Raw genomic sequence first — 40,635 nt, 5'->3', positions numbered from 1 at the left:
ACATTTGTAGAATTGAATTCGCTTGAGCTACCATGTTTTCCATTTGATTTCGTGTTAATTCCATTATTTGGTTAGACATCTATAACATCTCCCTTTTTTAATTGCTTTCTTAATCTATTTGACATGTCAGTTAAATCTTCGATAATTTTTTCGATAGGTTTTCTTGCATAGTCGTTGTCGATAATATCTTTTGAAAAAGCTAAGTAACAAAGTGGCGCTACTTCTCTTATGACTTTCTCACTGCCTTTGACCAAATCATAAATTTCTTTTTGCGCTTTCAATCTTTGTTGACCATCATTCAATTTCGCGTTCATATCGTTAATAGCTTTATTTAATTCATCGTACTTCTGCGACTTCTCACTTATTTCATCTCTACGTTGCTCCATATCTTTGATGTCTTTTTCCAATTTTTTGTTACGTTGTTCAATCAGTTTTTGTTGGTGTCTTGATTGAGCGAGTGCATTTTTAGTTTCTTGATAATCCTCAGGTTCCATATACTTCTCAATCACTTCTGGCTCCCTATTCTGTTCGTCTTCAAGTTGCTTACGTGCAATTGACTCAGAACGTTGCGCTTGTTCCACTTGTGATTGGAGTTGGGCGTTTTGTTCGTCGCGTTGTTTGAGTTTGTGTTCTAACTCTTTGTATTCTTTGTGAGTTTTAATATCACCCTCCAAAACTTTTTCTTTTAATTCTGGAATGTGTGACGGTTTGGAAATTTCTAATTGCAATCGTTTCGGCAACTCTTCAAACGTTTCTAATTGGTCGCCGTGCAACTGTTGCACTTCGTTGTATATTTGAATGTAGTTATATACATTTCTTTTTTTGAAACCTAATGAGCTATACCATTTTTCAAATAAACCACCATTGTTATAATCACTAAACTCTTGTTGTGCTTCGTAGAATACTTTTCCTACTTCTTTTGCGTATCTGTGTTTTATACCATTCAAAATGTTTTCTTTTTCAATAATCGATTCTGATAATTTTTGCGGTAAAGAATCGTATTGAAACTCGTCAATTGAATATTCCATTAAAAATTTCAACACCTTTATTAGTCTCTTGTTCGAATAATTCTTTAACCTTTTCGTTTGAAATTCGATAAACCTTAATTCCTTTTTCAGCAAGGAAAATTTCTTTCATCCTATCAACGATTTTCTGTTTTTTAGTTTGATGACTAAGCCCATCAATTTCGATAACTATTTGACTTTGAGGGTCATAAAAATCTGCAGTGAATTTTTTAGTGCCCCATTTTTCTAAACCGTTTTTGCCTGTCCCAAAAGTTATTTGCCTCTCGAAGTTTGGGAATAGCGATGCAAACATGTTTTCGTGTAATGTGAAATCAAATTTTCCTCGTTTATCAAAAGACTTCATAACTTTTTCGCTAAGTTGTAATTCGTTCAATCGTTTATACTCCTTTCTGCTATACTCCTTATAAGGAGGTGATTTATATGGATAAAAATCTATTTGATAAAAAATTTGATGAGTTGAAAGAATTCCTAGAAGTAGAGTTAAATGTTGAAAGTGACTATTTCAAAGAAACTCAACAAAAATTCTATGAATTCAACCCTGAAATGAGCGAGGATATGAATTTCTATTTATCTCTTTATGAGCTAAACAAAAAGTATTCTCAATCTATCGCTTACAATACCGCGATGCTGCTTCTACAAGACGACGAGCAGAATCATTAGCCGATTTTGAGCATTTAGGTATAACAAATTTTTCATTTGATAACTCTGAAAGACTCTTAGGTCGATTAAGCAATTGTTCTATAACTGTTACAGCAGCATATAGAATGATTGCTTTTTTAATTGGTTTTAAGTCGTTCATAGCGTTCTCCTCCTTAACTTGTTTGTTCGATTGTGGGTAGGATGTCGTTTTCTTTGAGTAAGTTATATAAAAAGATACGTCCTTTTTGAGTCCACTTTGTATGCAATTTAAAATCTTCTGTTCCGTCTTTTTTAGTGTATTTATGTGGTTCCGATGATGTGTAACCTTTATCGTGATACTTTGCGTATAGTAGCCATTGACCCGATTGTTTAAATTGCACCTTTAAATCGTGAAGTATCTTATTTAAAGCTTGCGCTGACATTCCATAGTCTTTTGCAATCGCATTTACAGTGATAAGCTTTTTGCTTTTTAAAATTTGGTCATAGTAATCTGCTTTAGGTTTTAACTCTCCCACTTGTTGTTGCAATAGTAAGTTGTGTTCTTTTTCTTTCTTATACTCAGTTAAAATGTTGATAATATAATCTGGATTATTTAATGTGTTTTCGATTACATTGTCTGTTGCGTACAGTCCATGTTTTCGAATAGCTGGTAAAACTTCTGATGTTACCCAGCGCTTGAAACGTTTAGCACTTTCTAATTTGCTTGAGAAGATTAAGCTGTAAAGTCCACTTTCATTGATGATGGTCATTTTTTGAGTACCACCAAGGGAGCCTCGAATTGGGGCATCCTTTTTATCTTCAAAATCAACATGTTTAGCAATAGCATTTCGAGCTTTTGAATATCCTAAAATTTCCGCCACATCTTTTCCTACAAAATACGGTTCCTCGTCTACTTTTAATGTTCTTACTGGTAATTCTTCAAAATTAAATACTTGTAAATCTTGCATACTTCCACTCTCCTTTTTAAAAGTTATTAAAAGTTATATAGATAGTAAAGTTTTTTATACTTTGATTTGGTCAATTTCTACATCATATAACTTTGCTAAAGCATAAACTGTAACATTGCTTAAATTAGTTTCTTCTTTTTCCCAATGTCCGACAGTTTTAGGATTTACTCCTAAAATATCCGCTACTTCTTGTTGCTTTAAATCTCTAATCAATCTCCACTTTCTAACTGTTAGTTGTTCTGGCATGTTGTTCACCTCTCTTTCACACGTATAACTTTATATTACTTTAAATTACTTGTCAACATATAAAGTTATATTTTTTCGATAAAAGTTATAAAAAGTATTGTAAAGTAATGTTAGTTGTGGTAAGTTAATATTACATTAAGTAATATTAAAGGAGACAATTATGGAAAATAACAACGTTAGAAAAAAATTATCTGAAAGCCTACAAGAACTTATGAAAGAAAGAAATATCGACCAAAAAGAACTTGCTGAAGCTATTGGAGTAACTCAACCTACGGTCTCAAATTGGATTCAACAAGCTAAATATCCACGTATAAAAAGAATCCAACAACTTGCAGATTACTTTAATGTACCTAAATCAAGAATTACAGAAGGGAAAAAAGAAATTCAACAAGATACACTTGCCGCACATTTAGGCGGTGACTTTACAGAAGAAGAATTAGCAGAAATTAGAAAGTACGCCGAATTAATAAGAAAAGCGCATCGTAATAATTAAGGGGAGATTTTTGTGTCATTGTATGAAGATTTAGTTATTAAAAATAAACATATTCCTATTGATGATGGAATCGCTTTAAAAGGGGATTTTGAAGGTTTTTATGATAATGGCGTTATACTCATTGATAAAAACCTATCCGAAACACGCAAAGCCGAAGTACTATACGAAGAACTAGCACATCACAAACTTACATACGGTAACATTTTAGACCAGTCTAAATGGATTAACCGCAAATTTGAAAACTACGCTAGGCGTCACGGGTACGAGGCAGCACTACCCCTACGTATCATTGTGGAGGCACACAATTACGGTGTAAGTAACTTATATGAATTAGCTCAGTATGTTCAATTAAGTGAAGAACACGTATTAGAAATATTGGAATATTATAAACAGAAACACGGCATCGGTACTCACTACGGCAATTACTCTATTACGTTTGAGCCGTTGAGAGTTTTTAGGATGTATCACATAGATTAACATCATCCTAGTGTCACTTCAATATTTAAACAATTTAATTCATCGATATTGTGTAGTATTATTGATTCGAGGGTACCGAGTTATGGCATCATTACTTGATTATGTTAAAATTGATAAATCACGTTTTAGCGATATGGTAAAAGCATATTTCTTATGGAAAGAGTTAAATAGTTTGATTAAAAATTCGCATACAAGAGGAGTAAATTTCCCAGAAATCATATCTGAATCATTATTATGTTATGCATTAGATTATAAATTAAATCGTGGTACTGGCGGAGACGCATATGATGAAATTAATAATAGAATCATAGAATGTAAAGCCACTTCCAATTTTGATAGGGATACGTCGTCATTTTCTCCAAATGAACGATTTGATAGATTATACTTTTTAAGGTTATATCAAAGGGATGATGAACTCTACATTTATGACACTTATTATGATTCAGAAAAGCTTAAATTAGTACAAGTGAGTAAAAAACAAACACTAGGTGATCAACAAAAACAAGGTAGAAGACCTCGTTTTTCTATTATTAAACAAATTATCGAAAAAGATAATATTCAACCTATTGCGAAAATCGATTTAAGAAAAGAAAAAGTTATTCGTCTAAAATAAAGGGGTGAAAAAGGTACCCTCTTATCCCTTTGTTTGCGGCGAGCTGCGAAAGGAATGTAAGTGATGAATAAATTAAAGGTATGCTCACTGTTTGCTGGAGTTGGAGGTATCGACTTAGCGTTTGAACAAACTGGAAAATTTGAAACTATTATAGCTAATGAAATTGATACAAAAGCTTCAGAAACATATAGATTGAATTTTGATAATGAGTTAATTCAATGTGACATTAGAGAAATAAATGCAAAAAACTTACCCGATTTTGACGTCTTATTATCAGGTTTCCCTTGCACTTCTTTTTCTATTGCTGGCTACAGAAAAGGGTTTGAAGATGAAACGTCTGGAGATTTATTTTTTGAAACACTTAAAGTTATAGTAGAAAAACAACCACAAATTGTATTTCTAGAGAATGTTAAAAACTTAGTTGGTCATGATAAGGGTAATACTTTTAAAGTTATAAGAGAAGCTTTAGAAACAAATGGTTATCATATTAAGTACCAAGTGTTAAATGCAAAAGATTACGGTAATATTCCCCAAAATAGAGAAAGAATTTATATAGTTGGATTTAAAGACATCGAACAATATAAAAATTTCGATTTTCCAAAACCTATAAACTTAAAGCAAGGGATAACAGATGTGATAGATTTCTCTAAAAAAGTTGATGATAGTTTTTATTACACTGAAGATAAATATAAGTTCTATAACTTGCTTAAAGAATCTATTGTGAAAAGCGATACTATATATCAATGGAGAAGAAAATATGTGAGAGAAAATAAAAGTAATGTATCTCCGACATTAACAGCAAATATGGGTACTGGAGGGCATAACGTTCCCTTAATACTTTCAAAACACGGCATAAGAAAATTCACACCTAGAGAATGTTTCGTATTACAAGGTTTCCCTGAAACATTCAAATTACCGGATTTAGCTAATTCACATTTATATAAACAAGCAGGTAATTCCGTTGTTGTACCTGTAGTAAACAGAATTGCACAAAATATATATAAATCAGTAAATAATGAAGTATGCGTATAAAATATATCTGGGGTAGCCCGCCTACCCTTATTATTTTTTTACTTTTTTTGAGGAGGGATAGCATGCAAACACGATGTTATGACGGTAAAAAATGGCAATACGAGTTTAAATATGAGGGTAAGAGATATAGAAAGAAAGGTTTTAGAACGAAACGTGAGGCGAATTCTGCAGGATTAGATAAGTTAAATGAGTTGAAGCAAGGTATCGAATACGAACCTAATTTAACGCTATATGACTATTTTAAAACATGGTGTGAAACATTTAAAAAATCAACAGTGACACCTAAAACATATAAGTCCTATACCTCTGCGATTGAACATATCAATAATCATCCTATCGGTAAAAAGAAACTGAAAGACTTATCCAGATATCATTATCAAGATTTTATTAACGAGTTTTCAAAACATCATTCGAAAGAATCTATTAGAAAACTAAACGGCTATATTAGAACATCTTTAGACGACGCAGTATACGAGGGACTTATATCTAAGAATCCAACTTTTAAAGTGAGTTATAGAGCTAGTAAGCCAAATAAAAGTGAAGATAGTAAATATATCAATCTAAAAGACTATGAAATATTAAAACAGCATTTGATGACTAAAGATAATGCTTCATCTCTTGTACTATTCATCATGATTTGTACTGGTTGTCGCATAAGTGGTGCTTTGAATCTAAAACGTGAATATATTAACCAAGTTAAAAGTGAAATATATATTGATGAGCATAAAACAGATTCGTCACCACGTTACGTGTCTATTAGTCAAAAAGATATGAACCATATCATTAAGTCTATTGATCAATTACCTAGAACGATTGACGGAACTATATTTGGTGAACTAACAAACAATGCAGTTAATAAACGTTTGAAAGTATACTGTAACAATCTAGGTATCAAAGAGATTACTTCTCACGCACTGCGTCACACTCACTGTTCATATTTATTAGCCAAAGGCATTTCTATATATTACATTTCGAAAAGACTAGGACACAAAAATATATCAGTTACTACTGAATTTTATTCACATTTACTTGAAGAAACATACAAAGAAGAAGATGAAAAAGCAACGCAAATAATAAGCGCAATGTGATTTTTAGGGACCCATTAGGGACCCTAAAGCCCATGAAACCCGTCGTTATAAGGTTTATAGTATCCCTCCCAGGACGTTAATAAAACATTGAAAATAACCGAAACGCCTTGATATAGTGCGTTTCGGTTATTTTATTTTGGAAATAAACAGAAGAAAATAGAACTATTTTGACACGTATACATAAAAAATAACCCGTCGAAATTGACGGGTTTAGAATATTAAGACGTACCTAATACAGATTTATTGTGTATTTATAGAATATCTAGTTCATTTTTAACGTCTTATAACGTGTTTTTAAATCTCTTTAAAATTTTTGCATCCTATTATGTCACTTTTAATTAATTTAAACATTTTATTTTTTATATTCACTCGTGTCATCTCAACCATTCATACCATTTATATTGTTTATCCTTAATCTCTTCATACTTTCCATTACCAATATATTTTATTCCTAAATGCTTCAAGTATAATATTCTTGCTAAACGAATGAATTTAGGGATTAAGACAATCAATATCACTAATATTGTGAATAAATATAAATTCATTTTTTAATCCCCCTCTTAAAATGAATTTTTTAAATAGCTGAAAAAGTATATAAAGGGATAAGTTTTCTATTTTTTCATAAGAATTAAACCTATGTTCGACTCTTCATCATCTAACTCTTACGCTTACTAAATATTAAATTCTACTGTATCGATAATATTGTTATCTCGGTTTCTAAATTTTAACGTAGCATGGTTGCTATCATCATCAATTAATAATTCAGCAAATGTTTCTTCAACTGAACTTCTTGATTGAGAAATACTGCCTGGATTGATCACATGCACGTCTCCTAAATTTTCATATTTAGCTACGTGGGTATGACCGTAAAATGCCAACTGACATCCTAAAGATTGAGCTTTTTCTGCTAATCTCATACGAGTCTGATTGACTTGATATAAGTGCCCATGTGTATAAAAAGCTTTAACACCTTTAATCTCAGTAACTTCTTCATTTGGAAATTCTGGGTAAAAGTCGCAATTACCTTTCACACGCGAATAAAGACTAAGTTCTGTATCGTTATATTCAAACTCTGAATCGCCTAAATGTAAAAGCACATCTGCATCTTTATGTTGTTCATAAAGATGGTATAAGACACCCGCTTCAGTATGATTATCGCTTACAATAAGCCATTTTGTCATGACTGCTCACTCTCCAAATACGCATTTAATTTCTTAATTGCGTTGCCTCGATGACTGATTTCGCCTTTTTCTTCTGTTGTAAGCTCTGCCATGGTTTTTCCCTTTTCCGGAAGATAGAAGATTGGATCGTAACCAAAGCCATGATCGCCTTGTCTTTCAGTAGTTATTACACCTGGAACAGTGCCTTTAAATGTACGCGTTGGCTCGCCGGGTGCGCTCATACTAATCACACATACGAATTGTGCGTCTCTATTCGTTTCTTCTCCCAGATTCTCAAGTAATTTATCAATATTATCTTCATCATTTTTATCTAAGCCTGCATAGCGTGCAGAATAAACGCCAGGTTCCCCATTTAATGCAAAGACTTCTAGCCCACTATCATCGGCAATCACACGTTTGTTTAATACTTTAGCTGCTGCTTCTGATTTTAATCGTGCATTTTCTTCAAAAGTAGTACCAGTTTCTTCGACATCAAAATCTTGAATCACTTCAGAAATTCCAATTACGTTATCATTTGGAAAAATCGACTTGAAATCATTTATTTTACCTTTGTTGTTCGATGCAATAATAATATCTGCCATAGTACTCTCTCCTTGTTTTCATTAATTAACTTCTATTCTTTCAACTTCAACTTCTAATTTTAACCATTGTGCGATGATATTTTTAATATGTACCGTATCTCCTGTCGCAAAGAAACGGTGATTAGGATGGCGTGTGTAGCTAGCATGTTCATTGCTAAATGTTAATAAAGCACTGACCTCACGTGCCGTTTCAAGTCCGGAAGAAATCACTTTCTTTTCTCCTCCGAAATAATCATTAATAGGTTTATAGAGAAGTGGATAGTGCGTACATCCTAATATAATTGTATCAGCATCCGTATTACGCCATTGTTTCAACGTTTGATGAATCACAATACTTGTAATTGTAGGATCATCGTAGCGCATTTGTTCAACTAAAGGCACGAAGCCAGGACAAGCTACTCCATAGACATTGACGTGCGGATTGATGCGTTTAATATGATGACGGTACGCTTCTGATTTAATCGTACCTTCTGTGCCTAATATTAAAACATTTTGATTTTTAGTTGTCATAATAGCGGTTCTAGCGCCAGGTTCAATAACTCCAATTACTGGGATTGGCAGTAACTTTTGTAAATGTTCTAAAGCGACTGCAGTAGCCGTATTGCATGCGATAACTAACATTTTTATATCAAATAGCATAAGTTTTTTAGCTATTTGTGTTGTGAATTCTTTAACCTCTTCACCTGATCTAGGGCCATAAGGGCACCTTGCTATATCTCCTAAATAATAAATCGTTTCATTGGGAAGTTGGCGCATAATCTCTTTAGCAACCGTCAAACCTCCTACGCCTGAATCTATAACGCCTATTGGTTTATTCATTTAAATTCATCCTTATACTATATAGTCATTTTATTTTACCATAGTCGCTAAATGAGTTTGACTAATATGATTACACCCTTTTAAAACAAAAACAAAAAGGGTTAAGACATTCTCTGAAAATGTCTCAACCCTTTAAATTTTATATCTATAGTTCTTTAATTACGCATCTTAGTCTACTTTATGGTCTGAACCAAAGAATGATTTAAACATGTGGAATGTTGTTTCTCTATTTAGCGCTGCAATCGAAGTTGTTAAAGGAATACCTTTAGGACAAGCATTTACACAGTTTTGAGAGTTACCACACTCTTGTAAACCACCACTACCCATTAAAGCATCTAAACGTTCATCTTTCGTCATTGCACCTGTTGGGTGTAAGTCGAAAAGACGTACTTGTGAGATAGCTTGTGCTCCAACGAATTTATTATTAGGAGTGACATTTGGGCAAACTTCTAAACATACGCCACATGTCATACATTTAGATAATTCATAAGCAGTTTGTCGTTTTTTCTCTGGCATACGTGGGCCAGGACCTAAGTCATACGTACCATCGATTGGAATCCAAGCTTTCATACGTTTTAAGTTGTCGAACATTCTTGTACGGTCAACTTGTAAGTCACGAATAACTGGGAATGTATTCATTGGTTCCAAACGGATTGGTTGTTCCAATTGGTCGACAATTGCTGAACATGATTGTCTAGCACGGCCGTTAATAACCATTGAACAAGCACCACAAACTTCTTCTAAACAGTTCATATCCCATGTAATAGGCGTTGTTTTTTCACCTTTACTATTTACAGGATTACGTCTAATTTCCATTAAACAAGCAATTACATTCATATTCTCTTTGTAAGGAATTTCGAATGATTCTTCATAAGGTTTAGAATCTTGATTATCTTGTCGTTTAACGATTAATTTAATTGTTTTTTGTTTGTTTTTTTGTTCTTCTTGATTATTTTGATTACCTTGAGTGCTTTGAGATTCATTGTTACGTAGTTCTTTTGGAGTGTCTTTTACTGATTGAGTGTCAGCCATTATTTTTTACCTCCTTTAGACTTACTTGTGTAGTCACGTTTACGCGGTGGAATTAAACTTACATCTACTGGTTCATAAGTAAATTTAGGTGCTTCTTCTTTACCTTGATACTCAGCTAATGTTGTTTTTAACCACTCTTCATCGTTACGATCTGGGAATTCTGGTTTATAGTGGGCACCACGTGACTCATTACGATTGTAAGCCCCAATTGTAATTACTCGTGCTAAAACTAACATATTCCATAATTGACGAGTGAAGAATACTGCTTGGTTACTCCAAGTTTGTGTATCTTCCATATCAATGTCTTGATAACGTTTCATTAATTCAACAATTTTTTTATCAGTTTCAAGTAATTTATCATTTTCACGTACTACTGTTACATTAGCTGTCATAATTTCACCTAATTCTCGGTGAAGTTTATAAGCATTTTCAGTACCACGCATATTTAAAAGTTTGTCGAAGCGTTCTTGTTCTTCATCTACACGTTTTTGATATATACTTTCGTCTAAGTCAGTGTATGTTGTTTCAACATTTTCAATATATTTAATCGCATTAGGTCCAGCCACAGTACCACCATAGATAGCAGATAATAATGAGTTAGCGCCTAAACGGTTACCACCATGTTGAGAGAAGTCACATTCACCGGCTGCAAATAAACCTTTAATATTGGTCATTTGATCATAGTCAACGTATAAACCACCCATTGAATAATGCACAGCTGGGAAAATCTTCATTGGTACTTTACGCGGATCATCACCTGTGAATTTTTCATAAATCTCAATGATACCACCTAATTTAACGTCTAGCTCATGTGGATCTTTATGAGATAAATCAAGGTAGACCATGTTTTCACCGTTAATACCTAATTTTTGGTTAATACATACGTCGAAGATTTCACGTGTCGCAATGTCACGTGGAACTAAGTTACCGTAATCAGGATATTTCTCTTCTAAGAAATACCAAGGTTTACCGTCTTTATAAGTCCAAATACGTCCACCTTCACCACGAGCTGATTCACTCATTAAACGCAGTTTATCGTCGCCTGGTATAGCTGTTGGATGAATTTGAATAAATTCACCATTTGCATATTTAGCACCTTGTTGGTAAACGATTGATGCTGCTGAACCTGTATTAATCATAGAGTTTGTTGTTTTACCGAAGATAATACCAGGACCACCAGTCGCCATGATTACAGCATCTGAACCAAATGATTTAATTTCAGACGTTGTCATATTCTGAGCAACAATCCCTCTTGCGGCATTTTCATCGTCTTTAACTAAGCCTAAGAATTCCCAGCCTTCATATTTAGTAACTAAGCCGTCAACTTCGAATGAACGAACTTGTTCATCAAGTGCATATAAAAGTTGTTGTCCAGTTGTAGCTCCCGCGAATGCTGTTCTGTTGTACAATGTGCCACCAAAACGTCTGAAGTCTAGTAAACCTTCTTTAGTTCTACTAAACATAACACCCATACGGTCTAATAGATGAATAATTGATGGTGCAGCTTCTGTCATCGCTTTTACAGGTGGTTGGTTCGCTAAGAAGTCCCCACCATATACTGTGTCATCAAAATGAATCCAAGGTGAATCGCCTTCACCCTTAGTGTTAACCGCACCGTTAATACCACCTTGGGCACATACAGAGTGCGAACGTTTAACAGGTACAATTGAGAATAAATCTACATGTGCACCTTGTTCTGCAGCTTTAATTGTTGACATTAGACCGGCAAGTCCTCCACCGACAACAATAATTTTTTTCTCTGCCATAAAATTGTCACTCCCCTAAAATATATCTAAGACCTAACTGTAGATGCTACATGCCTAATCGTTATCTATCATCATGTTATTGTTAAAACGGATGGAATATTCAGATAATTAACTAGACATATAGCGCTTTTGAATAACCTTTATATGTAGAATATTTTCATAGCCATTCATTCGTTTAACTACAGTTTTTAAGTTAATGTTTCGCTAATCCATGAGTTAAGGTTAAATTGTATTTAAATGCATCAATACAATATTTACGTGAATGCTAAGATTGCAGTAACACCGATGTATGAAAGAACTAAGAATACTGCTAATGATACCCATGTAAATACACGTTGAGATTTCTTAGATTGTAAAATACCCCATGTTACTAAGAATGACCAAAGACCATTTGAAAAATGGAACACTACTGCAATAATACAAATAATATAGATAACAACCCATAATGGACTTTGTAATGTTGCATGCATTAGATCGTAATTGACTTCTTTACCAAAGAATACTTTTTGTAAATGTGTTTGCCATAAATGTACAAATACAAAAACAAATGTGATAATACCAGTCAATCTTTGTAAAGCAAACATCCAGTTTCTAAATAATGAGTAGTGACCAATATTCTCTTTTGCTGTAAATGCTATGTGTATACCGTATAAACCATGATATAAAATTGGAATGTAAATCAAGACTAATTCAACAACGATTAAAAATGGTAATGATTCCATAAAAGCAGATGCTTTATTAAAAGCTTCAGCTCCTTGTGTTGCTTGATGATTCACCATTAAGTGAACGATTAAGAATGCACCAATTGGAATAATACCTAGTAACGAGTGAATTCGTCTAAGATAAAATTCGTTTTTAGACTTTGCCAAAAGGAGTCCCCCCTGTAAAACTATTAATTTAAATAGCTTTTCCCTAAGAAAGTCTTCATCGATTGAAAAAACATTTATCGGGTAATATATTTACTATTTTATTTAATACTCGTTGTAACAAGTAAAATTAATATCATTTTACAAGTGCGATAGAAATGTAGAATTGCATATCTAAGCTTAATAATAGGTTAAATTCATTATGCTCACGAGTACGTCTTAAAAAAGTAAATACTTCTCGGAGTTGAACTTCATTTAAGATTTTAATTTAAAAATGAAATATCTTAAAACACCGAAGTGATAATGTTTCTCAATTAGAAAACGCTTTCATACTTTCTTAAAAAAATAAGCTTTTTGTTAACTATATTGTAACATTTTTTATATATTTTTGGGGTATGAGAATTATTCTCATACCCCTTTTTTTAATTCAGCTATTATTTAATGCTTCTTGCAAGTTTTTAGCAACCTTTTCAGGAAGGCCAGCACCTTGTAAATCTTTAACGCTAGCTTCTTTCATTTTTTTAATCGAACCGAAAGTTCTTAATAATTTAGTCTTACGTTTACTTCCTATACCGTCCACTGTATCTAATACTGATTGTAAACCAGTCTTTTGGCGTGTTTGGCGATGGAAGGTAATCGCAAAACGATGAACCTCATCTTGAATTCTATGAAGTAAGTAAAAGGCTTGACTATTCTTTTTCATAGGAACTACTTCTGCATTCGCTCCATATAACAATTCAGATGTTTGGTGTTTATCATTTTTTCTTAGTCCAGCAACTGGAATATCCAGACCTAGCTCATTTTCGAGAACATCTAAAACACCACTCATATGACCCTTACCACCATCTACAATGATAAGATCTGGTAACGGAAGACCTTCATTTAATACACGAGTGTAGCGTCGACGTACCACTTCGCGCATTGATTTATAATCATCTGGTCCATCTACAGTTTTAATCTTATATTTACGATAGCCTTTTTTATCAGGTTTACCGTCAACAAATGTTACCATTGCTGATACTGGATCTACACCTTGAATATTAGAGTTATCGAAAGCTTCAATTCGTATAGGTGTTTGAATTCCCATTCTTTCTCCAAGTTCTTCAATAGCTTTTACCGTACGCGACTCATCTCTAGCAATAAGTTCAAATTTATTTTCAAGTGCCACTTCAGCATTATGATTGGCTAAATCAATCATTTCTTTTTTAGTCCCACGCACAGGTTGAACAATTTTAGTGTCAACGACTGAATTAATCATCTCTTTATCTAAATTTTTAGGAATATGAACTTCTTTAGGTAAAATATGTTGGTTCAAGCTATAAAACTGACCTATAAACGTATAAAACTCTTCTTCTTCAGTTTGTTGTAGTGGAATCATCGTCGCATCTCGCTGAATCATATTACCTTGACGTATAAAGAAGACTTGAATACACATCCAGCCTTTTGACACGCTATAGCCAAAGACATCTCTTATTGTATTATCAGAGGACATAATTTTTTGCTTTTTAGTTAAATTATGAATATGTTGAATCAAATCCCTATATTCTTTAGCACGTTCAAAATCTAAATTTTCACTAGCCTTCATCATACGCTCTTCTAAATTTTTTAAAATTGTTTTATCTTCTCCGTTTAGAAAATCACTGATTTCACGGGTCATTTGCGCATATTTCTGTTGATCTACATCATACACGCATGGTCCCATGCATTGACCGATATGGTAATAAAGACATAACTTATCCGGCATAGTATCACATTTTCTAAAAGGATAAATACGATCTAATAACTTTTTAGTTTCTTGCGCCGAATAAGCGTTTGGATAAGGGCCAAAATATTTACCAGTCCCTTTTTTTACAGTACGCGTTACGATAAGTTTTGGGTGTTTTTCTTTAGTGATTTTTATAAAAGGATAGCTTTTATCATCTTTTAATAAAATATTGTAACGAGGTTGATATTGCTTAATAAGATTTAATTCTAATAATAACGACTCTGTTTCACTAGAAGTTACGATATATTCAAAATTACGAATTTCACTTACGAGTCGAGTCGTTTTAGCATCATGTGCGCCAGTAAAGTAAGAACGTAATCTATTGCGTAAACGTTTAGCTTTTCCGACATAAATAATTTGATCATTACGATCCTTCATTAAATAACATCCTGGCTCGAAAGGAACGACGCTCAATTTATCTTTAATTTTTTCTTTATAATCTGACATTATTGTCCTCCTTTCTTTATCTTTTAGTCACATATAAAAAAGACGGAGCGATTACATTTAATGTAATGCCCCAGTCTCAATTTAGTTCTTTTCATTCTTATAGATGTTTATCTAATACTTCAGCTAAGTTTTCTTTAGGTTGGAAACCTACTACTTTATCAACTGGTTCTCCATCTTTAAAGACGATTAAAGTTGGAATACTCATTACTTCAAATTTAGCAGCTGTTGATGGATTTTCATCAACATCTAATTTTAAGATATCTGCTTTACCATCGTAGTCTCCAGCTAATTCTTCTAATACTGGCGCGATCATTTTACAAGGTCCACACCAAGTTGCCCAAAAGTCTACTAATTTAACGCCTGATTGAATGTTTTCATCAAAGTTTGAATCCGTTACTTTTACGATTGCCATAAATGCCAATCCTCCTTAAATTTTGAATGATGAGCAAATTATAACAGACTTTTATATCCTCTGCATTGCTCTTGCTCATTTAAAAATTTGTATCATTTTGTTTATCAAATGAGTTGTCATCTTGTTTCATTCACTTGCTTTATTTTACGTTATATACCCAAAAAATCAATATTCATGCTTAATAATTATTATTTCAATCATTTGAGTTCTGCAACAGTTACGCCAAAACCACCTTCACTCGGCATTCCTCCGCGATACGAACGAACACTTTTGTGTTTTTTTAAGTGATTTTGCACCCCTTTTTGAAGGGCGCCTGTACCTTTACCATGAATAATATAAACTTGTTCATAATTACTCAATACTGCTTGATCAATATATTGATCAAGTTCGCCTATCGCTTCTTCATAACGGTAACCTCGTAAATCTAACTCTGTTTTAATCGTCTGACGATTTTGTCGAGTAACCATCTTAGCTGGTTTTTCTTGTTTTTTCTTCGTTTTTTCTAAATCCTCAATAGGTAACTTCATTTTAATAATACCCATTTGAACGACCGCTTCATTATCGCCTACTAATTCTAGAACTTCACCTTTTTGGCCATAAGATAACACTTTAACTTCATCACCAGCATGAATCGCATCATGTTTTTGTTTTTGAATTTTTTGTTTTATTGATTTAGCTTCATATTGGTCATCTAATTGTTTTTTCTTATCAATTAGTTCATGTTCTTTAACGTCAGCGCCTTTTTTGTCGCGTAATTCTCTTAATTCTTTTAATATTTCATCTGCCTCTTTAGTAGCAGATTTAACGCGTCGATTAGCCTTTTCTTTAGCCTCATCCATTAATTTTTGTTCATAATTTTTATATTGTTCATATTGTTTTTCTAAATCATCATGTGTTGTTTTAGCTTCACGCAACAGTCTATCTAATTCAATCCGTTGTTCATCTACACGTTTAGAATTTTTTTCTAAGGATTCTATCATAGAATTGATTTCTTGTTCATCTGTACCAATCATTGTCTTCGCTTTATTTATGATGCTAAGGCTGAGTCCTAATTTTCTAGAAATATCAAATGCATTAGAACGACCTGGTACTCCCATTAAAAGTTTATACGTAGGACTTAGTGTATTGACATCAAATTCTACACTAGCGTTCATGACACCTTCACGATTATAACTATACGCTTTAAGCTCAGGATAATGAGTAGTTGCCATTACTAAAGAACCAATATTTCGGACGTTATCTAGAATACTCATAGCGAGTGCAGCACCTTCGCTTGGATCCGTTCCTGCTCCAAGTTCATCAAATAAAACTAAACTGTTCTTATCAGTCTCTTGTAGAATTTCAACAATATTTTTCATATGAGATGAAAAGGTTGATAACGATTGTTCAATAGATTGTTCATCGCCAATGTCACAGTATACATTTTCAAAGACGCTTAACTGACTTCCGTCTAAGGTAGGGATTAGTAAACCAGACTGCGCCATAACTATGATTAAGCCTAGCGTTTTTAGTGTTACTGTTTTACCACCAGTGTTCGGCCCTGTGATGATTACCGTTTCAACATCATCAATAAATTCAATAGTGTTTGCTACCACTGTTTCTTTATTTAATAATGGGTGATAGGCGTTAGGGAGATATACCGTTCTTTCTTTATGAAATGTTGGTTTAGTCCCTTTAATTGAACGTGCATACCGCGCTTTTGCAGTTAGGAAATCAATTTGCCCCATAACAGATTCCGCAATTAAACAACCATCTGCGTCTGCAGCTACCATTCCAGTTAATTCAGTTAGGATACGTTCACGTTCTACTGCTTCATCATTGCGTAAACGACTAATTTGATTATTCATTTCTACAATCGAAGAAGGCTCAATATATAATGTCTGCCCTGAAGCTGATTGGTCATGTACAATCCCCTTAAAGTCTTGTCGATATTCAGCTTTGACTGGAATAACATTACGATCATTACGCACTGTTATAATTGCGTCTGATAGTTTCTTTTGATTAGCTTGACTTTTAACGATGCGATCTAAATTTTGTCTGATACGTTGATTGGTGCTTGAAATCTTACTTCGTATACCTTGTAGTTCATAACTGGCGCTATCATATAAATCATGTGCGTCACATTTTTCATTTATTTCTTGAAAAAGGTCTGTTAATACTGGTAATTGGTTCATCTTATCATTCAAGATAGGATACTTAACCACACCTTCATCTTCTTCAACTAATTGATTATAAAACGTTTTGAATTGATTTTGAACTTGAATTAATCGCTTGATTAGATTCAATTCAGAGACATTCAGAACGCCACCAATCGTTGCTCGATGAACCAATGGCGACACTTTAGCCAAGCCACTTAAACTTGGTAAACGATGTTTATTATAAATTTGTGAGATTTCATCAGTCTCATTAATTTGAAATACTACAGTTTCAAAATCTATAGCTGGAGACATCTTAGACACTTTTTCACGTCCTAAATCACTTACAGTCTCAGAGGCTACAAATGATTTGATCTTATCGAATTCTAAGACGTCTAATGTTTTTTGTCTCATACAATCCCTCTATTTCTTCAATTTAATATTATTTTCTACTAAGTCTTTAAACGCTTCTCGAGACATCGTATTAATCACTCTATCTTTAGCTACAAATCCTTTTTGAGCTGTCGCAATTCCATATTTCATAAAGTCTAAATGATCAATATAATGTGCATCTGTATTAATGGTTAGTTTAACGTTTGAATATTTCCTTACTGTTTCAGCATTTAAATCTAAACGTTTTGGATTAGCATTAATCTCCATAATGGTATTCGTTTCTTCTGCTAAGGCCATTAATTGTTCAATGTTAGGTTGATAACCTTCGCGTCGCCCTATAATTCGTCCTGTTGGATGAGCGATATGTCTTACATATGGATTACGGCATGCATTTTCTAAACGTTTCATAATTTCTTCTTCAGATTGGTTAAAACTTTGGTGAATAGCAGCTATAACATAATCAAGTTGCGCTAACACGTCATCATCATAATCTAAAGAACCATCCGGAAGAATATCCATTTCTGTACCGGAATAGATATCAATTTCATCGTACTCTTCATTGAGTTGTTTTATTTCTTCATTTTGTCTTAATAAACGTTCAACTTGTAATCCATTTGCTACTTTTAAGCTTTGAGAATGATCTGTAATAACCATAAATTGGTAGCCTTTTTTAATATTTGCTTCTACCATGTCTCTAATTGAAAAAGCACCATCACTGTATGTGGTATGCATATGAATATCGCCATTGATATCATCTAAGGTCACGATATTACTTAAATCACGGTCAAACTCGCTACCGTCTTCACGCATTGTTGGTGCCATCCATTTTTTACCAAAGTGTTGATAAATTTCTTCTTCACTTTGAAATTGTAGAAGTGTGCCGTCTTGTTGTTCGATACCATATTCACTTACTTTTTCTTGCTGTTCTTTTGCAAGTTGTCGTATACGAATATTATGATCTTTAGAACCAGTGAAATGTTGAAGTGTATGATAAAAAGCTGCTGGTTCAATAAGTCTGAAATCGACACCGATTGTTTCGTCATCATAAGTTAATTCTAATGATACTTTTGTTTGACCTAATGCCACTTCTTTCACTTTATTAGGAATGTTGAGAAGTTGTTGTTGAACTTTTTCAGGGTTATTTGTACTAATAATATAATCTAGGTCTTTACTCATTTCTTTATAACGACGGAAACTGCCTGCTTCTGAATACTTTTCAATTTCTTCAAGCGTTTCCAGATATTGTATAATCGTTTTATTTAAATTACGCATTAAATCAATTGGATAGCGTTCTTTTTTAGCACCTAACGCTTTTACTGCTTCTAAAATATTTTGTTCTGTTTTTTTAGCAAACCCACTAAGTTCGCTCACTTTTCCCGCTTCACAGGCTGCTTGCAGACTTTCTTTATCTGTTACATTAAGTTCTTTATAAAGTTTAGCTATTTTTTTACTACCTAATCCTTGAATCTTCATAAGAGTAATTAAGCCAGCAGGCACTAATTGTTGTAATTCATTTAACACTGCTGATTCACCAGTAGTGCGATATTCATTAATAACGTCGCCTACACCTTTACCGATACCTTTTAATTCAGTCACATCTTCAATATCATCTAAAGGTCGTTCGTCAATTTCTAGACTTTGTGCTGCTTTTCTATAAGCAGAAACTTTGAATGTGTTTTCTCCATTTAATTCCATATATATAGCTATCTTTTCTAACAGTTGAATAATATCTTTTTTAGTCAATATGCTCACTCCATAAAAAGAAGACCAGGACTTTTAATAACGTAGCCTTGTCCTGACCTCATATCAGTTTTAGTATTATAAATTTAGAATGTAAGACGAGAAAAACGGTGTATTAAATAAAATAAAGCTTCCAAGGTATGAATGTTTCAAACTTTGTTGCAACCACTCAATAGGATAAAGTGCAACAACGTATATCATTAATTGAATGATAAGCATTGCCATAATAACGCTAATCACACTTCCAAATATTCTGCTTAGCAGACTCAGATGCTGATACGTCATTATATTATCAAAACTTACAACAATAAGATATAAAAGCAACTTGCACACTACAGTAATTAAAAGAAAAGCAATAACTGAATCAAAACGTTGTTGCAATTCATTAAAGTGATAAGCGTAGGTAGTATCAAATGCAATTGTCTTAGGAAATGGCACAAAAACAATCAATTGTTTAGCTATAGCGCGATAAAATTGATGCGCGATGACTATAGCAGCCACAGAAGATAAGAAATGTAGACTGTTCAACCATGCGCCTCTTCTAAAACCAATGATTAAATAATATACGATGATAAGTAAGACAATTAAATCGATGATCATTTATTCATCTCGTTCTTTTAATTGCTTAATTTCTTGTAACAACTTGCGATTCTCCTCTTCTAGCTTCACTTTTTCATGCATAATATTAACCGCTGTTAAAATAGACTTTCTAGTAGTATCTAATCCAGTTGATTTACGTCCTAATTCTTTTAACTTTTCATCAACTAAATGTGCCACATAACGAATATGCTCCGGGTTTTCTTCACCGATTATTGTATAATTTTGATCATTAATAGTTACATTAATACGATTTTTAAACTCTCCCATAGCACTAACTCCTGACATTTTTATTATTCTTGACGGGGTCAACATGAGAATTTTATCATGAAATACGCTATGATATGCAAATTGAACATAGACTCTAATGATAATAAAATTCAAGTTTCAATCTCGCTCGTCGTTCGTTTTTGCTCAAATTCTAACCATCGTTCAACCTCTTTATATAGTAGAATTTCACAATTTATTATACATTAGGATACTAATATTTGTAAGTAGTTATTCCTTATACTTTCTACAATCAAAGCATATCTTTATACTTTATCGATTGTTAAATAATATTTATGTTATGCTTATCATTGTTTTAATAGTATTTTGAAAAGTGAGGTCAAGTAAGTTAATGGCTAATGTCGTTCATAAATTATCAGAACAAGAAATTCAACAACTCATGAAACAATTAAAATTTGAAACATCACAGTTGCCTGCTGGTATGAAAGCGCGAATTAAACATAACCAAGCAGTCATCAATATTTATAATTCCGGAAAAGTAATGTTTCAAGGAAAAAACGCCGAAATGGTAGCACAACAATTATTACCTAATCATAGTGCCTCGTCTTCAACACGTTCTACTGCTTCATCAAAAGAAAATAAAAGTATTATTTCATATAATCAATATAATTGTATCGGTAGCGATGAAGCTGGTAGTGGCGATTACTTTGGGCCATTAACCGTTTGTGCAGCCTATGTTTCAAAAGAACACGTAGAGATTCTTAAAACATTAGGCGTCGATGATTCTAAAAAATTAACAGATACTAAAATTGTAGAACTAGCAGAACAGTTAGTTACTTTTATCCCCCACTCACTTCTAACATTAGATAACGTGAAGTATAACGATAGACAGTCAATCGGTTGGTCTCAAGTAAAAATGAAAGCTGTTTTACATAATGAAGCCATTAAAAATGTTACTCAGAAGATTGATATAAATGAACTTGATTATATCGTAATCGACCAATTTGCCGTACGTGGGGTATATCAACGCTATGCCTTAAGCGCGCTGCCTTTTCCAGATAAAACAAAGTTTGAGACTAAAGGCGAATCAAAATCATTAGCTATTGCAGTTGCTAGTATTATTTCAAGATATGCTTTCGTAAAACATATGGACCATATAGCTCAACTAATGCGTTGTGAAATCCCTAAAGGTGCAAGTAATAAAGTTGATTTAGCAGCAGCCCGTATTATTGAACAACATGGCATCGCTAAACTAGATAGTATTTCAAAAAAGCATTTTAAAAACCGTGATAAAGCCCAACATTTAGTCCAACAAAAATATGAATAACTTTATATTAAATAGTATTGCTAACAAAGCAGGCGTAGAGGTGATTCAACTATAGAATCATCTCTACGCCTATATTTTAAGGGTTATACCCTGATATCTTTATATTATCTAATGACAGCACCTTTAGCTTGTAATGCTTCTAATACTTTGTCATGCACTTTAGATACGCGTTCATCTGTTAATGTGTCTTCAGTATCTAAGTAATTTAAACGAATGGCTACTGATTTTTTACCTTCTTCTAAATGTTCACCTTCATAAACGTCGAATACTAAAGTATGTTGAAGAATATCTTCACCATTATCATGAATGATTTGAAGTAATTCTGATGATGGCACTTCATGGTTTACTTCTAAAGCGATATCTCGTGTTACACCTGGGAATTTAGGAATTGGTGCATAGTTAATATATCCTACTGCCACTTCCATCATTGCGTCATAATTTAATTCAAATACATATGTGCGTTTTAAATCATTATCAGCTGCTACTTGTGGATGTAATTCCCCGATAAATCCAATTTCAGTACCGTTCAATGAAACGATAGCAGTTCGTCCAGGGTGGAGACCACTAATTTCTCCAGCTTTGTAACTAAACTCAAGATTTAATTTTTCAGCAACGCGATCAACTACACCTTTAGCAATAAAGAAATCTATCTCTTCTTTTTTACCTTGCCAAGCATTTACCATATACTCACCAGTTAAAATACCACTTAAGTATTCTACTTCGTCAGGTAATTCGCCTTCACCATTACCAAAGAACACACGACCTACTTCATATAGACGTACATCTTTATTTTTACGTGCAACATTATAAGCAGTAGCCTCAATTAAATGTGGTAATAGGCTTTGACGTAATGTAGAATGCGCTTCACTCATAGGCATCAATAAACTGATAGTTGGACGTTCTTGTAACGCAAAGTCTTGCGCATGGTCTTTAGATACTAATGAATACGTAATTGCTTGATTTAATCCAGCTCCTTCAAGCGTGTCTTTAACCGTACGTGTTTTATACTGACGGTCAGTTAACTCACCACTTGTTACTTCTCCAAAAATTGGTAACGAAGATGGAATATCATCATAGCCATAAATTCGTGCAACTTCTTCAATTAAATCTTCTTTGATTGTAATATCTTTACGACGTGATGGTACTTCTACTGTTAAAGTATCGTCATCTTGTGTTGTCTTAAAGCCTAATTGTTCAAAGATCGCTTTAATCTCATCACTTGATAGTTCAAAACCGATTGTTTGGTTTACTTTGTCTACTGTAATATCAATTGGAGTTACAAAGTCACCTAAATCGCCAGCTGAAACTCTATCTTGCAACACTTCGCCAGATGCATATGTTTGTAATAAATAGCATGCTCTGTCTACCGCTTCGTCGACAAATTCAGTGGCAATACCCTTTTCAAAACGGCTAGAAGCTTCACTACGTAAATTTAAACGGCGTGAAGTATGACGAATTGAAACTGGATCGAATATTGCTCCTTCTACTACGACATTTGTAGTTTGTTCTGTTACTTCTGAAAAGTCTCCCCCCATCACACCAGCTAATGCGATAGGTTCTTTACCGTTTGAAATAACAATATCAGTATCGACTAATGTACGTTCTGAATTATCTAACGTCGTCATCGTTTCATCCGTTTGCGCTTGACGCACCACAATCTCTTGTGAACCAATGTTGTTTTGATCAAACATGTGCAATGGTTGACCGTATTCTAATAATACGTAATTTGAAATATCGACTACATTATTAATTGGTCGAATACTTGCTTTGATTAAACGTGCTTGCATCCAAATTGGAGATGGCGCAATCGTCACGTTCTTCACGATACGCGCGCTATAATACGGAACTTTTTCAGGATTATTCACTGAAACAGATAATGCATTTGTCGCAGATTCTGAGTTTTCGTTACTTTGAGTTTCAGGTTTAGTCATTTCTGTTTGATATAACGCAGCTACTTCATAAGCTGTACCTACCATACTTAATGCATCTGCACGGTTAGGTGTTAAATCAAATTCCATCACTTGATCATTTAAATAAAGTGCAGTTAAAGCATCTGTGCCTGGTTTAACTTCAGTTGGGAAAACGAAAATACCATTCTCATATGCTTTAGGAACGACATTACCAGAAATACCAATTTCTTGTAATGAACAAATCATGCCTTCAGAGCGTTCACCACGTAATTTTGCTCGCTTAATCTTAATGCCACCAGGTAAACGTCCTCCTACTTTAGCAACAATAACATGTTGACCTGCATCTACGTTTGGTGCGCCACATACGATTTGAACAGGTTCTTCGTCACCAATATCTACTTGGCAAATATTTAATTTGTCAGCATCGGGATGTTTTTCTTTAGATTGTACATAACCAACCACTAAATTTTTAATATCTTTTGTATAGTCAATGATGTCATCTACTTCAATACCTGTACGTGTAATACGTTCGGCCAGGTCTTGTACTGTTACGCCTGCATCAACGTAATCTTTTAACCATTCATTTGAAATCAACATTATAATTCACCTCTATCTTCAACTGCTTTAAATTGGTCAAGGAATCGAACATCATTTGTGTAGAAATGGCGAATATCTTCAATACCATATTTCAACATTGCGATACGGTCTGGTCCCATACCAAATGCGAAACCAGAATATTCATTAGAGTCAAACCCAGCCATTTCAAGTACATTGGGGTGTACCATACCCGCACCAAGAATTTCAATCCATCCTGTATGTTTACATACATTACATCCTTGCCCTTTACATTTAAAACAAGACACATCTACTTCAACTGATGGTTCAGTAAATGGGAAATAACTTGGACGTAACCGAATTTCACGATCAGCACCAAATAATTTTTTAGCTACTAATTCTAATGTCCCTTTTAAATCACTCATTTTAATATTTTTATCGACAACTAAACCTTCAATTTGTGTAAATTGGTGACTATGTGTCGCATCATCTGAATCACGACGGTACACTTTACCAGGACAAATAATTTTAACAGGACCTTGACCATTACGTTTCTCCATCGTACGTGCTTGTACTGGTGAAGTATGGGTACGCATTAGAATTTCATCGGTAATGTAAAAACTATCTTGCATATCGCGTGCGGGATGCGATTTAGGTAAGTTTAATGCTTCAAAATTATAATAGTCTTGTTCAACTTCATAACCATCTACAATTTCATAACCAAGCCCTAAGAATAAGTCTTCAATTTCTTCAACAGTTCTAGTTAATGGATGTTTTGAGCCGATGCTAATTTGACGGCTAGGTAATGTAACGTCAATTGTTTCTTCAGCTAATTGTTGATTTAATTTTTCTGTTTTTAACAGTGTTTGTTTTTCATCTAATTCATTTTGGATTGTCTGTCTTAATTCATTTACCTTTTGACCATAAGCAGGCTTTTCCTCATTAGGTAAGTCTTTCATATTCTTCATTAAGCCACTTACTGAACCTTTTTTACCTAAATATTTCACTTTTACATCTTGCAATTCTCGTTCATTTTGCGCTTCATTAATATCAACAAGTGCTTGTTGTTTTAATTCCGCCATTGAATCGTTCTGAGTCATTAACTTACACCTCTCAATTATATTCATAATCAAATTAATTTTATTTTTACGAAAAAAAGACTCTCCTCCCTAAAACTGGGACGAAAGCCTTCCGTGGTACCACCCAAATTTATGTTAGCGCAAAAGACTATAGACAAAACCTTGCTATGGGCATACCGTTAGATAGTGTCCAAAGCGTGTGGTTAAAGTCTAGTTCCTTTACTTTACATACACTTGTATACGTTGTTAACGAAGACGTGCTCCGGAGAACAGGACATTGATACTTATAAATCAAATACATGTAATTAATTAAATTACATTTTAAGTGTTTTATCCAGTCTCAACCAAAAAGATGAAAGAAACTAATTAGAATTGGAGTAATTTTCAGTCACGCTTACTCTCCCTGCACAATCCTTTTTATTAGTTAAGGTCTTTTTATAGGTTAATCATTCAATTTTTGTATTGTGTTTTATTATTAATAGTAAATGTGTATATCTAAGTATAGCCGATTTTAAATAAAGGGGTCAACCTTTCAAATGGTAAAGCAAGATACTTCCTGCAATTGCCACATTTAAACTTTCCGCCTTACCATATATCGGAATTGTAAGATTTTGAGAAGTATGTGCTAATAAGTCTTTATTAACCCCTTCACCTTCGTTACCTAGAAGTAAAGCAAATGATGCTTGCGTAGTAACTTCTTTATATGACACTGCATTTTCAAGCGCTGTGCCATATACAGGTCCTTCAAATTGTGAAATAAACTCATTTAAATCAGTTGTTATCACAGGAATGTGAAAAACGCTACCTTGACTAGCTCTTAAAACTTTATCTTGGTAGGCATCGGCCGTCCCCTTTTCCATAACAATTAAGTCAAGCCCTGCGGCATCTGCAGTACGAATCAATGTTCCTAAGTTACCAGGGTCTTGAATACGATCGATGAGTAAAACTTGTTTAGCTTGAGTAATGTCGTAAGTTGGTTTCTCAATAACAGCAAAGAATCCTTGGGGTGTAATAGTTCCCGATAAAGATTCAGCTACTTTCATATTAATTTCAAAAGTTTCTTCAGCGTAATTCAAGAGTGCGTCTTCTGTTCTGTCTGGTTCTATAACAAATAGTTGTTTAATTGCGATACCGCTTTGATAAGCCTCTTCAATTAAATGAATACCTTCTATAAGTGCTTGGCCGGTTTTATCACGGTCACGTTTCTTTTTTAATTTATTCGCATTTTTAATTTTATTATTTTGAGCTGACGTAATTTGTTCCATATATTGTCTCCATTATTAATATATTATTTAACATAGCACCATGCTTTAGTTTCTCAATTCATCTTGATTACTATAAAGTATAACATCTTAACTGAATAAGATAGAGACAAAATGAAAAAAGGGCTAAGCCATTTTATAAATGACTTAGCCTCTTAGTTATTACCTATTCGATTAGTCGATTATTTAGAAACGACTTCTTCACCATTGTAAGAACCACAGTTTTTACATACACGGTGAGATAATTTGTATTCGCCACAATTTGGGCATTCAGTCATACCAGGTACTGAAATTTTGAAGTGCGTACGACGTTTGTTTTTTCTAGTTTTAGACGTTCTTCTTTTTGGTACTGCCATGATATATCCTCCTTAATATTTAAACACGTAATCTTAAGTGTTAGGTCATTAAATCATTATACTACAATTTAAAACAACCTGCTATTGCTCTTTATCGTATAATTGTTGTAATTTTTGAAGCCTAGGATCAACTTGTTGAGTTTGGGAATCGTCATTGTCTTTTTCTTTTTCAAGTTCGATCATCTGATCTTCGTCAATAACTTCCCAACCATGACCTTCTGTTAGCATTTGATCGCTATTCTCAGAAAAAGCTCGCATTGGTTTCTCAATGATAACCAATTCTTTAGCAATGTCTCGGATATTAATCATGCCGTCAGTTGCAAGATGATAATGTTCATCATCATCTATTTCCTCATCAGCATAATTATCATAACCTTCTAAATCAAATACTTCAGACGTACGAACATCTAAAGGAACATCTACAGGTACTAATGTACGTGCACAAGGCATTGTATATGTTCCAGTTAAATGAATATCTGCAATGACTTCATTTGATTTTACAGTTAATTCACCTTCGACATTAATCTCTGATAAATCAATCAAACCTAATGGTTCTATTAAATCTTCAAAATTAGCCGTCTGATTGAACTCAAATGGCTTACCTTGATATTTTCTTAATTGCGTTATTGACCATTTCATATGGCTTCACCTCTAACAAACACAAAATTTATTTTAACTTTACAAGTATAAGTTGTCAAGATTTTTTCTTAACATACTCCATTCTGTTACAATACTAATAATGAATACTGAAAGGACGAAATGCAAATGAAAAGTGTTGGACTCATTACAGAGTATAATCCATTTCATAATGGCCATTTATATCATGCACAACAAGCGAAATCAAAGTCTAATGCTCATGTTTCTATAGCATTAATGAGTGGCAATTTTGTTATGCGAGGAGAGCCCGCTATATATAATAAATTTCTACGCACCAAAATGGCACTGTCAGGCGTTGATTTGGTAGTTGAACTTCCACTAATGGCTAGCCTTTCGTCTAGTGATTATTTCGCTGAATTAGCAGTTAAAGTGGCTCAGTATCTTGATATAGATGTAATTGCTTTTGGCAGTGAAATTGCTAATATTTCCCGCCTTGAAAATGTGGCAAATAATATCATCAATTTAGAACATTCACCTCATTTTCAAAAATTAATAAAAAGAGGAAAAAGTTATGCCACAATTATGCATGAACTGATTGAAGATAGAGAGATATTACAATCGTCAAATAACATTCTCAGTGTCGCCTATTTAAAAGCAATGGCGTTACACGCACCTAATATTCAAGGCTTAACAATCGAACGTTTAGCTTCACAACACCAAGATAAGTCTATCAATCATCATTTATTCGCAAGTGGCTCAGCAATAAGAAAAGCACTAACAAATAATGACAATCAATGGAAAACTGTCGTGCCACAAAACATACAACACTTGTATGAGCCTCCACATCTATTAAAAGAACAGGCATTTAACTTTATTAAATTTGAAATTTTAAATCATTCTGAAGATGAATTATCAAATATTTATACTATGACTGAAGGTTTGGAAAATCGATTAAAAGCGTCTATTCTAAACGCTCATAGTTTTGAAGAATATATGTCTTTAATTAAAACGAAGCGCTTTACATATACCCATTTACAACGGGTGCTTATGCAAATTCTGTTACATATACCTAAAGATGACTTATCTACCCACATCGAGGGAGTGCGCGTTCTAGGTATGAACGATACTGGACAACAATATTTGAAATATTTAAAAACTCAATTTCCCGAACGTCAATTTATCACTAACGTTAATAAAAAGAATGTTAAGTTGTTTAAAAATGAAATTAAAGCCACTAATATTTATAACCTGCTATCAAATCAAATAGCCAATGACTTTAATACTCCTGTCATAAGGTCGTCAAAGTAACTTTTCATAATAAATTCACATAAAAAGAGGCTGATCCATTAATAAAAAAATGGTTTAGCCTATAGTTATGGCAGTAGTTGTCTGAAATAAAGATGCGTTCGAGCCTCACTTTCTTCATTTCTAGTCAACCTTGCCGGGGTGGGACGACGAAATCTTTAAAATTACATTAGATTTCTGTCCCACTCCCTAGATTTCTGTCCCACTCCCAGCAAATGGTCTAATTTACAAGAGGTTAAAACATGAATCTTTTATGGTCAGTAAGCCATGGTGAATCTGTTTCTACCTCTTTATTTCTCATTTTTATAGACAAGAATGGTTATCTAAATATACTTTATTTTTTATTGAATTTTTCTTTTAAAGCTTCTTGTACATTTAAAGGTACAAAATCTGAAATATCAGCTTTATATTGCGCAACTTCTTTTACAACGCTTGAACTGATAAAAGAATAATTGGTGCTTGTCATCATATACATTGTTTCAACGTTGCTGTTTAACTTTTTATTCATCGATGTTAAACGCAATTCATATTCAAAGTCACTTACGGCTCTTAACCCACGAATAATCGTTTGGGCGCCAATCTTATCACAAAAATCGACTAGCAAACCATTGTAATTATGCACCTCTACGTTAGGAAGGTGCTTCACAGATTCACGAATTAAATCCATGCGTTCTTCAATGCTAAACGTCCCTGCTTTACTACTGTTTTTTAATACACATACATGAAGTTCATCAAAACGTCCGGCACTTCTTTCAATGATATCAATGTGACCATATGTAATCGGGTCGAAACTGCCTGGAATGACCGCTTTAGTTTTAACCATCTTGTTCTCCTTTTTCTAGTAACAAAGTATCGGTTAATCCATAATGATATTGTTTAATCACTTGGAAACCTTTGGTGTCAATTTGTTCTTGATTGCTAAACTCACAAACGATGATACCATTTTCTTTTAATAAATTAAACTCAGCGATTTGCTCTAAGGCCTTATCAATCAATCCTTTATTATAGGGAGGGTCTAAGAAGATAAAGTCAAATTGAAGTTCGCGTTTATTTAATGCTTTTAATGCACGATCAGCATTATTTTTATAAACTTCAGCATGATCACGTAAATCTAATTGTTTTAAATTTGCTTGGATTACTTTAACGGCTTTAAAGTTTTGATCTACAAAGATGACCTTCTCCATGCCACGCGATAGAGCTTCTATACCTAAAGCGCCACTTCCAGCAAATAAATCTAATCCAAGACCATGCACGTCTTGTAAACTATTAAAGATACCTTCTTTCACTTTATCCATAGTTGGACGTGTATTTCGCCCTTCTAGACTCTCTAAAGGTTTACTTTTATGCTTTCCTGCTATAACTCTCATATTGACTTACACTTCCATTTCATCAGGTTATTTAATATAATTTGTTGTGAAAAAGGAGAATGATTATTATATGAAACAATCTTTTATCGTCTTAGGCGAAGGACTCACTGATTTATTCGAATTTACTACACTTATTGAATACAATTATCCCCGCATAGATAAGATAGTGTACTTACATTCACCACAATCTACACAACAACTTTCTTCGGTAGTCATAATTATGCATCCTACATCTGGCAAACATTTTCAAGCTATGTATATGATGCTTAATGCATTGAAATATCCTTATCCTGATGGAAATAAAAAATTCGAACTCATTAATCACCAAGCCAAAAAATATAACGTTCCAGTCTTCGGTCTTGATGTTCAACCTTCCGAAACGTTCCATACACGTGAACAATATTTTAACTATTTAACTGGAGTATTACGACTACAAAAGTGGATACCGCCAATGCAATAAACTTAACTATTATCTCGTCTTCTGTACAACTATAGCATCTCGTGTTTTTCTTTTTCATATGTTTTTTTAAGATACTTATATGGTGAACCATCAATATCAAGCACATATTTAAGCTTCATTAATTTTTGAATAATTGTATCTGCATCTTGTTCATTAATATATAATACAACGTATTTTCGCTGTTTATTTGTATACACAATATGACCATACTTACGAATTTGACGTTCATGTTTTATATGTTTTAAATAAACAATCAAACTAACTCTAGGTACTAATTCCATAATATACTCACTCCATTTATTATGCATAACTACTATACCATGACTATAAATTTTATAAAATATTTAAAACTGAAGTTTAGAACGAGACTGTGGCATTAATTATTTGTGCTCTGGGAATCCGATAAATGGTGTCCCAACCTCAACTTAGTTATGTGTGTTATTATTTTTGAATTTTAAATGATTTAGACCCTAAATATTACTTTACTTTTGAAAAGAGATAAACTTTGGTACGCTTACAATAACTTTGAGGAGGTATGACTGATGACAAATAAGAAGAGATGGGCTTTCAATTTAAGTATAGCAAGTGCTAGTTTATTAGGTAGCCTATTTTTCATAAATAAAAATAAAGAAACAACAAATGCTAAAACTATTCCTAAATTCTTTGATAGTCCAGCCCCCTATATTTTCGCACATAGAGGTGGAATGGCTGTACGACCAGAACAAACGCAATTAGCATTTGATAACGCAGTAGCTCATGGTTTAGACGGCTTTGAAACAGACGTGCGTTTAACAAAAGATGAACAATTAGTCGTCTTTCACGATGCTACTGTTGATCGTACTACGAATGGTTCCGGAAAAGTAAGTGAGCATACTGTATCAGAATTAAAACGTCTTGATGCAGGTTACCATTTCACTGATATTAATGGCGACCATCCATATAGAAATCATGAAAAAGCTAAAATTTTAACATTTGAAGAACTTCTTAACATGTACCCTAATATGTATATTAATGTAGATTTAAAAGACGAACCTAGTAGTTATGAAGGGACAGTAGCCCCTCAAAAAATGAATGAAGCGATTATGAATAATAATGCTACACAACGTGTCCTTGTAACAAGTTTTCATAAACAACAAAATGAGCGTTTTAGAAAGATTAGCAACGGGGATATCGCTATAGGTGCTAGTCAACAAGAAGTTGCAGAAGGATTTATTAAATTCAATACCGGTTTAGGAAACACATACCACCCTGTGGCGGATACTTTCCAAATGCCAACTTCATTCAAAGGTGTTCCTCTAACATCTAAGCGTTTTATTCAATGGCTTAACTTATTAAACGTTGTGCCAGGCTTTTATGGCATAAATAGTATAGATATGATGACGGATTTATATGCCAAAGGTGTTCACACACTAGTTACAGATCGTCCAGATTTAGGGAAACAATTTAAAGCAACATTATCTACTAACGATACTATCGATTAACGTAATTAATATGCACCTTTAAAGTTAATTTTCATTCCAACTTTAAAGGTGCATTTTGATTAAACTATTTAAAATTTGTACTCTAAACGAACTAAGGAATATCATCTTTTAAAATTAAAGACTACAATTACAAGAGCCTCCTGTGGCACATCCATCATGACTTGTTTTAAAGAAAGGATTTCCCGCTTCGATTTTAACATTTTCAGAAACAGAAAAAGCAATCTTAGTAACTACTTCGTCAATTAAATTCTGTAATGCCACTTCTTTAGATTTATAATCCATAACTACTGGTAACATTTCGTAAGCACGTTTACGACGTCGTGTTTCCATCATTACTTTTTGATAATCAGGATGATATTTACCAAAACGCATCACTTCATCATAACGTGTCTTAGCTTTCATAAATGCTTGATACATTAGATGGGCTTCATCGTCATTATCTAACTTTTCTTGCGCTTGACGATAATCATAATAAAGTTTAGATTGGACTATCATATCGGATAATCCCTCTATATCATCTAAAATTGCTACTGTATCCTCAGTATACATTTAATCCACTCCTTTCTTAATTTATTAAACTAATCATGTTGATACTTAATTCACTATTCAAAGCGTCTTTTTATTATCTATCTACCATGTTATTTCTCTACGAAAATGAGTGAGTAATAATTTCTCATTACTTCGCCACCCATTTCATCATATTTGTTTTTAAGCATTCTCGAACGGTGCATATCTGAATTCATCCAACTATGGATTAGCGTTGGTACATCATCGAAGTCATAACCCACATTTTGGCTTGTTGAAGTAAATGAAATAGATTCATTTCCTAATTGACTTTTTAACGCATCCTCAGTAAATTCTACATCTTCAGTACCTGTAGCTTCATATAAATTTACAGAAGCAATATGTGATAAATCCGAATTGACAGTTAAAGGCTTAAGATTTTTCAACTTACGCATTTCATTCGTAATTTCATACAATGTCATCAATTGATTAGGATTTTGTTCATAAGGAAGTGTATCTTTTTTATCCTTATTGAATACCTCTTCACTGCCGTTGTCGCTATTTTCTTCATTAGCTAATTGATATGGCTTTAAGAAGACTAACGCTTCTTTGTCTAAGTAGCGCATACCCATGATTTGATTAGATTGTTGATCTACATATACTTGCGCATAGACATCACCATATTTGATTAATGTTTGCGTTTTAATATCTTCATCAGATAATTCAAAATTGTAACGTTTTCCATTTACTTTAATCGATGGGTCAGGGTTAATGCTAGTATTTTCAAAAATATGTGCTGCACTCTCATTAATCTCTAACGGTTCTATTTGGGCTTTTTGACCAGTTGCATAAACAGATTTTATCTTATCATTTCTAGTGGATACGATATAATATTGTTCGTCTTTCTTAAATATGTAATTCATATAACGGCCTTTAAAAGGGTACGTACGTGTAGCTTGCCCATATTTACTTGTTAAATAGCTTATATCTTTACCTATCCAAGTTCCTACACCCTTTTTAGGAGCCGGATTTTCAGTATTAGTTTTGGAATGCGGTGTCTGTTCTGTTCGATTTGTCGTAGTTGATTTATTAGGGTTTTCCAATACATCAAACTTCAGTCTTGGTGAGTAAAATAAATATATTAGAAACATGATTAAAAATATTACGCCTAATACTTTAATAATTAATTTTGCCATCTTTCACCCACCTATTAATAATTACATCTATTGTACAAAATAACTAATTTAATAATCAAGATATCCTTATTTCACTTAAACAATTTTATAGTCAAATTAATTAATACCTATTTTAGAAAAAATTAAACATGTTTCTAAAATGAAAAATGAAGGCTAAGACAATCAAATTAATGTCTTAGCCTTCAATATTACATGATTTTAATATTAATTTATAGTTTTAAAGAACGTATTATAAACCTAACGTAGCTTTAATTACTGATGTTGTTTCTCCACCTGGATAGAACACGTATAAAAGCAAATAAACCGCTACACCAGTAATGGCTGTAAAGAACCAAATAATCGATGCGACTGGACCTGCTTTTCTATGCCAGTTAAATTTATCTTTAAACGCAGTAATAATTTGAACTAATCCTAATATTCCACCGATTGTAGCAAGATTAATGTGGAAAATTAAAAATATTTTATAATATGTTCTAACTGAATCTGGTCCCCCAAAATCTGTATTACCTATGAAGATCGTTCTTGATGCATAAATAATAAAGAACGTTAATGCAAACACCGCTGCCCATAACATTGTTTTTTTGTGTTTATCAATATGGCGATGCCAAATTTGCCACCAGCCAATTGCCACAAATATAGCACTAATTACAATACAACTTGTACTAATAGTTGGTAGAATTGGTAAATTCATATGTTTCATCCTTATTTAATTTAAATATTTTTAAATCATCTTAATTAACGAAACGACAACAACTAAAACGAAAAACACTACTAAGTAATTTAGTGAGTAAATAAACATTTTTGTTGCCCATTTAGTTTGATCTGTATGTTTTTTAAATGATGTTAAACCAACATAAATCCAACCTAAATTTAATAATGTCGCTAATACTACAAATGTTGTTCCTAGACTTGATAGCAAGAATGGTAATGGAAGTAAGAAAACTAACCAAATAAATATGCTTACTCGAGTGCGTTTAAACCCTTTTACTGAAGGCAACATAGGAATATTAGCTAATGAATATTCATCACTACGTTTAATCGCTAACGCGTAGAAATGAATAGGTTGCCAACAAAAGATAACTAAAAATAGTGCAATAGCCACAAGGCTAATATTACCATCGATGGCTACCCAACCGATTAACGGTGGTACTGCTCCTGGAAAACTACCTACTACAGTGTTCCAAGTTGTATGTCTTTTAGACCAAATAGAGTAATAAGACACGTAACCTACGATGCCGATAAGTCCTAGTACTCCTGATGGTACATTTAATAAGAATAAGCAAGCCTCTCCTACTAACATCATACCAAAACTTAAAATTAATAAATTTTTATCTGAAATTCTATCATTAACTGTCGGTCTATTTTGTTTACTTGGCATTATACTATCGATATCTTGATCATAATAATTATTCAATGCACAAGCTCCACCCATAATTAATGTTGAGCCAATCAACATTAATAGAATTTGAGGTATTGACGATAGGAAGGAATGATTTGTCATCACAACCGCTAACCAAGCTCCAGCAAAAGCTGGAATTAAGTTACCTTGCACCAAGCCCATTTTTATAATTTGTTGCAACTCTTTAAAAGAAACACGGCCTGATGCTTGCGATAAAGTTTGTTCTTTGCTCATGGTCCCCCTCCTTGATTTATCCATATAATAATATGATATAGCAATTATTAATAATTGACTAGTTTTATAGCAAATTAAATTGTGACACTTTAACGACATTCTGTATCACTATTTGTTGTTCATCACTTATGATGTATAATTGTTGTAATAATAAAATTTATAAAAATATAGACATTGATTAGGAGCAAATAACGAGAGTAAAACATTAATAGTTTACGCTTGGAAATCAAGTAGTGATTTTCAATCTCTATGAACTCTTAGTTAATGATGGGGTGTTTAACATTGTTTAATAGACGAAACCTTAAATGGTTATCAGTATTAGCGACAATCATAATGGCATTTGTACAACTTGGCGGAGCGCTAGTAACTAAGACAGGTTCGGAAGACGGGTGTGGAGCTTCGTGGCCGCTCTGTAACGGCGCTTTATTACCTCAAAATCTACCAATTGCTACAATTATCGAACTAAGTCACCGAGCTGTCTCAGGGCTATCCTTAATTGTTGTATTATGGTTAGCTATTACTGCTTGGAAAAATATCGGGTATATCAGAGAAGTTAAACCACTTTCAATTATCAGTGTTGCATTTCTATTAGTACAAGCATTGATAGGTGCTGCAGCTGTTATATGGCAACAAAATTCTTATGTTTTAGCACTTCATTTCGGCATCTCACTTATAAGTTTTTCTTCTGTATTTGTGTTAATGCTCATTATTTTTGAAGTAGATAAAAAATATGAAGCGGATGAATTATTTATTAAAAAGCCATTAAGAACACTTACGTGGATTATGACTGGTATTGTATATTTAACAATTTATACTGGTGCATTAGTACGACATGCGAAAGCGAGTTTAGCCTACGGTGCTTGGCCACTACCATTTGATGATATTATCCCGCATACTGAACAAGACTGGGTACAGTTCGCGCACCGTGGTATGGCTTGCATTGCGTTCTTTTGGATAATGGTAACGTTTATCCATGCCGTTAAGAATTACTCTGAAAATCGTACAATCCGGTATGGTTATACTACAGCATTTATTTTAATTATCATTCAAGTTATTACCGGTGCCTTATCAGTAATTACAAACGTTAATTTATTTATCGCTTTAATACATGCACTATGTATTACAATTTTATTTGGTATGATTGCTTACTTTATCATGCTAATGCTTCGTTCAATTAGAAGTAAACGTGGTTAATTCTAGAACACACTGAAGTAATTTTTCAAAGTTACTTCAGTGTGTTTTTTATATCCCTCACATATATTCATTCAAGTTTACGATTTCTCTATAAGTCAAGAAAATAAATAATACGCTAATATTACTTTTGAAATTTTTTAAATAAGAATAAAAACGACCGAAACGTTTTATCTAAACGTTACGATCGCTTTTGTTTATAATCCATTTAATTATTCAGCTTTTTCAATTTCAATTAATAAATCACCTGTAGCAATAGCCTCACCATTCGTTACAGTTACCTTTTTAATTGTACCATTAAATGGTGCTTGAATAGTTGTTTCCATTTTCATAGCTTCAGTAATGAGCAACGGTTGATTTACTTTAACTTCGTCTCCTATAGCCACTTTAACCTCAGTGACCGAACCTGGCATTTGCGCTCCAATATGACTTGGGTTCGTTTTATCAGCTTTTGGTTTAATATTAGCGTTTGTTTTTACATTTTCATCTTTAATGGTAATACGGCGAGCTTGACCATTCATTACATAATAAATAGTTCGGTTACCATTCTCATCAGCTTCACTAATTGTTTCTAGTTTAATAATCAAACGTTTACCAGTATCAATTTCTATTTCAACTGTTTCCCCATTACGCATACCAAAGAAGAATGTTGGCGTATCCAATAATGATAAATCACCATATTGTTGCTTAGTTTGAATATATTGATCAAACACTTTTGGATATAATACATAACTAATAACATCTTGTTCAGTGACTTCTCCATAGTCTTTTTCAACCAACTCTTGGCGAATTGCATCAAAATCAACAGACTCTAAATATTCACCTGGACGTTCTGTTAGTGGACGTTGTCCTTTTAAAATAACCTCTTGTAATTGTTTATTAAATCCATTAACAGGTTGACCTATATCTCCTTTAAAGTAAGACACTACAGATTCAGGGAAATCAAGTTTATGACCTTGTTCGATAACCGCTTTTTCATCTAAATCATTTTGGACCATATAAAGTGCCATATCTCCTACAACTTTAGATGAAGGTGTTACCTTTACAATATCTCCGAATAAGAAGTTTACGCGACGATACATATCTTTGACTTCGTTAAAACGTGTGCCTAAGCCTAAACTTTTAGCTTGTTGTCCTAAATTAGAATATTGTCCACCAGGCATTTCGTGTTGATAAATTTCAGTATTAGGAGATTTAATATCACTTTCAAAGTCATTGTAATAAGGACGTACATTACCCCAATAATGACTAAGTTCTTCCAGTCCTTCTATATCCGTACGCATATTACGTTCGAAACCATTAAGTGCGTAATATAGTGAATTAGCGCTTGGTTGACTTGTTAAACCACTCATTGATGCTACTGCCGTATCAATAATGTCTACGCCAGCGTCAATTGCTTCTTTATAAATTAATAATCCATTACCACTTGTATCGTGGGTATGAAGATGAATTGGTAAATCTACTGCCGCTTTCAATTCACCTACTAATTCATATGCTGCTTTAGGTTTTAAGAGGCCAGCCATATCTTTAATTGCTAAAATATGGAACCCTTCTCTTTCGAGTTCTTTGGCTAAGTTTACATAATAATCTAACGTAAAGATATTTGAACGTTCAGGATTTAGAATATCTCCTGTGTAACAAATTGCACCTTCAGAAATTTTTCCAGCATTTTGAACTGCTTCATTAGCTACTTTCATCTGATCCACCCAGTTTAATGAGTCGAAAATACGAAAGACGTCTACCCCTGCATCGGCACTCTCTTTAACAAATTTCTCAATAACATTGTCCGCATAATTTTTATAGCCAACTGCATTTGAAGCACGTAATAACATTTGGAATAAAACATTTGGAATTGCTTTACGTAACTTTTCCAATCTTTCCCATGGATTTTCTTTCAAGAAGTTATAAGCTACATCAAATGTTGCCCCGCCCCACATTTCGAGTGAAAAGCTATCTTTAAATACTTCGGCAGTTTTTGAAGCAATATTCATCATATCTTTTGTACGTACACGTGTCGCTAATAATGATTGATGTGCATCTCGGAATGTTGTATCAGTAACTAAAACATCTTGTTGTTTTCGCACCCATTTAGCAACTGCTTGTGGCCCTTTATTATCTAATAATTGCTTTGTACCACTTAAAGTTTGTATTTTTTTGCTAGAAACCTGAGGGATAGAAGTAGTTTCATAATCCGGTTTTTCACGTTTTTCCACATTAGGGAAACCATTAATTGTAACATTCCCAATATATTCAAGTGTTTTAGTACCACGGTCAAGTGTTGGAGCAATATCGAATAATTCCGGTGTCTCTTCTATAAATTTCGTTGTATAATCGCCACTACGGAACTTATCATTACGCATAACATTAACTAAAAATGGAATATTCGTTTTCACACCACGAATTCGCATTTCACGTAATGAACGTTCCATTTTTTCTTCTGCTTGTTTAAATGTAACAGCATGTGTAGATAGTTTTACTAAGAGAGAATCGTAATAAGGTGAAATTTCTGCACCTTGGAATCCGTCCCCAGCATCTAAACGTACACCAAAACCACCACTTGAGCGATATGCAATGATAGTGCCTGAATCAGGCATAAAATCATTAGTTGGATCTTCAGTTGTAATACGACATTGAATAGCATATCCCAATGATTGGATATCTTCTTGTTTCGGCATTGCAATACGTTCATCGAATAAATTAGCTCCGTCTGCAACTAAAATTTGCGTTTTGACGATATCAATTCCAGTAATCATTTCAGTAATAGTATGTTCTACTTGTACACGCGGATTCACTTCGATAAAGAAAAACTCATCCCCTGATACTAAGAATTCTACAGTACCAGCGTTGACGTATTTAATATCACGCATCAATTGTAATGCAGCATCACAAATACGTTCTCTTAAATTATTAGATAATCCGACTGAAGGCGCTACTTCTACTACTTTTTGATGACGTCGTTGTACAGAACAGTCACGTTCATATAAATGTACGATATTACCGTATTCATCACCGATGATTTGAACTTCAATATGCTTTGGATTATCAATATATCTTTCAATATAAACTTCACTATTACCAAATGATTTTTCAGCTTCTGATTTAGCTCTGTAAAAAGCATCTTCTAATTCACTTTCATGGCGAACAATGCGCATACCTTTACCACCGCCACCACTTGTCGCTTTAATCATTAGTGGGAAGCCAGCTTCATGAGCAAATGTTCTAGCAGATTCATAATTTTCAATTGGACCGTCTGTACCAGGAATAACTGGTAAATTTGCTTTAATGGCAGTTGTTCTAGCTTTTACCTTGTCTCCAAACATATCTAAATGGTCTAAGTGAGGTCCAATAAATTTGATGCCTTCTTCTTCGCATCGTTGCGCAAAATGTTCATTCTCACTCAAGAAACCATAGCCTGGATGTATCGCATCAACACTAGCACGCTTAGCTACCTCAATAATACGTTCAATATTTAAGTAACTTTCCGCAGGACCTAAATCTTTTCCTACTAGGTACGATTCATCTGCTTTATATCGATGTAATGAATTTTTATCCTCATTAGAATAAATCGCTACTGTTTGTATATTTAATTCTGTTGCCGCCCTGAAAATTCTAATCGCAATTTCACCACGATTGGCTACTAATAACTTTTTGATGTGTTTCAAAGAAGGACCCCCTTAAAGTTTGAAAATTCTAACTAATTAGATAATAAAATTTTATCTTAAATAAATTTAGAAAGCTATAATTTTTTTATATCAATTAACCTATAATAATCTTAAGTCATGAATACTAAGAGTTTCCTTGATTAAAATATCTTATTATAACTATTACTAAATGTTATTGATAATAATAACTTTATATTATCACTTGTGATAAAGTAGCGCTACTTAAAT

General features: G+C 33.3%; 41 protein-coding genes. 11 read left to right on the top strand and 30 right to left on the bottom strand.

What is annotated here, in order from left to right:
* Positions 1-71: 71 nt before the first annotated feature.
* Both CD147_RS08035 and CD147_RS08030 read right to left on the bottom strand, forming a co-directional pair.
* Positions 72-1,028 (bottom strand): hypothetical protein, encoded by a 957-nt coding sequence (locus tag CD147_RS08035; RefSeq protein WP_103166894.1) that lies wholly within the window; start codon positions 1,026-1,028, stop codon positions 72-74.
* Entirely contained in the window at positions 1,012-1,398 is a 387-nt protein-coding gene (locus CD147_RS08030; RefSeq protein ID WP_103166893.1) for a DUF559 domain-containing protein, read from the bottom strand. The genes CD147_RS08035 and CD147_RS08030 overlap by 17 nt, the downstream gene beginning before the upstream one ends.
* Before the next feature lie 47 nt (positions 1,399-1,445).
* On the opposite strand from CD147_RS08030, the gene CD147_RS08025 reads away from it, so the two are divergent.
* Positions 1,446-1,685, top strand: a complete 240-nt coding sequence (locus tag CD147_RS08025; RefSeq protein WP_011276079.1) for a hypothetical protein — start codon at positions 1,446-1,448, stop codon at positions 1,683-1,685.
* Here the strand turns inward: CD147_RS08025 and CD147_RS11985 are convergent.
* Genes CD147_RS11985 through CD147_RS08015 form a run of 3 tightly spaced genes read right to left on the bottom strand, consistent with a single transcriptional unit; the run spans position 1,630 to position 2,857 of the window.
* On the bottom strand, positions 1,630-1,824 hold the full coding sequence (locus tag CD147_RS11985; RefSeq protein WP_142382045.1) for a hypothetical protein: 195 nt from the start codon (positions 1,822-1,824) through the stop codon (positions 1,630-1,632). The genes CD147_RS08025 and CD147_RS11985 overlap by 56 nt on opposite strands.
* A 13-nt stretch (positions 1,825-1,837) precedes the next feature.
* Positions 1,838-2,611, bottom strand: coding sequence for a phage antirepressor (locus CD147_RS08020; protein WP_103166892.1), 774 nt, complete (start codon positions 2,609-2,611; stop codon positions 1,838-1,840).
* A gap of 54 nt (positions 2,612-2,665) precedes the next feature.
* Positions 2,666-2,857, bottom strand: coding sequence for a helix-turn-helix transcriptional regulator (locus CD147_RS08015; protein WP_070503145.1), 192 nt, complete (start codon positions 2,855-2,857; stop codon positions 2,666-2,668).
* Positions 2,858-3,017: 160 nt separating this feature from the next.
* Here CD147_RS08015 and CD147_RS08010 point away from each other — a divergent pair, with 160 nt between their 5' ends.
* The 5 genes from CD147_RS08010 (at position 3,018) to CD147_RS07990 (ending at position 6,560) form a co-directional block, all read left to right on the top strand.
* Entirely contained in the window at positions 3,018-3,350 is a 333-nt protein-coding gene (locus tag CD147_RS08010; protein WP_103166891.1) for a helix-turn-helix domain-containing protein, read from the top strand.
* A 12-nt stretch (positions 3,351-3,362) separates the two neighbouring features.
* Positions 3,363-3,827, top strand: coding sequence for an ImmA/IrrE family metallo-endopeptidase (locus CD147_RS08005; RefSeq protein WP_103166890.1), 465 nt, complete (start codon positions 3,363-3,365; stop codon positions 3,825-3,827).
* Positions 3,828-3,909: 82 nt separating this feature from the next.
* Positions 3,910-4,440 (top strand): Bsp6I family type II restriction endonuclease, encoded by a 531-nt coding sequence (locus tag CD147_RS08000; protein ID WP_103166889.1) that lies wholly within the window; start codon positions 3,910-3,912, stop codon positions 4,438-4,440.
* Positions 4,441-4,503: 63 nt separating this feature from the next.
* A complete protein-coding gene (locus CD147_RS07995) occupies positions 4,504-5,472 on the top strand; it encodes a DNA cytosine methyltransferase (RefSeq protein WP_103166888.1) in 969 nt (322 codons plus the stop codon).
* 62 nt (positions 5,473-5,534) lie between these two features.
* Positions 5,535-6,560 (top strand): tyrosine-type recombinase/integrase, encoded by a 1,026-nt coding sequence (locus CD147_RS07990; RefSeq protein ID WP_103166887.1) that lies wholly within the window; start codon positions 5,535-5,537, stop codon positions 6,558-6,560.
* Between the two features lie 671 nt (positions 6,561-7,231).
* Here the strand turns inward: CD147_RS07990 and CD147_RS07985 are convergent.
* The 12 genes from CD147_RS07985 to zapA all read right to left on the bottom strand — a co-directional run bounded on the left by CD147_RS07985 (position 7,232) and on the right by zapA (position 20,564).
* On the bottom strand, positions 7,232-7,741 hold the full coding sequence (locus CD147_RS07985) for a YfcE family phosphodiesterase (RefSeq protein ID WP_103166886.1): 510 nt from the start codon (positions 7,739-7,741) through the stop codon (positions 7,232-7,234).
* Positions 7,738-8,322 (bottom strand): XTP/dITP diphosphatase, encoded by a 585-nt coding sequence (locus tag CD147_RS07980; protein ID WP_103166885.1) that lies wholly within the window; start codon positions 8,320-8,322, stop codon positions 7,738-7,740. Before CD147_RS07980 ends, CD147_RS07985 begins: the two co-directional genes overlap by 4 nt.
* Before the next feature lie 21 nt (positions 8,323-8,343).
* On the bottom strand, positions 8,344-9,141 hold the full coding sequence (gene racE, locus CD147_RS07975; RefSeq protein ID WP_103166884.1) for a glutamate racemase: 798 nt from the start codon (positions 9,139-9,141) through the stop codon (positions 8,344-8,346).
* Between the two features lie 168 nt (positions 9,142-9,309).
* Positions 9,310-10,173, bottom strand: a complete 864-nt coding sequence (sdhB, locus tag CD147_RS07970; RefSeq protein WP_103166883.1) for a succinate dehydrogenase iron-sulfur subunit — start codon at positions 10,171-10,173, stop codon at positions 9,310-9,312.
* Positions 10,173-11,939, bottom strand: coding sequence for a succinate dehydrogenase flavoprotein subunit (gene sdhA, locus CD147_RS07965; RefSeq protein ID WP_103166882.1), 1,767 nt, complete (start codon positions 11,937-11,939; stop codon positions 10,173-10,175). Before sdhA ends, sdhB begins: the two co-directional genes overlap by 1 nt.
* A 254-nt stretch (positions 11,940-12,193) precedes the next feature.
* The gene (locus CD147_RS07960; protein WP_103166881.1) at positions 12,194-12,808 is read right to left on the bottom strand and encodes a succinate dehydrogenase cytochrome b558 subunit; all 615 of its coding nucleotides are present in this window, start codon (positions 12,806-12,808) and stop codon (positions 12,194-12,196) included.
* A 424-nt stretch (positions 12,809-13,232) separates the two neighbouring features.
* The gene (uvrC, locus tag CD147_RS07955; RefSeq protein ID WP_103166880.1) at positions 13,233-15,017 is read right to left on the bottom strand and encodes an excinuclease ABC subunit UvrC; all 1,785 of its coding nucleotides are present in this window, start codon (positions 15,015-15,017) and stop codon (positions 13,233-13,235) included.
* A gap of 97 nt (positions 15,018-15,114) precedes the next feature.
* A complete protein-coding gene (trxA, locus tag CD147_RS07950; RefSeq protein WP_011276093.1) occupies positions 15,115-15,429 on the bottom strand; it encodes a thioredoxin in 315 nt (104 codons plus the stop codon).
* Positions 15,430-15,626: 197 nt separating this feature from the next.
* The gene (locus CD147_RS07945) at positions 15,627-17,978 is read right to left on the bottom strand and encodes an endonuclease MutS2 (protein ID WP_103166879.1); all 2,352 of its coding nucleotides are present in this window, start codon (positions 17,976-17,978) and stop codon (positions 15,627-15,629) included.
* Positions 17,979-17,987: 9 nt separating this feature from the next.
* Positions 17,988-19,700, bottom strand: coding sequence for a DNA polymerase/3'-5' exonuclease PolX (gene polX, locus CD147_RS07940; protein ID WP_103166878.1), 1,713 nt, complete (start codon positions 19,698-19,700; stop codon positions 17,988-17,990).
* Positions 19,701-19,775: 75 nt separating this feature from the next.
* A complete protein-coding gene (locus tag CD147_RS07935) occupies positions 19,776-20,297 on the bottom strand; it encodes a CvpA family protein (protein WP_103166877.1) in 522 nt (173 codons plus the stop codon).
* Entirely contained in the window at positions 20,298-20,564 is a 267-nt protein-coding gene (zapA, locus tag CD147_RS07930; protein ID WP_103166876.1) for a cell division protein ZapA, read from the bottom strand.
* Between the two features lie 349 nt (positions 20,565-20,913).
* On the opposite strand from zapA, the gene rnhC reads away from it, so the two are divergent.
* Positions 20,914-21,849, top strand: a complete 936-nt coding sequence (gene rnhC / locus CD147_RS07925) for a ribonuclease HIII (protein ID WP_103166875.1) — start codon at positions 20,914-20,916, stop codon at positions 21,847-21,849.
* 104 nt (positions 21,850-21,953) lie between these two features.
* On the opposite strand, the gene pheT is transcribed toward rnhC, so the two are convergent.
* From pheT to CD147_RS07900, 5 genes are all read right to left on the bottom strand, one after another.
* The gene (gene pheT / locus CD147_RS07920) at positions 21,954-24,356 is read right to left on the bottom strand and encodes a phenylalanine--tRNA ligase subunit beta (RefSeq protein WP_103166874.1); all 2,403 of its coding nucleotides are present in this window, start codon (positions 24,354-24,356) and stop codon (positions 21,954-21,956) included.
* Complete coding sequence (gene pheS / locus CD147_RS07915) at positions 24,356-25,414, bottom strand: phenylalanine--tRNA ligase subunit alpha (protein ID WP_103166873.1); 1,059 nt, start codon at positions 25,412-25,414, stop codon at positions 24,356-24,358. Before pheS ends, pheT begins: the two co-directional genes overlap by 1 nt.
* A gap of 503 nt (positions 25,415-25,917) precedes the next feature.
* A complete protein-coding gene (locus tag CD147_RS07910; RefSeq protein WP_103166872.1) occupies positions 25,918-26,658 on the bottom strand; it encodes a TrmH family RNA methyltransferase in 741 nt (246 codons plus the stop codon).
* 179 nt (positions 26,659-26,837) lie between these two features.
* Positions 26,838-27,011, bottom strand: a complete 174-nt coding sequence (gene rpmF / locus CD147_RS07905) for a 50S ribosomal protein L32 (RefSeq protein WP_001830121.1) — start codon at positions 27,009-27,011, stop codon at positions 26,838-26,840.
* 81 nt (positions 27,012-27,092) lie between these two features.
* Positions 27,093-27,650 carry a YceD family protein gene (locus CD147_RS07900; RefSeq protein ID WP_103166871.1) on the bottom strand — a complete coding sequence of 186 codons (558 nt, stop codon included), beginning with the start codon at positions 27,648-27,650 and terminating at the stop codon, positions 27,093-27,095.
* A 126-nt stretch (positions 27,651-27,776) separates the two neighbouring features.
* Between CD147_RS07900 and CD147_RS07895 the strand changes: the two genes are divergently transcribed.
* A complete protein-coding gene (locus tag CD147_RS07895) occupies positions 27,777-28,916 on the top strand; it encodes a nucleotidyltransferase (protein WP_103166870.1) in 1,140 nt (379 codons plus the stop codon).
* A gap of 331 nt (positions 28,917-29,247) precedes the next feature.
* Here CD147_RS07895 and coaD read toward each other — a convergent pair whose 3' ends face one another.
* Positions 29,248-29,736 carry a pantetheine-phosphate adenylyltransferase gene (coaD, locus tag CD147_RS07890; RefSeq protein WP_103166869.1) on the bottom strand — a complete coding sequence of 163 codons (489 nt, stop codon included), beginning with the start codon at positions 29,734-29,736 and terminating at the stop codon, positions 29,248-29,250.
* Entirely contained in the window at positions 29,729-30,280 is a 552-nt protein-coding gene (rsmD, locus tag CD147_RS07885; protein ID WP_103166868.1) for a 16S rRNA (guanine(966)-N(2))-methyltransferase RsmD, read from the bottom strand. Before rsmD ends, coaD begins: the two co-directional genes overlap by 8 nt.
* A 70-nt stretch (positions 30,281-30,350) precedes the next feature.
* Between rsmD and CD147_RS07880 the strand changes: the two genes are divergently transcribed.
* Positions 30,351-30,740: a DUF7147 family protein gene (locus tag CD147_RS07880; protein WP_103166867.1), complete on the top strand. Its 390-nt coding sequence runs from the start codon at positions 30,351-30,353 to the stop codon at positions 30,738-30,740.
* A gap of 29 nt (positions 30,741-30,769) precedes the next feature.
* Here the strand turns inward: CD147_RS07880 and CD147_RS07875 are convergent, their stop codons facing one another.
* Positions 30,770-31,021: a DUF2129 domain-containing protein gene (locus CD147_RS07875; RefSeq protein WP_103166866.1), complete on the bottom strand. Its 252-nt coding sequence runs from the start codon at positions 31,019-31,021 to the stop codon at positions 30,770-30,772.
* 261 nt (positions 31,022-31,282) lie between these two features.
* Between CD147_RS07875 and CD147_RS07870 the strand changes: the two genes are divergently transcribed.
* Positions 31,283-32,221 (top strand): glycerophosphodiester phosphodiesterase family protein, encoded by a 939-nt coding sequence (locus tag CD147_RS07870; protein WP_103166865.1) that lies wholly within the window; start codon positions 31,283-31,285, stop codon positions 32,219-32,221.
* A gap of 114 nt (positions 32,222-32,335) precedes the next feature.
* Here the strand turns inward: CD147_RS07870 and CD147_RS07865 are convergent, their stop codons facing one another.
* From CD147_RS07865 to cyoE, 4 genes are all read right to left on the bottom strand, one after another.
* A complete protein-coding gene (locus tag CD147_RS07865) occupies positions 32,336-32,770 on the bottom strand; it encodes a YlbF/YmcA family competence regulator (protein WP_103166864.1) in 435 nt (144 codons plus the stop codon).
* Positions 32,771-32,859: 89 nt separating this feature from the next.
* Positions 32,860-33,921, bottom strand: coding sequence for a CAP-associated domain-containing protein (locus tag CD147_RS07860; RefSeq protein WP_103166863.1), 1,062 nt, complete (start codon positions 33,919-33,921; stop codon positions 32,860-32,862).
* A 229-nt stretch (positions 33,922-34,150) separates the two neighbouring features.
* Complete coding sequence (locus CD147_RS07855) at positions 34,151-34,612, bottom strand: DUF420 domain-containing protein (protein WP_103166862.1); 462 nt, start codon at positions 34,610-34,612, stop codon at positions 34,151-34,153.
* A gap of 30 nt (positions 34,613-34,642) precedes the next feature.
* Positions 34,643-35,554, bottom strand: a complete 912-nt coding sequence (cyoE, locus tag CD147_RS07850; RefSeq protein ID WP_103166861.1) for a heme o synthase — start codon at positions 35,552-35,554, stop codon at positions 34,643-34,645.
* A gap of 282 nt (positions 35,555-35,836) precedes the next feature.
* Between cyoE and CD147_RS07845 the strand changes: the two genes are divergently transcribed.
* Positions 35,837-36,748 carry a COX15/CtaA family protein gene (locus CD147_RS07845; RefSeq protein WP_103166860.1) on the top strand — a complete coding sequence of 304 codons (912 nt, stop codon included), beginning with the start codon at positions 35,837-35,839 and terminating at the stop codon, positions 36,746-36,748.
* A gap of 209 nt (positions 36,749-36,957) precedes the next feature.
* Here the strand turns inward: CD147_RS07845 and CD147_RS07840 are convergent, their stop codons facing one another.
* Complete coding sequence (locus CD147_RS07840; RefSeq protein ID WP_103166859.1) at positions 36,958-40,407, bottom strand: pyruvate carboxylase; 3,450 nt, start codon at positions 40,405-40,407, stop codon at positions 36,958-36,960.
* Positions 40,408-40,635 lie beyond the last annotated feature (228 nt).

The sequence above is a fragment of the Staphylococcus devriesei genome (genome assembly GCF_002902625.1).
In the GTDB taxonomy this organism is placed as follows: Bacteria; Bacillota; Bacilli; order Staphylococcales; family Staphylococcaceae; genus Staphylococcus; species Staphylococcus devriesei.
The sequence above is the reverse complement of the archived record's forward strand: the minus strand, read 5'-3'. Positions and strand labels throughout refer to the sequence as shown.

Coding starts and splice junctions, on each gene's coding strand:
- CD147_RS08035 (WP_103166894.1), bottom strand. CDS start 1,028: ATGGAATATTCAATTGACGAGTTTCAATACGATTCTTTACCGCAAAAA.
- CD147_RS08025 (WP_011276079.1), top strand. CDS start 1,446: ATGGATAAAAATCTATTTGATAAAAAATTTGATGAGTTGAAAGAATTC.
- CD147_RS11985 (WP_142382045.1), bottom strand. CDS start 1,824: ATGAACGACTTAAAACCAATTAAAAAAGCAATCATTCTATATGCTGCT.
- CD147_RS08020 (WP_103166892.1), bottom strand. CDS start 2,611: ATGCAAGATTTACAAGTATTTAATTTTGAAGAATTACCAGTAAGAACA.
- CD147_RS08015 (WP_070503145.1), bottom strand. CDS start 2,857: ATGCCAGAACAACTAACAGTTAGAAAGTGGAGATTGATTAGAGATTTA.
- CD147_RS08010 (WP_103166891.1), top strand. CDS start 3,018: ATGGAAAATAACAACGTTAGAAAAAAATTATCTGAAAGCCTACAAGAA.
- CD147_RS08000 (WP_103166889.1), top strand. CDS start 3,910: ATGGCATCATTACTTGATTATGTTAAAATTGATAAATCACGTTTTAGC.
- CD147_RS07995 (WP_103166888.1), top strand. CDS start 4,504: ATGAATAAATTAAAGGTATGCTCACTGTTTGCTGGAGTTGGAGGTATC.
- CD147_RS07990 (WP_103166887.1), top strand. CDS start 5,535: ATGCAAACACGATGTTATGACGGTAAAAAATGGCAATACGAGTTTAAA.
- CD147_RS07985 (WP_103166886.1), bottom strand. CDS start 7,741: ATGACAAAATGGCTTATTGTAAGCGATAATCATACTGAAGCGGGTGTC.
- CD147_RS07980 (WP_103166885.1), bottom strand. CDS start 8,322: ATGGCAGATATTATTATTGCATCGAACAACAAAGGTAAAATAAATGAT.
- racE (WP_103166884.1), bottom strand. CDS start 9,141: ATGAATAAACCAATAGGCGTTATAGATTCAGGCGTAGGAGGTTTGACG.
- sdhB (WP_103166883.1), bottom strand. CDS start 10,173: ATGGCTGACACTCAATCAGTAAAAGACACTCCAAAAGAACTACGTAAC.
- sdhA (WP_103166882.1), bottom strand. CDS start 11,939: ATGGCAGAGAAAAAAATTATTGTTGTCGGTGGAGGACTTGCCGGTCTA.
- uvrC (WP_103166880.1), bottom strand. CDS start 15,017: ATGTCAGATTATAAAGAAAAAATTAAAGATAAATTGAGCGTCGTTCCT.
- trxA (WP_011276093.1), bottom strand. CDS start 15,429: ATGGCAATCGTAAAAGTAACGGATTCAAACTTTGATGAAAACATTCAA.
- CD147_RS07945 (WP_103166879.1), bottom strand. CDS start 17,978: ATGAGACAAAAAACATTAGACGTCTTAGAATTCGATAAGATCAAATCA.
- CD147_RS07935 (WP_103166877.1), bottom strand. CDS start 20,297: ATGATCATCGATTTAATTGTCTTACTTATCATCGTATATTATTTAATC.
- zapA (WP_103166876.1), bottom strand. CDS start 20,564: ATGGGAGAGTTTAAAAATCGTATTAATGTAACTATTAATGATCAAAAT.
- rnhC (WP_103166875.1), top strand. CDS start 20,914: ATGGCTAATGTCGTTCATAAATTATCAGAACAAGAAATTCAACAACTC.
- pheT (WP_103166874.1), bottom strand. CDS start 24,356: ATGTTGATTTCAAATGAATGGTTAAAAGATTACGTTGATGCAGGCGTA.
- pheS (WP_103166873.1), bottom strand. CDS start 25,414: ATGACTCAGAACGATTCAATGGCGGAATTAAAACAACAAGCACTTGTT.
- CD147_RS07910 (WP_103166872.1), bottom strand. CDS start 26,658: ATGGAACAAATTACGTCAGCTCAAAATAATAAAATTAAAAATGCGAAT.
- rpmF (WP_001830121.1), bottom strand. CDS start 27,011: ATGGCAGTACCAAAAAGAAGAACGTCTAAAACTAGAAAAAACAAACGT.
- CD147_RS07900 (WP_103166871.1), bottom strand. CDS start 27,650: ATGAAATGGTCAATAACGCAATTAAGAAAATATCAAGGTAAGCCATTT.
- CD147_RS07895 (WP_103166870.1), top strand. CDS start 27,777: ATGAAAAGTGTTGGACTCATTACAGAGTATAATCCATTTCATAATGGC.
- coaD (WP_103166869.1), bottom strand. CDS start 29,736: ATGGTTAAAACTAAAGCGGTCATTCCAGGCAGTTTCGACCCGATTACA.
- rsmD (WP_103166868.1), bottom strand. CDS start 30,280: ATGAGAGTTATAGCAGGAAAGCATAAAAGTAAACCTTTAGAGAGTCTA.
- CD147_RS07880 (WP_103166867.1), top strand. CDS start 30,351: ATGAAACAATCTTTTATCGTCTTAGGCGAAGGACTCACTGATTTATTC.
- CD147_RS07875 (WP_103166866.1), bottom strand. CDS start 31,021: ATGGAATTAGTACCTAGAGTTAGTTTGATTGTTTATTTAAAACATATA.
- CD147_RS07870 (WP_103166865.1), top strand. CDS start 31,283: ATGACAAATAAGAAGAGATGGGCTTTCAATTTAAGTATAGCAAGTGCT.
- CD147_RS07865 (WP_103166864.1), bottom strand. CDS start 32,770: ATGTATACTGAGGATACAGTAGCAATTTTAGATGATATAGAGGGATTA.
- CD147_RS07860 (WP_103166863.1), bottom strand. CDS start 33,921: ATGGCAAAATTAATTATTAAAGTATTAGGCGTAATATTTTTAATCATG.
- CD147_RS07855 (WP_103166862.1), bottom strand. CDS start 34,612: ATGAATTTACCAATTCTACCAACTATTAGTACAAGTTGTATTGTAATT.
- cyoE (WP_103166861.1), bottom strand. CDS start 35,554: ATGAGCAAAGAACAAACTTTATCGCAAGCATCAGGCCGTGTTTCTTTT.